This is a genomic window from Enterobacter cloacae complex sp. P6RS (assembly GCF_014982245.1).
GTDB lineage: Bacteria > Pseudomonadota > Gammaproteobacteria > Enterobacterales > Enterobacteriaceae > Enterobacter > Enterobacter bugandensis.
The window spans coordinates 1-57671 of the sequence record NZ_JADCLB010000005.1 but is presented as its reverse complement, the minus strand read 5'-3'; the positions used below and the strand labels follow the sequence as shown (position 1 = coordinate 57671).

Sequence of the window (57671 nt, the reverse complement as noted above, 5' to 3'; positions counted from 1 at the left end):
TCAGCGCGGTATCGCCATCAACCACCTCAATTGCGGTGATCTCTTTATCCGATTCGCGGAAAAACAGCATAAACAGCACGGCAATCACGGCAATCATGACTGCACCAAATGTCCACATTCCGGCCCAGTTGAAGGTCAGCCCATTCACCGGCTCTTTGTAAGCGAACATTTTTTCCATCATCACGCCGCCCAGGCGGTAACCCAGCAGGCTACCAAACCCCTGACAGCACAGCGTAATCAGGCCTTGCGCGGCGGTGCGCATGTGCACCGGCGCTTTTTTATCCACGTAGATGTACGCGGTCACGTAGTAAAAGTCATAGCTCACGCCGTGCAGCAGGATGCCGAGGAACAGCAGGGCGTAGGTGAAGAACTGTTCAGCGCCACCGTAAACAAAGAAGCCGTAGCGGATGGCGGCGGTAATCAGGCCCAACAGCAAGACCTTCTTAATACCAAAGCGTTTGGTAAAAAACGGCAGGGCGAGCATAAAGAAGATTTCAGAGAACTGGCCGAGCGTCATCCAGCCGGTGGCGTTTTTCATCCCCACTTCGGTGAGATAGCCGTTGGCGAAGATGTAGTAGAAGGCCAGCGGCATGGCGAACAGGAACGAGCAGAAGAAGAATACCAGGAAGTTTTTGTCGCGCAGCAGGACCAGCGCATCCAGCCCCAGCATCACTTTGAAATCCAGCTTGCCGGTACTTTTCGGCGGCGTGTTTGGCAGGAACAGGGCAAAGACGCCGAGCAGGGCGGAGCTGGCTGCGGTCATCAGCAGCGGAATATTGGTATCGGAAATATCGCTGTAGCCGAGCATCTGTGGCAGGAACCCGCACGCCAGCCCCGAGGCGATCCAGCCGATAGTGCCCATCACGCGGATGCGCGGGAAATCAGCCTCAACGTCGTCCACGTTCGCGAAGGCAATGCTATTGGTCAGCGCGATGGTCGGCATATAGGTCAGGGAATAGACCAGCAGCAGCGGGAAGAAGGTGCTGAACTGGGTTTGCTGCGCGGCGAAGTACATCAGGATCGCGCCGGCGAACATTAGCACCGACAGCACTTTCTGCGCGGCGAAGAAGCGGTCCGTCAGCGAGCCGACCAGGATAGGAGAGAGGATTGCGGCAATCGCGGTACAGGCGTAAGACCAGCCAATTTCCCCGGCGGTAAACCCGCTTTTGCTCAGCCACAGCCACAATGGCACAAACCACGCGCCCCAGATAAACCATTCAACAAACATCATGAATGACAGTTGGACTTTCGTTTTCATTTTTTAATCCTGCATGTCAGATAAGGTACGCCTTTAACATACCACTCAATAATACCTTTTAAATACCTTTGTGGCGATTGTTTGATCAATGTAACAGTTTTGTTGTACACGAATCGAGCCAGCAGATTGTGCTGAAAAAAAATGCATATGGTGGAAAATCTGTTAAGTCGGTACCAGGCTTAGTCTGCCCATAAAAGATGGGACTGGATAAACACACACCGACACGACGTCGGATTTACGGGAGTATCACATGACTGATATTGCGCAGTTGCTTGGCAAAGACGCCGACAGCCTTTTACAGCATCGTTGTATGACCATTCCAGCCGACCAGCTTTACCTGCCTGGCCACGACTACGTTGACCGCGTGATGGTGGATAACAACCGTCCGCCAGCGGTTCTGCGAAATATGCAGACGCTCTATAACACCGGGCGACTCGGTGGTACGGGGTATCTCTCTATTCTGCCGGTGGACCAGGGCGTTGAGCACTCGGCGGGCGCCTCCTTCGCGGCGAATCCGCTCTATTTCGATCCGAAGAACATTGTTGAGCTGGCGATTGAAGCGGGCTGTAACTGCGTGGCCTCCACCTACGGCGTGCTGGCCTCCGTCTCGCGTCGCTATGCCCACCGCATTCTGTTCCTCGTGAAGCTGAACCACAATGAAACCCTGAGCTACCCCACCGAATATGACCAGACGCTTTACGCCAGCGTCGAGCAGGCCTTCAATATGGGGGCGGTTGCCGTTGGGGCGACGATTTACTTCGGCTCTGAACAGTCTCGTCGTCAGATTGAAGAGATCTCTGCGGCATTTGAGCGCGCGCACGAGCTGGGTATGGTAACCGTGCTGTGGGCGTACCTGCGTAACTCGGCGTTCAAAAAAGACGGGGTGGATTACCACGTCTCCGCCGACCTGACCGGCCAGGCAAACCATCTGGCGGCCACCATTGGCGCGGATATTGTGAAGCAGAAAATGGCTGAAAATAACGGCGGCTATAAAGCGGTTAACTTTGGCTACACCGACGATCGCGTTTACAGCAAGCTGACCAGCGATAACCCGATCGACCTGGTGCGCTACCAGCTGGCGAACTGCTATATGGGTCGTGCAGGGCTGATTAACTCCGGCGGTGCGGCGGGCGGCGATACTGACCTGTCAGACGCGGTGCGTACGGCGGTTATCAACAAACGCGCGGGTGGCATGGGGCTGATCCTTGGCCGTAAGGCGTTCAAGAAATCAATGGCCGACGGCGTGAAGCTGATCAATGCGGTTCAGGACGTCTATCTGGACAGTAAAGTCACAATTGCCTGACGTCTCCATCTCCCTCTCCCTGTGGGAGAGGGTTGGGGTGAGGGCATCATCGCGCACCGTGTGAAACATCAGCGCAAAAGCACACAGTCCGGCGGCAGCCTGCACTCCAGCGCGCCGGGCAACACCTCAATGCGGAACTGCGTCCCGCTCAGCGGCTCTCCGTCGAGGTTAAACGTCATCCCGTGCGGCGCATTCACCTCGAACCACGCCGATTTACCGTCAATGATATTCGGGCTCTCTTCCGGCTGCGTCAGCGTGGTAAACAGCGCGGGCAGCAGACCGTCGCCCGTGAAAATGCGCAGCTGTAGCTGACCATCGTTAATCAGCGCCTCCGGGCAGAGCTGCTGTCCGCCGCCTGCCTGACGTCCGTTGCCAATCCCAATCACCAGCGCGTCACCCTGCCACTGAAAATCCTCACCGCGAATTTCGCATCGGTCCGGCTTAAGGGTGTCCATGCGCATCAAACCGTGGATCAGGTATGACACGCCGCCCAGCGCCGCCTTCAGTTTTTCCGGCGTTTCGCTGGTAATGCGCGTGCCGAATCCACCCGTCGCCATATTGATAAAGCAGGTTTTGTCATTCACCTGGGCGATATCCACGGCGGTGGCTTTGCCGAGGATTGCCAGCTGAAGCGCCTTCTCTAAATCTTCCGGGATCCCGGCGCTGGTGGCAAAATCATTGGCGGTGCCGAGCGGTAATATGCCCATCACCGGGCGATCTGCCGGTGGCTGGTCGATAAGCGCAGAGGCGATCTCATTGATGGTGCCGTCGCCGCCGCCGGAAATGATGGTGCTGATACCTAACGCTAAGCCTTCGTTGATATAGCGTGCCGCGTCGCCTTTTTCCCACGTCACGCGCACGTGGATACGTGCGCCGTCGTCACGCAAACCCATAATCGCCTGACGCAACGGATCGTTGCCTGCACTTTTGCCATTGAGAATCAATAAACTGTCTGGATAGGTTGCCATCCTCGCTGCTCCCTTTTTTAGCGTTAGTAAGAGTGTATAGCAGAGCGGAAAAAAGCGGGTAAGAACAGGATGAAAGACAAAAAATAAGCCCGCGTAAGGGAGATTACGCAGGCTAAGGAGGTGGTTCCTGGTACAGCTAGCATTTATGGGTTATGTTTTTCAGCGCGTGGGATAATACCCGTATTGAACGAAGCGGTATGTGATCCGATTCTAAGAATTATCCCAGCGCGAAAAAATTTCCCTGATTGACTATTTGCCGTGTGGATTACGTGTGCTTTCACCGTTGAAGTTACGCATCAGCAGCGCGAACTTCAGCTCCACCTCTTCCGGAACCGGCAGCCAGACGGTATGCCCGTCGCCCGGCGCGACCTCAATCGCTTCGCCTTTGCCGTTTTCCAGATGCTCCAGCGTGAAGTTCATGTTGCCCTGTGGGGTCATCAGCTCCAGGCTGTCGCCTTTGGTGAACTTGTTTTTCACCGCCACGGCCGCCAGCGCGCCTTTGCGCTCGCCGGTGAAGTCGCCGACAAACTGCTGGCGCTCGGAAACGGAGTAGCCGTGCTCGTAGTTCTGGTAGTCGTCGTGGGTATGGCGGCGCAGGAAGCCTTCGGTATAGCCGCGGTGCGCCAGGCCTTCCAGCGTTTCCAGCAGGCTGGTATCGAACGGTTTACCGGCCGCCGCATCGTCGATGGCTTTGCGGTACACCTGTGCGGTACGCGCGCAGTAGTAATAGGATTTGGTGCGGCCTTCGATCTTCAGGGAGTGCACGCCCATCTGCGTCAGGCGCTCAACGTGGGCGATGGCGCGCAGATCCTTCGAGTTCATGATGTAGGTGCCGTGCTCATCTTCAAAGGCGGTCATGTACTCGCCCGGACGCTTGGCTTCTTCAATCATAAACACGCTGTCGGTTGGCGCGCCGATGCCCAGCGTCGGTTCAACGTTCGTCACCGGAATCGGCTCATGCTTGTGGACGATGTTGCCGATATCGTCCTCTTTTCCTTCCTGGACGTTATATTCCCAGCGGCAGGCGTTGGTGCAGGTGCCCTGGTTCGGGTCGCGCTTGTTGATATAGCCAGAGAGCAGGCAGCGGCCGGAGTAGGCCATGCACAGCGCGCCGTGGACGAAGATTTCGATTTCCATATCCGGCACCTGAGTGCGGATCTCTTCGATCTCTTCCAGCGAAAGCTCGCGGGACAGAATGACGCGGGTCAGCCCCATCTGCTTCCAGAATTTTACCGTCGCCCAGTTGACGGCGTTAGCCTGTACGGAGAGGTGAATATCCATTTCCGGGAAGTTCTCCCGAACCAGCATGATTAAACCCGGGTCCGACATGATCAGCGCGTCCGGCCCCATATCCACCACCGGCTTCAGGTCGCGGATGAACGTTTTCAGCTTGGCGTTGTGCGGCGCGATATTCACCACCACGTAGAATTTTTTACCCAGGGCATGCGCCTCGTTGATGCCGAGCTGCAGGTTCTCGTGGTTGAATTCGTTGTTACGCACGCGCAGCGAGTAGCGCGGCTGGCCCGCGTAAACGGCGTCGGCGCCATAGGCGAAAGCGTAACGCATATTTTGCAGCGTTCCCGCCGGGGAAAGGAGTTCCGGTTTAAACATGTTTGTTCTCGTTCTGATGACAGGTCAGATCCGCATGCACCAGGTGCAGCGGTAAGGGGAGATCCCCCACTTTAAGGGCGGGCATTGTAGCGCTGCGGGGCAGGGAGGTAAAGTTATTGTGCCGGGTGGCGGCTTCGCCTTACCCGGCCTGGATTAACCAGCGGCTAGCTAGGCAATCCTGCACGCATCCGCTTCCCAGCGATACCCCACGCCGTACACCGCGCGAATAAATGACTGCTCGGCGTCCAGCGCCTCCAGCTTGCGGCGCAGGTTTTTGATGTGGCTGTCGATGGTGCGATCGGTCACCACGCGGTAATCGTCGTACAGGTGGTTCAGCAGCTGTTCGCGGGAGAAGACTTTTCCCGGCTCGTGGGAAAGGGTTTTGAGCAGGCGGAACTCCGCAGGGGTGAGGTCCAGCAGCTTGCTGCGCCAGCTCGCCTGGAAGCGGCTCTCATCCACAATCAGCGGGCTTTCGGCGTCCAGCATCTGAAGCTCGCGCTTCGGCCTGCAGCGGCGCAGAATGGTTTTCACGCGGGCCACCACCTCACGCGGGCTGTAGGGCTTGCAGATGTAGTCGTCCGCGCCGATTTCGAGCCCCAGCAGACGGTCAATCTCTTCGATTTTAGCGGTAACCATGACGATCGGCACGTCGGAGAAGCGACGAATCTCCCGGCACAGGGTCAGGCCATCAACGCCAGGCAGCATTAAATCCAGCAGGATAAGATCCGGCGGGGTCTGGCGCACGTACGGCAGCACCTGGTCGCCGTGGCCGATCAGTGACGGGGCATAGCTGGCCGCGCGTAAATAGTCGATCAGCAGCTGTCCCAGCTTGGGTTCGTCTTCGACGATCAAAATGCGCGGCGTGTTTTCGTCAATCGGTAACTCGGTCATACTTCTCTCGATAAATCCCGTTCCAGAGGTAACTCTACTGTAATGCTAACCCCGCCAAAAGGCGAATGGGCGGCGCGAATGGTGCCATTATGCGCCTCGACGATGTTAACGCAAATCGCCAGCCCCAGGCCGGAACCGCCGCTGGCGCGGTTGCGGGAGCCTTCGGTGCGGTAAAAGCGCTCGAACAATTTTTCCAGCTGCGCGTCCTGCACGCCGGGGGCGGAATCGGCGAAGGTGAGGACAAAGCGCCCGTTTTCCTGCCTGCCGGAGATGTGCAGCCCGCCGCCGCTGTCGGTGTAGCGCAGGCTGTTCTCCAGCAGGTTGTTGAACAGCTGCATCAGCCGGTCTTTGTCACCAAATACCACCGCGCTGTCCGGCAGGGAGAGGTCGATTTTCAGGTTGCGGCTGGCAAACCGTTCCCGGAAGGCGCCGCTGGCAACTTCGAGCACGTTAATGACATCGACGGGCGCCTTCTGGTAGGCCAGCGCGCCTTCGTCGGACATGGAGAGCTGGTGGAGATCGTCCACCAGCTTGGTGAGCGTGCCCACCTCCGCCTGCAGGGAGGCCACCGATTCGGGCGTAAACTGGCGCACGCCGTCCTGAATGGCTTCCAGCTCGCCGCGCAGCACCGCCAGTGGGGTGCGCAGCTCGTGGGAAATATCGGCCATAAAGTCGCGGCGCATCTGCTGGTTTTTCTCCAGCGTGCTGGCGAGCTGGTTAAAGTCCTGCGCCAGCTTGCCCAGTTCGTCCTGGCTGCGGGTGTCGACGCGGGTGGTGAAATCCCCGGCGGCCAGCTTGTGCGTGCCTTCCACCAGCCGTTTCACCGGCGCGAGCAGACCGCGCGCCAGCGGGAAGGTGGCGAGCGCGGCGAGCAGGGTGGAGAGAGCGACGATCAGCCAACTGGTCCGGCGCTGCTGGCGGTCAAAGTTGATATCGGTGTTACGCGTCAGGCGCTCCACCGGTGAGGCGATAACCCAGCCGACGGTCGCGTTATTCACCTTAATCGCCCGGCGGGTGCCGTCCGGCGGTATCGGGGCGCGCGGCCCAACCAGCGTGCGCATATCCTGATCGATTACCCAGAACTGGGTGCGCCAGCCGTGCGGCGGCATGCCCGGGCCAGGCCGATCGTCGCCGGCATCGTGCTCCAGCGAGCGCAGGATCTGGAAAATAAAGCGGTCGTTATTGCGCAGAAAACGCCAGTTGCCGTGCTGGGCGTACTGTTCACTCAGCGCATCGCTTAAGCCCTGCAGGCGCTGCTCGTTGCCATGCTTAATGTAATCAATAAAACCGCGCTCAAAGCTGATCCGCACCGCCCAGTGCATGGTGATCAGCAGGACGATACAGGTGGCGAAGATCGCCACGAAGAGCTTGCCGGTAATACCCGGACGCCAGAATTTCATGAGCCACTCCTTTTGCCGCGCCTAATCACGACGTTCTTGCTGGTATCATCCGGCACGCGGGCGAAGATGAAAGCGGGCAGGGCGATGATGACCGCCATGCTGAGATAGGTATACAAAAAGACCTGATGCGCCACCGGCGTGTCGACGCTGAGGTGATGCTGGCCGTACATGCCGAGCAGTAACCCCGCGATAGTCACGCCGACGCTCATGGAGAGCTGCATGATCATCGACAGCAGGCTGTTGCCGCTGCTCGCCAGATCGTCCGGCAGGTCTTTCAGCGTCAGGGTATTCATCGATGAGAAGCGCATGGAGTTGACAATCCCCTGACAGAACAGCACCAGCGGCAGGACGTAGTACCAGCCCATCAGCGCCACGGCCATAAACAGCAGGCTGACCAGCGACAGCCCCAGCGTGGCGGCCACCAGCACGTGACGGTAGCCAAAGCGGTTCACCACCTGCACCACGATGCGCTTCATCCCCATGCTGCCGAGCACCATCGGGATCATCATCAGGCCCGCGTGGAACGGCGAAAACCCCATGCCAATTTGCAGAAACACGGGCGTCATAAACGGCAGCATGCCGCTGCCGATACGTCCGGCGAAGCTGCCGAACAGGCCAAGGCGGTAGGTGGGATTTTTAAATAAGTTCAGGCTGAACAGCGCCTGGTCATTCCCGCGAGCATGCCACAGATACCACAGAATGGCGGTGATGCCGATAACCACCAGCACCCCGAGCGTCAGGGCGGAGATCCCCAGCCCCTTTTGCCCGTCGAGCGCCAGGGTGAGCGTGGCCATGCCCGCCGCCAGCAGAATAAAGCCGAAGAAATCAAAGCGTCGGGTCTGCATTTTGTAGTTCGGCATCAGCGTCAGGGTGGCGATGGCGCCGATGATGCCCACCGGCAGATTGATCAAGAAGATCCAGTGCCAGGAGGCATACTCCACCAGCATCCCGCCCAGCGCCGGGCCCAGCAGCGGCCCCACCTGGCCGGGCAGGGTGACGAAGGTCATCGCCGCCATGTACTGCTCGCGTGGCACAATCTTCATCACCGTTAACCGCCCGACGGGCACCATCATCGCCCCGCCGACGCCCTGCAGCACGCGCGCCGTCACCAGCTGGTCGAGGGTGTTGGCCTGGGCGCAAAACAGCGAGCCAGCGGTAAACAGCACGATGGCGGTAAAGAAGATATTCCGCACGCCCACTTTGTCCGCCAGCCAGCCGCTGGCAGGCAGCATCACGGCCACCGTCAGCACGTAGGAGACAATCACCATGTGCATATGCAGCGGGCTCTCCCCCAGGCTTTTCGCCATGGAGGGGAGGGCGGTGTTGACGATGGTCGTATCCAGCGACTGCATAAAGAAGCCGAAGGCGACTATCCACAATTGCCAGCGAACGTTGCTGGGAAGCTCAGTCATTTACCCGTTTACCGTTTCTCTGTTTTTACGCGAAAAGCGCAGCCGCAGGCGGTCGAAGAACAGATAGACCACCGGCGTGGTGTACAGCGTCAGCAGCTGGCTCATCACCAGGCCGCCGACGATGGTGATCCCCAGCGGCTGGCGCAGCTCTGAGCCATCGCCGCCCGAGATAACCAGCGGCAGCGCGCCAAACAGCGCCGCCAGGGTGGTCATCATGATCGGACGGAAGCGCAGCAGGCAGGCCTGGAAAATCGCCTCCTCCGGCGAGAGATTGCCGTTGCGCTGGGCGTCCAGCGCGAAGTCCACCATCATGATGGCGTTTTTCTTAACAATGCCGATTAACAGCATAATGCCGATAAGCGCGATCAGGCTGAACGGCGCGCCAAACAGCTCCAGCGCCAGCAACGCCCCCACGCCCGCCGACGGCAGCGTCGAGAGGATGGTCAGCGGGTGCACGTAGCTTTCATACAGCACGCCCAGCACAATATAGACCGTGGCAATGGCCGCCAGGATCAAAATCACCTGCGAGTTCATCGTCTCCTGGAACACCTGCGCGGTCCCGGCAAAGCTGCCGCGCACGGTGGATGGTACGCCAAGCTGGGTCATCGCGCGGTTGATCGCGTCGCTGGCCTCCGAAAGCGACGAACCGGCGGGCAGGTTAAAGGAGATGGTCGACGCCGCCGACAGCCCCTGATGGTTCACCGACAGCGGCGCGTTGGCTGGTCGCCAGCTGGCAAAGTAGGAGAGCGGTATCGCCTTGCCGTCGCTGTTGATCACAAACATTTTATCCAGCGCGCTGATGTCCTGGGTGTAGCGCGGATCGACCTCCATCACCACCTTATACTGGTTCATCGGCTGATAGATGGTGGAGATCTCCCGCTGGCCGAAGGCGTTGTTCAGCAGGCTGTTGGCGGCTTCAACGTTAATGCCCAGCCGCGACATGGTTTCGCGGTCGTAGGTGAGCGCCATCTCCGCGCCGTTGTCCTGCTGATCGGAGTTTACGTCCGCCAGCTCCGGCAGGGCGGCCAGCGCCTTACGGATCTTCGGCTCCCACTCGCGCAGGGCGGCTAAATCATCCGAGAGCAACGTGTACTGGTAGCTGGCGTTCGCCTGCCGCCCGCCGACGCGGATATCCTGAACGGCCATCAAAAACAGGTTTGCGCCCGGCTCTTTGGCGAGCTTCACACGCAGGCGGTCAATCACCTGCTGCGCCGTTTCGTTGCGCTCGCCGCGCGGCTTAAGGGTAATGAACATCATCCCGCTGTTAACGCGCGAGCCGCCGGTAAAGCCAGTGACGTTGTCTACAGCCGGATCCTCACGAATGATCTTCATAAAGTCCTGCAGCTTGCCGCGCATCGCCTGGAATGAAATGCTCTGGTCCGCCTGGATGCCGCCCATCAGCACGCCGGTGTCCTGCTCCGGGAAGAAGGTTTTCGGGATGGTGATGTACATCCAGACGTTGAGCCCAATAGTGGCGATCAGCACCAGGCCGACCAGCCGCGTATGGTTCAGCACCCACTTCAGCGATTTGCCGTAGCCTTCCTGCATCGCCATCAGAAAACGACCAAAGCCTTTGCGGCGCGGCTGCGAGTGAGGCTTGCTGCGCTTGAGCATCCAGCCGCACATCATCGGCGTCAGCGTCAGGGAAATCACCAGCGAAATCCCGATGGCGACCGAGAGCGTGACGGCAAACTCCCGCAGCAGCCTGCCCGGCAGCCCGCCCATCAGCAGCAGTGGCAGGAATACCGCCACCAGCGACAGGCTCATGGAAAGTACCGTAAAGCCCACCTCGCGCGTGCCCTGCAGCGCGGCCTGCAGCGGTTTCACGCCCGCTTCAAGGTGGCGGGAAATGTTCTCCAGCACCACGATGGCGTCATCCACTACGAAGCCCGTCGCAATTGTCAGGGCCATCAGCGACAGGTTGTTAAGGCTAAAGCCGCACAGGTACATGGCGGCAAAGGTCCCAATCAGCGACACCGGCACGGCCACCGCCGGGATCAGCGTCGCGCGGCCGGAGCGCAGGAACAGGAACACCACCAGGATCACCAGCGCGACGGAGATAATCAGCGTTTGCTCCACCTCTTCAAGCGAGGCGCGGATGGTCGGGGAGCGATCCTGGGCAATCTGCAGATCGATTGCTGCCGGGATGGTCTCCTGTAGCTCCGGGAGGCGGGCGCGAATGCTGTTCACCGTCTCAATAATGTTCGCCTCCGGCAGCTTGCGGATCATCAGCAGGATGGCCGGTTTAGCGTTGGTCATCCCGGCGTTGCGCACGTCCTGCACCGAGTCAGTGACGCTGGCGACGTCGCTCAGGCGTACCGCCGCGCCGTTGTTGTAGTGAATAATCAGCGGCTGGTATTCCGCAGCGGTTTTTAGCTCGTCGTTGGTGTGGATCTGCCAGCGGTGGCTGCCGTCCTCAATCGCCCCCTGCGGTTTACGCACGTTGGCGCTGCTGATGGCGGAGCGCACGTCGTCCAGCGACACGCCCTGGTTGAACAGCGCCTGCGGGTTCAGGCCCACGCGCACGGCGGGCAGAGAACTGCCGCCAACGCTCACGTCACCCACGCCGTTGATTTGTGAGATCGTCTGCGCCAGCTGGGTCGACGCAAAGTCGTAGAGTTGCCCCTGAGAATAGGTGTCCGAGGTCAGCGTCAGGATCATGATTGGCGCGTCGGACGGATTGGCCTTGCGGTAGGTAGGACGGCTCGGCATCCCGCTCGGCAGAAGGCTTTGCGCGGCGTTGATGGCCGCCTGCACGTCACGGGCGGCACCGTTAATATCCCGGTCGAAGCTGAATTCCAGAATGATGCGCGTGCTGCCCAGCGAGCTGCTGGAGGTCATCTCGTTGACCCCCGCAATCCGCCCAAGAGAACGCTCCAGCGGCGTGGCAACGGACGAGGCCATGGTCTCCGGTGACGCACCCGGCAGCGAGGCGCTGACCATGATCACCGGGAAATCCACCTGCGGCAGGGGGGCAACTGGCAGCAGCCGGAAGCCCAGCACGCCGCACAGGGTAATGGCGACGGAGAGTAAAATCGTCGCCACCGGACGGTAAATGAAGAGGGCGAAAAACTTCACTTACGCCTCCTCTTCACGTTTCGGGAAACGGCTTTTGGTCCACAGCGCCAGGCGGTCAAACAGCAGATAGATCACCGGCGTGGTGAAGAGCGTCAGCACCTGACTCACCAGCAGGCCCCCGACCATACCGATACCCAGCGGGCGGCGCAGCTCCGCGCCGACGCCGGTGCTGAGCATCAGCGGCAGCGCCCCCAATAGGGCGGCCAGCGTGGTCATCAGGATCGGGCGGAAACGCAGCAGGCAGGCCTGGAAGATGGCATCGCGCGGCGACATGCCCTGCTCGCGCTCGGCGGCCAGCGCAAAGTCGATCATCATGATGGCGTTTTTCTTCACGATCCCGATAAGCAGGATGATGCCGATGATGGCAATAACGTCCAGCTCGCTGCCCGCCAGCATCAATGCCAGCAGCGCCCCCACGCCTGCCGTTGGCAGGGTAGAGAGGATGGTGATCGGGTGGATAAAACTTTCGTACAGCACGCCAAGTACGATGTACATCGCCACGACCGCCGCGACGATCAGCCAGACGGTGTTGCCCAGCGCGGCCTGGAACGCCAGCGTGCTGCCCTGGAACTGGGTCTGAATGTCGGACGGGAAGCTAAGCGCTTTTTCAGCAGCCTGGATGGCTTCCACCGCCTCGCCCAGCGAGTAACCGTCCGGCACGTTGAAGGAAATGGTGGTGGACGGGAACTGATCCAGGTGGTTAATCGACAGCGGGGTATAGCGCTCCTCCACCGTGGCGATGGCGCTCAGCGGCACAATGCCGCCGTCTTTGCTGGTCAGGCGCACCGAGTCCAGCGCGGCCAGGCCGGGGGTGTTCTCGGTGTTGTGTTCCAGCACCACGCGGTACTGGTTCGCCTGGGTGTAGATGGTGGAGATCAGGCGCTGCCCGAAGGCGTTGTACAGGGCGTTGTCCACGTCCGACATGGTGATGCCCAGACGGCTGGCGGTGTCGCGGTTAACGTTGACGTAGGCCGCCAGCCCCTTGTCCTGCCAGTCGCTGCTGACGTCGGCGAGCTGCGGCAGGGTGTTAAGTTTTTCAACCAGCTGCGGCACCCAGGTGCTGAGGGCGTCAAGCGACGTAGCCTGGAGCGTGAACTGATACTGCGTGCGGCTGACCTGGGTATCAATGGTCAAATCCTGAATCGGCTGCAGGTAAAGCTCAACGCCCGGCACGCGGGCCACGGCGCTTTGCAGGCGCTCGATGACGGCGTTCACGCGGTCGTCGCGCTCATCCAGCGGCTTGAGGTTGATCTGCAGACGCGCGCTGTTGAGCGACGGATTGGTGCCATCCACCCCCACGTAGGACGTCAGGCTCTCCACCGCTGGGTCTTTCATGATGATCTCAGACACCTGCTGCTGGCGCTGCGCCATGTTCGCGAAGGAGACCGACTGCGGAGCCTGAAGCGTGCCCTGAATAATGCCGTTATCCTGGATGGGGAAGAAACCTTTCGGAATAAAAATCCACAGCATTACGCTGAGCGCCAGCGTGCCAAGCGCCACGCCAAGCGTTGCCCACGGATGGTTCAGCACTTTCGCCAGCACGCGACCGTAGGCGGCAATAATTCGCTCGAACATCCGCTCGGAGGCGCGGGAGACGCGGTTTTGCTTGCGCAGGGACTCGTGGCTTAGCATGCGGGCGCACATCATCGGCGTCAGGGTCAGCGACACCACGGCAGAGATGAGAATGGCGACCGCCAGCGTCACGGCAAACTCGCGGAACAGCCGCCCGACGATGTCACCCATAAACAGTAGCGGGATCAGCACCGCAATCAGCGAGAAGGTCAGAGAGATAATGGTAAAGCCGATTTCCCCTGCGCCCTTCAGCGCGGCGGCCAGCGGCTTTTCACCTTTCTCGATATAGCGCGAGATGTTCTCGATAACGACGATGGCGTCATCCACCACGAACCCGGTGGCGATGGTCAGCGCCATCAGCGTCAGGTTGTTAATCGAAAAGTCGAGGAACACCATCACCGCAAAGGTCCCGACCAGCGAGAGCGGCACGGCGACGGCGGGGATAATGGTTGCCGGAACGTTGCGCAGGAACAGGTAAATGATCATTACCACCAGCGCAATCGCCAGCATCAGCTCGAACTGGGTGTCGGTGACCGACGCACGAATGTTGGTGGTGCGGTCGGAAAGGACTTTTACGCTGACCGATTTCGGCAGGCTTTCAATCAGCTGCGGCAGCATGGTGCGGATGCTGTCGGCGGTTTCGATGATGTTGGCGCCCGGCTGGCGCTGCACGTTCATCACGATCGCCTGCTGCTTGTTCGCCCACGCGCCGAGCCAGCTGTTTTCCGCGCCTTGTTCCACGGTGGCGACGTCCCCCAGGCGGATCGGCGCGCCGTTCTGGTAGGCCACAATCAGCTGACGGTATTCGTCGGCGGACTGCATCTGGTCGTTTGCCGAGAGGGTGACCGCACGGGTCGGGCCGTCCAGCGAGCCTTTTGCCGAGTTGACGTTGGCACTGCTGATGGCGGTGCGGATGGTTTCGCTGGTCAGCCCCAGCGCGGCAATCGCCTGTGCGTTAAGCTTCACGCGCACGGCCGGGCGCTGGCCGCCCGCCAGCGTGACGAGGCCGACGCCGGAGACCTGAGAAATCTTCTGCGCCACGCGGGTTTCGACCATGTCTTCGACCTGGGTCATCGGCATGGCGGAGGAGGTAACGGCCAGCGTCATGATCGGCGGATCCGCCGGGTTCACCTTGCTGTAGACCGGCGGGTTAGGCAGGTCCGACGGCAGCAGGTTGGTGGCGGCGTTGATGGCGGCCTGCACTTCCTGCTCGGCGACGTCCAGCGACAGCGTTAGCTGGAACTGCAGCGTCACGACGGATGCCCCGCCGGAACTCTGTGAGGACATCTGTTTTAATCCGGACATCTGGCCAAACTGGCGCTCCAGCGGGGCGGTAATGGCGGACGTCACCACGTCCGGGCTGGCGCCAGGATAGAGAGTGACAACCTGAATCGTTGGATAATCCACCTCCGGCAGCGCCGACACGGGCAGGAAGCGGTAGCCAATGATCCCGGCCAGCAGGATCGCCACCATCAACAGCGTGGTGGCGACAGGGCGGAGGATAAACAGGCGTGACGGCCCACCTGTAGAGCTCGGGGGCATAACCTGCATCAGGAGGTCGCTCCCTGTTTCGCAGGTTCAACCACCTCAACTTTCGCGCCTTCGGTGAGACGGTCGATGCCGTCGGTGACCACGCGGTCGCCGGCGGAGAGCCCGGCGCTGATGACCACCGTCTGGCTGTCCTGAATCCCGGTTTTCACCAGATGCTTGCTCACTTTATTGTCGCTGTTCAGCACCCAGACAAAGCTTCCTTCGTTACCCATTTGCAGCGCTGCGGTGGGGATCACTACCGCGTTCTCTTCGGTAGCGACCAGCATTCGCGCGTTGACGAACTGGTTCGGGAAGAGGGCATCGTCCTGGTTGTTAAAGCGCGCCTTCAGCTTGATGGTGCCGGTGGTGGTATCGATCTGGTTGTCCAGACTGAGCAGGGAACCCTCGCTCAGCTTCTGCTTGTTGGTGCGGTCCCAGGCTTCCACCACCAGGCCTTTGCCGGTTTTTTGCGCCTGCATGACGGTTGCGATATCGCTTTCCGGCAGGGTAAAGACTAAATCAATCGGGTGGGTCTGGGTGATCACCACGATGCCCGTGGTGTCGCCGCTGGAGATCTGGTTACCGATATCGACCTGCTTCAGGCCCACGCGTCCGTCAATCGGGGCGGTGATGCGGCTCCAGTCGAGCTGCAGCTGCGCGCTGGCGACGGCGGCCTCGTCGGCTTTGATGGTGCCCTGCGTTTCGCTGACCAGCGACTGCTGGGTGTCCAGCTCCTGACGAGAAACGAGGTTGGTTTTCACCAGCTGCTGGTAGCGCGCCAGATCGCGACGGGCGTTGGCGAGGGTGGCTTTGTCTTTCGCGAGCTGCCCCTGCGCCTGAGCGAGGGCGACTTTAAACTGGCTCGGGTCGATTTCCGCCAGCAGATCGCCCGCTTTGACCTGCTGACCTTCCTGGAAGTGGATCGCGATGAGCTGACCGTCAACGCGGCTGCGCACCGTGGCGGTGTTGGCGGCGGTAATGGTTCCGAGCCCCGTCAGATAACGCGGAACGGCTTTGCTCACCGCCGTCGCCGCCTGAACCGGTGCCAGCGCGCCGCCGCGCATGCCGTGACGGCCGCCGCCAGCCGGGCGCTGGGCCTGGCTGCTGGCGCCAGCGGGAGCGGCGGAGTTCGCAGATTGACTGTGCCAGTACCAGGCGGCGGCAAGGACCACCACAATGATGCCAGCGGCGATTGCCCAGCGGGATTTGTTACTGCCTTTCATCGTTATACGTTCTCATCCTGAATACTTCGGGGAATGATACTAGTTTAGTCAGCTAACACAGCGGAAAAATGGAGGAAATATGGAAGACTGTCAGGAATGGTCTGAGTGTGGCGATCGTTTTAGCCGGGTAAGGCGAAGCCGCCACCCGGCACAACCGCATTAGCTAAACATCACCTGCGCCCAGCGCGCCAGCCCTGCGGTAACGGAGCCAAAGTCATCCCCACCGGCAATCGGAATGCCCGGCAGCTGTTCCGCCAGCGCTTTCTTGATCAGCGGCGAACGGGCGCTACCGCCGGTCAAGTAGATCACATCCGGCTTCTCTTTGCCGTTCTCCAGCGCCAGCTGGACCTGCTCCAGAATGCGCTGCAGCGGCTGAGCAAGCGCCATTTCCAGCCCCTCCTGTGAAATCGCCGTGGTCAGATCCTCGCTGATAAACGGCAAGGAGACCGCACGTTCAGGACGGTCGGAAAGGGCGATTTTGCACTCCTCCGCAGTTCGCACCACGCGGTAGCTCAGGCGCTGACGCCACACTTTATACAGCAGGGCGACCTTCTCGGCATCCTGCGCGTCGCGCACCAGATCGTTGAGGAAGCGCCCGTTCGCGGTGCTGTAAAAATCACTCTGCGCCGGAACGTCGTTGATGGCAATCGCGTTCCACCACGGCAGGATCGGCAGGGCGATGCCTTTTTCCGTTTGCCCGCCCATGCCCAGCAGCGGCATCAGGCTCTTAAAGGCCAGGGCGATATCCAGATCGTTACCGCCTACGCGGCAGCCGCTGTGCCCGAGCAGGCTGTTTTCGCGGTCACGACGGTGATGCCACTGCGGTCCCATCAGCAGCAGCGAGCAGTCCGTTGTACCGCCCCCGATGTCGACGACCAGCACGCGCTTCTCTTCCGTCAGCGTGGCTTCAAAATCCAGCCCCGCCGCAACCGGCTCGTACTGAAACACCACGTCGCGGAATCCCGCCCGGTGCGCCGCACGTTCAAGGATCCCCTGCGCCTGCTGGTTGGCTTCGTCACCGCCCAGCCCCTGGAAGTTGATCGGGCGGCCAATCACCGCCTGGGTGATAGTATCCGGCACCTGCGACTGCGCCTGATTGCGGATATGCAGCATCATGGCGCACACCAGATCTTCAAACATCGCCACCTGCTGCGGCTTCAGGCCGCTCGCGCCGAGGAAGGACTTTGGCGATTTAACGAAGTAGACCTCTTCCGGGTCTTCAATGTAATGCCCGAGCGAGGAAAGGCCAAACTGCACGCTGGAAGGGGTAACGTCGATGTCTTCCTCGCGGTTAAAGCTGACCGCCCGACGCAGCAACGCCTGGGTTTCCGCCGCGGTAGCCGGAACCTGATGGTGGCGGAACAGCCACTCGCTCACCGCTTCGCGCGTTGGCGCGCAGAGCATTGACGGCAGCAGCGTGCTCTCTTTTTCCATTTTCAGAAGCTGCGGTTGGCCGTTTTGCATGATCGCAACCGAGCAGTTTGCCGTACCGTAGTCAAATCCAATAAACACGATTAATCCCCATGCCGGTGAGAAGGGGCGAGACTTTAACGAAATGTCTGCATCGCGACAACAGGAATATGAAAGCAAGGCGAAACAAGGTCTTTCCGTTTATGCTGATAAAAATAAAAAAGGAGCAGCGATGTATACCCTGACGTGGCAACCCCCTTACGACTGGCAGTGGATGTTTGGCTTTCTCGGCGCGCGTGCGGTGACGGGCATTGAAACCGTCACGAGCGACTACTACGAGCGCAGCTTTGCCTGCGACGGCCATCAGGGGATATTTCGCGTGACGCCGGATATCGCTACCCACACGCTGATTGTGACGCTCAGCCCGGGGTTGGTTCCGGTTGCGCAGACGTGTCTTGAACGCATCGCGCGCCTGTTCGATCTCGCCTGTAACCCGCAGCACATCGCGGATACGCTGGGGGATCTCGGCGCTGCCCGCCCCGGCTTGCGTCTGCCGGGGGCGATGGATGCGTACGAGCAGGGCGTACGGGCCATTCTCGGGCAGTTGGTCAGCGTGGCGATGGCGGCGAAACTGGCTTCCCGCGTTGTCGCCCTGTGCGGTGAGCCGGTGAAGGATGCACCGGGTTATGTCTGCTTTCCCTCCCCGCAAGCGCTGGCCGCTGCCGATCCGCTGGCGCTAAAGGCGCTCGGGATGCCGGTAAAACGCGCGGAGGCGCTGATTCATCTGGCGCAGTCGGTTGTTGACGGGACGTTTCCGTTGACGCCGCCCGAGGACGTTGAGGCGGGCATGAAGGCGCTACAGCAGCGGCCGGGCATCGGGCGCTGGACGGCAAATTACCTGGCCCTGAGAGGCTGGCAGGCGAAAGATGTGTTCCTGCCGGATGATTATCTGATTAAGCAACGCTTCGCCGGGATGACCCCTGCGCAGATCCGTCGTTACGCCGAGCGCTGGCAGCCGTGGCGCTCCTACGCGCTGCTGCACATCTGGTATACCGACGGCTGGACGCCGTCAGTTGATGGCGAAATAACTGGTGTTGAGCAGTAGATCCAGCGGCTGCGGCTCGGCGATGGTGTCGCCATAGATAAAATCAATGCCGATGCCGGAAAGCGTATCCATCATGATGGGCTGGTTGCAGGGGCCCGCGATGGTTTTCATCCCCAGACGCTGGGCGTGGCCCTGAACAATGGTCACCATCATCTCATCCATCAGATTACCATACACGTTGCTCACCACCTCGGCGTCGAGCATCAGATAATCGGCCATGTTCGGGCTCAGGTGGCTGAAGACGTTCATGTCGCGCCCTATCTGGCTGAAGATCACCCGGCAGCCCGCCTGGCGAAGCTTTTGCAGCCCTCGCTGCAGGTTCTCATCCGGATTACACACCACGTCGCTCGCGATAGCCAGATGCAGCAGACGGCCCGGCATGGGGCTGTTATCGAGCAGGTCGAGGAGTTCATCGACCAGCGTTACGCTGGCTAAACCGGCGGCAGAAAGCGGCAGTGCTACCCCCATCCCTTTACGGGCGACCTGTGCGGCAGAGGTGCGGAAAAACTCACCAAAGATACGTCTGTCGAGGGCGTGCAGCAGTTCGGGCTCCGCCAGACCAGAACGGAAGGCGTGCTCCTCCTGGACTTCACCCTGGCTGGTCCACAGGCGTAGCGAAATCAGCCAGAAGTTACAGCTTTCCGGTATGCGCGGGGAGGCGACGCTGCGGGCTATCATCATCAGATGATTGTCTTTGATCATATGCCACTGTTCGTCCAGCGACATCATGCTGCGCGCGCTCCGATCCCGCTCCTGCTGCGGTTCGTACACCGTCACGATGCCGCGGCCGCTGTTCTTCGAGGCATAACAGGCAATATCCGCCTGCGACATCACTTCTGACGCCTGGTTATTATGCTCATCAATCAGCGTGATCCCTGCGCTGGCGCCAATCCGGTGCAGGCGACCTTCCCACATAAAGTGATAGTCATTGATGGAATGGATCAAACGCCCGGTGATATAGCGCGCGCTCTCAATATTACAGTCCGGCAGCAGCAGCCCAAACTCGTCGCCGCCCAGGCGCGCCAGCACGTCGCTGGAGCGAAGCATGGTTAACATCATGGAAGAGAGTTCCCGCAGCAGGGCATCTCCCGCCGCATGGCCTGCGCTATCATTGACGGCTTTGAAGCGGTCCAGATCGATAAAGACCAGCGCATGACGCTGACGCGTCTCGCGAACGGTTTGCAGAAGCCGTTTGAGATGGTTTTCGAAGCTGACCCGATTTGCCAGGTGGGTGAGGGCATCGTGCGACGCGCTGTAGCTTAGCTGACGCAGCATTTTGCGCGACTCGGTGACGTCCTGAATAACGATCACCGAGCCAATACTGTGCCCATCAAGGGTACTGAGTGGCGTAATGCTGTAGTGGATATCAAACGATCCGCCGGTGCGGCAGTTCAGCACTACATCCTGGTCGATATCGGAGCGTGACATATCGCCGCTGTGAATATTCTCCATCAGCGGGCCCCGTTCCCCAAAGGTGATGTGTAACACCTTCAGGATCGGCTGGCCGATGGCCTCGGTCTGCAGCCAGCCGCTCATCTTCTCGGCGACCGGGTTCATAAAGGTGACGTTCATGTCGATATCGGTACAGAGCACCGCTTCGCCGATGGAGTCGAGCGTGATGTGCAGACGCTCTTTTTCCTGAAACAGCGCTTCGTTAAGCTCCTTCACCTCGGTCATGTCCATATTGATGCCGAGCAAACGTTCGACTTCACCCTCTTTATTCAGCACCCGGTTGGCCAGGGAGCGTATATGGCGCACGCCTTCCTTCACGCGGATACGGAATTCAAGCTTAAACGGCAGACGAGAAACCAGTGAATCCCGCAGCACCTGCTCCGCATGGGCGCGATCTTCCGGCAATATTCTTTCGTGCCAGAGCTGCCAGGTGGGCTTAATGTGCGGCGGAATTTCATACAGCTCAAACATCCGCTTATCCCAGCTGATGATGTCTGGCTCCAGATCCCACTCCCAGATGCCGATGCCGCCCGCTTCGTTGGCCAGCGTAATGCGCTCCATCAGCCGTTTATTGACCCACTCGGTCTGCTTCAGGTCGTTAATGTCTTCAATCTGGGCGATGAAATAGAGCGGTGAGCCATCGGCATGGCGCACGACGGAGACGGCCAGAAGCGCCCAGACGACCTCTCCGTTGCGCGTGTAATAGCGCTTTTCAAGGGTGTAGGTGTTGATCTCGCCGTTGACCAGCTGTTCCAGCTGTTCCAGGTCGGTATGCAAATCTTCCGGCCAGGTGAGCTGCTGGAAGGTGAGCGACTGTAGCTCGGTCTGGCTGTAACCGAGGAAATTGCACAGCGCCTTGTTGGCCTGAAGCCACTGGCCCTCCATGCTGACTAACGCCATACCGATGGCGGAATACTCCATTGCATTACGAAAGCGCTCTTCGCTCTCGGTGATGTGTTTGCGTTCGGCACGGAAGGCATACATCACCATGGTCATCACGTTAGCGGGGAGGAGGAGCATCAGGAACGGCAGCCACGGCGCGTTCATCATCGGCCCGGCATGTTGGGTGGTCAGCGCCGAAGGGTTATGGGCAATCATCAGTGAAACGACCATCACGGTAACCAGAAACACCATGAACGCTTCCATCCGCGGCAAGCGCACGGCGCTCCACATCAGCAGGACAATCACGCAGGTAAAGGGCCACGGCAGCCAGGTGATGGATGCCCAACTGAGGGCCAGCGTTACGGCCATGGTAACCAGGGTTTCCAGCAGCAATCTCGGGTCACGGTGGCGGAGCAGGTAATGGGATTTAAACAGCAGCCCCAGCGGCACCAGCGCCAGCGCGCCAATGGATTCAGATAGCACCCAGACGATGAAATTACGCAGCGGCTCAGGGCCGGGGATCAGAAGCGTCATCAGAATACCGCCCACCAGCGGTGGCACCACCGCGCTGCCTATTGCCAGGCGGATCCAGTCGTTTAAATTTTGCAGCGGGTTGTACCACGGAAGCAGCTTGCGCAGTAATACGGCACCGATGATGGCCTCAATAACGTTTATTGCGGTGTAGGTGGGGTTTATCGACGCCCAGGAGAACACCATCCACGAGGCCAGAATATTGCCAAATGAACAGGCCAGGGCTATCCCGGGCCACATTTTTCCTGCATGGCGGTAAAACGCCACCATCATAATGGCGGTAGGAAACCAGAGTGGCGCCAGCAGGGTACCGAAGCGGGTAAGCTCCAGCGAAAATAAGGTAAAGATAAAGGTGACCAGGCCCAGACAGACAAGTCGTAATAAAGGATGTGGGGTGGTAACCAAAACCCGCTGGTATTGTTTATTCATTACCGCTTTATCCAGAGACGCCATGCCGTCAGGAGAGAAGTGCGCACGAGTGAATTTGATAATTTGGTTTATGCTAGTACAAACAATTTACAATTCATATGGCGACTGCTCATAATTTGACATCATAGACTTATTAAATAGTTACTCGCTAAAAAATTCCTGTTAAACGCTGAAAAAACGGTCATTAAAATTTCTCTCAGGGAGCAATGCGCCACTTTTAAGCCTGTCTCGCAGAACCTGCGCATTCGACTGGTATCACGCCCGCGAAATCCCTATAATTGCCGCGTTTGACGCTCCGGCGTCGTCCTTCCTTAACATCCAGGTTATTCAGGTCGCTAAATTTATGACTGATAAGTCTCATCAGTGCGTCATTATAGGCATCGCCGGCGCATCGGCTTCAGGTAAAAGTCTAATTGCCAGTACGCTTTATCGCGAACTGCGTGAACAGGTAGGTGATGAGCATATCGGCGTCATTCCCGAAGACAGCTACTACAAAGATCAATCCCATCTGTCGATGGAAGAACGTGTAAAAACCAACTACGACCACCCGAATGCGATGGATCACAGTTTACTGTTCCAGCATTTAGAAGCGCTTAAGAGCGGCCAGGCGATCGAACTGCCCGTTTACAGTTACGTAGAACACACCCGTACCCAGGAAACGATCCGCATCGAGCCGAAGAAGGTCATTATCCTTGAAGGCATCCTGCTCCTGACCGATGCTCGCCTGCGTGAATCCATGAACTTCTCCATCTTCGTCGATACCCCGCTGGATATCTGCCTGATGCGCCGCATTAAGCGTGACGTTAACGAGCGCGGCCGTTCGATGGACTCCGTCATGGCGCAATACCAGAAAACGGTCCGTCCGATGTTCCTGCAGTTTATTGAACCATCCAAACAATACGCCGATATCATCGTGCCTCGCGGGGGCAAAAACCGCATTGCTATTGATATCTTAAAAGCGAAAATCAGCCAGTTTTTTGAATAAGCCGCGCGAATTGTGTACCGTTCAGAGATAACTTGGTTTTACCCTGAGCGTTCAACGGCTCAGGGTACGATGCATGAAAGGAGAAAGAACCATGCGTCTTTGCGATCGTGATATTGAAGCCTGGCTGGATGAAGGCCGCTTGTCTATTACCCCACGTCCCCCCGTGGAGCGCATCAATGGGGTGACCGTTGATGTACGGTTGGGGAATAAATTCCGCACCTTTAGCGGTCATACCGCGCCGTTCATCGACCTCAGCGGGCCGAAGGATGAAGTCAGCGCCGCGCTCGATCGCGTCATGAGTGATGAAATCATCATTGACGAAGGTGAAGCTTTTTATCTGCACCCGGGTGAACTGGCGCTGGCGGTGACGTATGAATCCGTGACCCTGCCTGCGGATCTCGTCGGCTGGCTTGATGGCCGTTCTTCTCTGGCCCGCCTGGGGTTGATGGTTCACGTGACCGCGCACCGTATCGACCCAGGCTGGTCCGGCCGTATCGTGCTGGAGTTCTTCAATGCCGGTAAACTGCCGCTGGCGCTGCGCCCCCGAATGATGATCGGTGCGTTAAGCTTTGAACCGCTGACAGGCCCGGCAGACAGGCCTTATAACCGCCGCCAGGACGCAAAATACCGCGACCAGCAGGGTGCGGTTGCCAGCCGTATTGATAAAGACTGATCGTTAGTCCATTGAGGATGCCATGAGAAGAGTTCTGACAACGCTGATGATTTTGCTGGTAGTGCTGGTTGCTGGCCTTTCGGCGTTGGTTCTGCTGGTTAACCCGAATGATTTCCGCGCTTACATGGTGCGGCAGGTCGAGGCACGCAGTGGTTACCAACTGAAGCTTGACGGGCCGCTGCGCTGGCACGTCTGGCCGCAGCTCAGCATTCTCTCTGGCCGCATGTCGTTAACCGCGCCGGGCGCGGCACAGCCGCTGGTCTCTGCGGACAACATGCGTCTCGATGTGGCGCTGATCCCGCTCATCTCCCATCAGCTGCAGGTTAATCAGGTGATGCTGAAGGGCGCGGTCATTCAGCTTACCCCTCAGACCGAAGCCGTGCGCGACGCGAATGCGCCGGTTGCGCCGCGCGAGAATACCTTACCGGATGAACCGTCCGATACGGGCTGGTCCTTTGATATAGGCAAACTGAAAGTGGCCGATAGCGTGCTGGTGTTCCAGCATGAGGATCAGGAGCAGGTCACCGTTCGTAACATCAGCCTGCAGATGGAACAGGATGAACACCATCTTGCGTCGCTGGAATTTAGCGGACGGATAAACCGCGACCAGCGCGATCTGTCCCTCTCGTTGAATGCAAACGTGAATGCGTCGGACTACCCGCATCAGCTGACGGCCGACATCCAGCAGCTTAGCTGGCAGCTGACGGGAGCGGATCTCCCAACCCAGGGGATCGCCGGGCAGGGGACGCTGCAGGCCGTATGGCGCGAAGAGCAAAAACAGCTGGCGCTGGATAACCTTAACCTGCAGGCCAACGACAGCAGCCTGAAAGGGCAGGCGAGCGTCACGCTCGACGATAAGCCGAAGTGGGTGCTGAACCTGCAGTTTGACAAGCTCAACCTGGAGAACATCCTGCCACCGGTGCCGGCAAGCGCAACGGACAGCGATGCCGTGCAGACGGGGCAAAGCCAGTCACCGGTGTCGCGTCCGGTTATCTCATCCAACCTTGAACAGCCTGACTATAACGTGCTGCGCGGCTTCACGGCGGATATTCTGCTGAAAGCCAACAGCGTGCGCTGGCGCGGTATTGATTTTACCGACGTGAGCGGCCAGATGTTCAACCACAACGGGTTGCTGGTAATTTCAGAACTGAGCGGCAAAATGGGGGCGGGTCACCTGTCACTTCCGGGTACGCTGGACGTGCGTAAGGACGTTGCCAGCGCTGAATTCCAGCCGCGTCTCGACAACGTTGAGATTGGCAGCATCCTCAAAGCCTTTAACTATCCGATATCCCTGACGGGTCAGCTGACGCTGGCGGGCGATTTCTCAGGCACCAAAATTGATGCCAACGCCTTCCGCCGTGAGTGGCAGGGCGAGGCGCATGTTGACCTGAAAGATTCGCGAATGGAAGGGCTCAACTTCCAGCAGCTGGTTCAGCAGGCGGTGGAGCGCAGCAGCGATGTTAAAGCCCAGGAAAACTACGACAGCGCAACTCGCCTCGACAGCTTCACCACTGACCTGACGCTGGATAACGGGGTGCTGACGCTGGCCGGGATGCAGGGAACTTCATCTATGCTGTCGTTAACCGGAGAAGGCTCGCTGGATCTGGTCAAAGAGACGGCGGACACGCGCTTTAACGTCCGGGTGCTTTCCGGCTGGCAGGGCGAAAGCAAGCTGATTGACTTCCTCAAAGAGACGCCGGTTCCGCTTAGCGTATACGGCAAATGGCAGGCGCTGAACTACAGCCTTCAGGTAGATCAGATCCTGCGTAAGCATCTGCAGGATGAAGCGAAGCGCCGGCTCAACAGCTGGGCGGATCGTAATAAAGATTCCCAGAACGGCAAGGATGTGAAGAAGCTGCTGGATAAGCTTTGACGGCGGTGTGGCCTGATGGCCTCACCCCGACCCTCTCCCACGGGAGAGAGAGCAAACACTAAAACGGCAACGGGGTTGCCGTTTTGTTTTACCTAAACCTCAAAATCCAGCTCATCCTCATCCCGCAGTGGAATAAGCTGCACTTTCTGCACGCGATGGTTTTCAATCTGCAGGGTTTTAAGCAGATAGTCGCCCACCTGAACCTCTTCTCCCGGCTGCGGGATGCGCTGCAAATACTCCATCAGCAGACCGGCAATGGTGTGGTATTCCCGTTTTTCATCCAGCGGTAGCGGCACGTACTGCACAAGGTCTTCCAGCGGCATGTGGCCGTTGGCCGTCCACGAGCCGTCAGCGTTTTTCTGAATGTCGTGGCGGGCATCAATCTCATCCACCTCGTTTGGCAGATTACCGGCGATGGTTTCCATTACGTCGCTGAGCGTGACCAGCCCTTCCACCGAACCAAATTCATCCACCACAAACGCGAAGTGGGTGCGCGCGTTGCGGAACTGCTCCAGCGCGGAGAGCAGCGGAAGCGCTTCCGGGAAGACCAGCGGCTGGCGTACCAGTGCGCGCAGGTTGAGCGGCTCGGCGTGCAGCTGCTGCTGGAGCAGGTCAATCACGTGTACCACCCCCAGCAGTTCCTCTTCCTCTTCACCGCCGGTGACCACCACGCGGGTGTGCTGGTTTTTATCCAGCAGGGCGCGGATCTGCTCTTCCGGTGCCGTGAGGTCAATATGCTCAATGTCATGCCGGGAGGTCATGATGCTGCTGACCGTGCGCTGATTCAGGTTGAGCACGCGCTCGATCATCAGCCGCTCCTGCGGGTTAAAGATTTGCCCGTCGCTGTGATCGGCCAACAGGGCAGAGGATTCGGCGTCCAGCTCGGCATCCTCTTTCCTGCCGCTCAACAGGCGCATAACGGTGTCGGCCGTGCGCTGGCGCAGGGTCTGATTCGCGGAGAGAAACCGGCGGCGGTTAAATATCGCCAGCTGGTTGAGCGCTTCAATCATGACGGAGAAGCCAATGGCGGCGTACAGGTAGCCTTTCGGAATGTGGAAGCCGAAACCGTCGGCGACCAGGCTGAAGCCAATCATCAGCAAGAAGCTGAGACAGAGGATCACGATTGTCGGGTGGCTGTTCACAAAGCGGGTCAGTGCTTTGCTCGCCATCACCATCAGCGTGATGGCGATGATTACCGCGGCCATCATGACGGCGAGATGGTCCACCATCCCGACGGCGGTAATCACCGAATCCAGGGAGAAGACTGCATCGAGCACCACAATTTGCGCCACCACCGGCCAGAATCTCGCCCCGCGTCGCTGGGTCGGGTTCTCGCTGTCCTTGCCTTCGAGCCGCTCGTTAAGCTCCACCGTGGCTTTGAACAGCAGGAACAGCCCGCCGAAGAGCATGATCAGGTCGCGCGCGCTAAAGCTCAGGCCGCGAACAGAGAACAGAGGCTGAGTGAGCGTGACCATCCAGGAGATAGAGGCCAGCAGCAGTAAACGCATCACCATCGCCAGCAGCAGACCCGTCACGCGCGCGCGGTCGCGCTGGGAAGGGGGCAGTTTTTCAGCGAGGATGGCGATAAACACCAGATTATCAATACCGAGCACTAATTCGATGACGACCAGCGTCACCAGCCCGGCCCAGATTGATGGATCGGCAATCCATTCCATAGTAATAGCAATACCTTCTGTTATATGACGAATGTCACACTTCGATCATGGATAAAGCTGGGGGAAAATGCAATGTCGGGCTGAGATTTCTCTTAATACGATGCGTAAAAAAGAGAGCAGTCTCAGGTGAGTGTAAATAAGCAAAATACGTATATTTTATTATTCAGAGTGCCTTTTAGGATATATCGCAGATAATGGTTTTTACTCTCTTTTTGTCAATATAAAGAAAATCCTAAAAGGTCAAAACTTTGCTCTTAATATTAATCTTAAAAACAGATATTAGGACAGTTGTCTCCTTGCCTGCTATTAGGTTAGCTGCAACAATTCTCCCAGCATCAAATGTTAAATCTTGTTGTTGCTATTATTGTTTTGGTCTTCGGAATGGTCATTCATTATCCGTTGTGTATTTCAAGCGGCTGATATATTTCCAGAAGACCTTACTCAAGAGGGTGTCTATCCATAACACATTGTTTAGTCAGTGGATTGGTAACTGAAAGCCAAGGGCGGTAGCGTGCCTGAAAGCGTGTGAATCAGCCTCGATTATTCTGTCAATAGCCAATGGATGAATAAGCTTTTTTTAGGACTGATGCCAGTTATATTTCTATTTGATTAACTGCATGCTGAAACCCAATACGTCTCAGGCTTATTTAAATTGCACAGGATAATTACTCTGCCAAAGTGATAAATAATCAATGATGAAATCCAAAATGAAATTGATGCCATTATTGGTGTCTGTGACCTTGATGAGTGGTTGCACGGTCTTTCCCGGCAGCAATATGTCAACAATGGGTAAGGATGTGATCAAGCAACAGGATGCCGATTTTGATCTCGACAAAATGGTGAATGTTTATCCACTTACGCCACGTCTGGTCGAACAATTACGTCCACGTCCGAATGTTGCCCAGCCGAATATGTCTCTGGACCAGGAAATTGCCTCCTATCAGTATCGCGTGGGGCCGGGTGACGTGATCAACGTGACCGTCTGGGATCACCCTGAACTGACCACGCCTGCGGGCCAGTACCGTAGCTCAAGCGACACCGGGAACTGGGTACAGTCAGATGGCACCATGTTCTATCCGTACATTGGTAAAGTGCATGTCGCCGGGAAAACGCTTGCCGAGATCCGTAGTGATATTACCGGCCGCTTAGCGCAGTACATCGCCGACCCGCAGGTGGACGTTAATATCGCCGCATTCCGCTCGCAAAAAGCCTATATCTCCGGTCAGGTGAATAAATCCGGCCAGCAGGCCATCACCAACGTTCCGCTCACCGTTCTGGACGCCATTAACGCCGCGGGCGGCTTAACCGACGGCGCCGACTGGCGCAACGTGGTGCTGACCCACAACGGCAAAGAGCAGCGCATTTCGCTGCAGGCGCTGATGCAAAACGGCGACCTGACCCAGAACCGCCTGCTCTATCCGGGCGATATTCTCTACGTACCACGCAACGACGATCTGAAAGTCTTCGTGATGGGTGAAGTGAAGAAACAGAGCACCCTCAAAATGGACTTCAGCGGCATGACCCTGACCGAAGCGCTGGGCAATGCTGAAGGTATCGATCTGACCACCTCTAACGCGACCGGTATCTTCGTCATCCGTCCGCTGAAGGGTGAAGGCAGTGCGAAGGGCAAGATTGCCAACATCTACCAGCTGGATATGTCCGATGCGACGTCTCTGGTGATGGCGACGGAGTTCCGTCTCCAGCCATACGATGTGGTTTACGTCACCACCGCGCCGGTTGCCCGCTGGAACCGTCTGATCAACCAGTTGCTGCCAACCATCAGTGGCGTTCGCTACATGACGGATACGGCGCGCGACATTCATACCTGGTAATCCGCGATGTTTAACAAAATTCTGGTGGTATGCGTGGGGAACATTTGCCGTTCCCCCACGGCTGAACGGCTGTTGAAACAGTACCAGCCCGAGTTAACGGTCGAGTCCGCAGGGCTGGGCGCGCTGGTGGGCAAAGGTGCCGACGAGCGCGCCGCGAGCGTGGCCCGCGATCACAACCTCTCTCTTGACGGGCATATCGCCCGCCAGGTCACCGGCCGCATGTGCCGGGAGTATGACCTGATTCTGGCAATGGAAAAACGCCATATTCATGCGCTATGCGATATCGCTCCGGAGATGCGCGGCAAGGTGATGCTGTTTGGTCACTGGGACAACGAACGCGAAATCCCCGATCCGTATCGCAAGAGCCATGAAGCCTTCGAGGCGGTTTACACCTTACTTGACCAGTCTGCCCAACAGTGGGCGCAGGCACTGAAAGCTCAGCAGGGATAACAATGACAGAAAAAACAAGACCTTCTGCCGCCCCGACTTCGGGCAGTGATGAAATTGATATTGGTCGCCTGGTCGGCACGGTTATCGAGGCAAAGTGGTGGGTGCTTGGCATTACCGCCGTGTTTGCCGCAGCGGCCGTCGTGTATACGCTGTTCGCTACACCTATCTACAGCGCCGACGCGCTGGTGCAGATCGAGCAGAATACCGGCAACTCGCTGGTGCAGGATATCGGCTCCGCGCTGGCGAACAAACCGCCAGCATCCGACGCTGAAATTCAGCTGATCCAGTCGCGTCTGGTGCTGGGTAAAACGGTTCACGACCTCGGACTCGACATCTCCGTCACCAAAAATACGTTCCCGATCTTCGGTGCCGGCTGGGACCGTCTGATGGGGCGCAGCAATGACACCGTAAAGGTCACTGACTTTGTGCTGCCGAAAGGGGCGGGGGATCAAACCTTCACCCTGACGGTGCTGGGCCCGAAACAGTATCAGCTGACCAGCGATGCGGGCTTTAGCGCACGCGGCGAAGTGGGGCAGATGCTGAACAAAGATGGCGTTAGCATGATGGTTAGCGCGATCCACGCCCAGGAGGGCGGTGAATTCACCGTCACCAAATTCTCCACGCTGGGAATGATCAACAATCTGCAGAACAACCTGACCGTCACGGAAAACGGTAAGGACACCGGCGTGCTGAGCATGACCTTTACCGGTGAAGATAAGGATCAAATTCGCGACATCCTGAACAGCATTACCCGCAACTACCTTGAGCAGAACGTCGAGCGCAAGTCGGCGGAAGCGGCGAAAAGCCTGGCGTTCCTCGCTAAACAGCTCCCTGAAGTGCGTGCCCGTCTGGACGATGCCGAGAACAAGCTGAACGCCTACCGTCAGGATAAAGACTCCGTCGACCTGCCGCTGGAGGCGAAATCGGTTCTCGACTCGATGGTGAATATTGATGCGCAGCTCAACGAGCTGACCTTCAAAGAGGCGGAGATTTCCAAGCTTTACACCAAACGCCACCCGGCCTACCGCACGCTGCTGGAGAAGCGCCGCACTCTCGAAGAGGAGAAGGCAAAGCTGAACGACCGCGTGACCGCGATGCCGAAAACGCAGCAGGAGATCGTGCGTCTGACCCGCGACGTGGAATCCGGACAGCAGGTTTACATGCAGCTGCTGAACAAACAGCAGGAGTTGAAAATCACCGAGGCCAGCACCGTGGGTGACGTGCGCATCGTCGACCCGGCCATTACCCAGCCTGGCGTACTGAAGCCGAAGAAAGCGCTGATTATTCTCGGCAGCATCATTCTTGGCCTGATGCTCTCTATCGTTGGCGTGCTGCTGCGCTCGCTGTTCAACCGCGGTATCGAAAGCCCGCAGGTGCTGGAAGAGAGTGGTATCAACGTCTATGCCAGCATTCCGCTGTCTGAGTGGCAAAAATCCCGTGACAGCGTCAAGACCATCAAGGGCGTTAAGCGTTACAAACAGAGCCAGCTGCTGGCCGTGGGTAACCCAACCGACCTGGCGATTGAAGCGATCCGCAGCCTGCGTACCAGTCTGCACTTCGCCATGATGCAGGCTAAAAACAACGTCCTGATGTTAACCGGCGTCAGCCCGTCAATCGGTAAGACCTTTGTCTGTGCCAACCTGGCGGCCGTGGTGAGCCAGACCAACAAGCGCGTGCTGCTGATCGACTGCGATATGCGTAAGGGTTATACCCACGAACTGCTGGGCACCAACAACGTGAACGGTCTGTCGGAAATCCTGCTGGGTCAGGGAGAGATTAGCCAGAGCGCCAAGCCGACCTCGATTCCGAGATTCGACCTGATCCCGCGTGGTCAGGTGCCGCCGAACCCGTCTGAACTGCTGATGAGCGAACGCTTCACCCAGCTGATTGAGTGGGCGAGCAAAAACTATGACCTGGTGCTTATCGATACGCCGCCAATTCTGGCCGTGACCGATGCCGCCGTGGTTGGCCGTCATGCGGGTACCACGCTGATGGTGGCACGCTATGCGGTGAACACCCTGAAGGAAGTGGAAACCAGCCTGAGCCGCTTCGAGCAGAACGGCATTGAGGTGAAAGGGGTCATCCTGAACTCCATCTTCCGTCGTGCGACCGGGTACCAGGATTACGGTTATTACGAGTACGAATACAAGTCTGACAGCAAATAACAAAACACCCCCCCTCACCCTAACCCTCTCTCCTGAGGGGAGAGGGAACTGTCCGGTGCCGCCTTTCACCCTCTCCCCTCAGGGGAGAGGGCCGGGGTGAGGGGTAGGAGGAAAAGATGACCACACAACGCCCTTTAGTTTCTATCTATATGCCGACATGGAACCGTCAGCAGCTGGCGATCCGCGCTATTAAGTCGGTCTTACGTCAGGATTACGATAACTGGGAACTGATCATCGTGGATGACTGTTCTTCCTCGTATGAACAGCTGCAAAAATTTGTCACCGAACTCAACGATCCGCGCGTGATGTATACCCATAACCCGATTAACTCCGGGGCGTGCGCGGTGCGTAATCAGGCGATTATGCAGGCCAAAGGGCAGTATCTGACCGGCATCGACGATGACGACGAATGGACGCCGAACCGCCTGTCCGTCTTCCTTTCGCATAAAGAGCAGCTGGTCACGCACGCTTTTCTGTATGCCAACGACTATGTCTGCCAGGGCGAGGTTTACTCGCAGCCCGCGAGCCTGCCGCTGTACCCGAAATCACCGTACTCTCGTCGCCTGTTCTACAAGCGCAACATTATCGGTAATCAGGTCTTTACCTGGGCCTGGCGCTTTAAGGAGTGCCTGTTCGATACCGAGCTGAAGGCCGCGCAGGATTACGACATCTTCTTGCGGATGGTGGTGGAGTACGGCGAGCCGTGGAAAGTGGAAGAGGCCACGCAGATCCTGCACATCAACCACGGGGAGATGCAGATCACCTCCTCACCGAAGAAGTTTTCAGGCTACTTCCATTTTTACCGCAAGCACAAGGACAAGTTTGACCGTGCCAGCCGCAAGTATCAGCTCTTTACCCTGTATCAGATCCGCAATAAGCGCATGAACTGGCGCACGCTGCTGACGCTGCTGTCGGTGCGTAACGGCAAGCGTCTCGCTGACGGGCTTCGGGGGAAATAATGTTTCTTGAAGATTGCCGCGCAAACAGCTGGAGCCTTCGCCCGTGCTGCATGGTTCTGGCGTACCGCATCGCGCACTTTTGCTCGGTGTGGCGCAAGAAAAACGTACTGAACAATATCTGGGCGGCACCGATTCTGGTGCTGTACCGCATCATCACCGAATGCTTTTTTGGCTATGAAATCCAGGCCGCTGCCACCATTGGCCGCCGCTTTACCATCCACCACGGCTATGCGGTCGTCATTAACAAGTTCGTGGTTGCGGGCGATGATTTCACCATTCGCCACGGTGTGACGATCGGCAACCGCGGGCCGGACAGCCTGGCCTGCCCGGTGATCGGCAATAACGTCGAGCTGGGGGCGAACGTGGTGATGATTGGCGACATTACGATTGGTAACAACGTGACGATCGGGGCGGGCAGCGTGGTGCTGGACAGCATTCCGGATAACGCGCTGGTGGTGGGAGAGAAAGCCCGCGTGAAGGTGATTAAATGAACATTCTGCAATTTAATGTACGCCTCGCAGAAGGCGGAGCGGCAGGCGTGGCGCTGGATCTGCACCAGCGTGCCCTGCAAAAAGGACTTCAATCCCGGTTTATTTACGGCTACGGCAAAGGCGGCAAGAAAAGCGTCAGCCATGATAACTTCCCGCAGGTGCACAAGCACACGCCGCGTCTGACCTCTGTTGCCAACATTGCGCTGTTCCGCCTGTTTAACCGCGATCTGTTTGGCAACCTGAACAGTCTTTATCGCACCGTGACCCGCACTACCGGCCCGGTTGTGCTGCATTTTCACGTGCTGCACAGCTACTGGCTGAATCTGGAAGAGGTGGTGGCGTTTTGTCAGAAGGTGCAGGCCCACAAGCCCGACACCCGCTTCGTCTGGACGCTGCACGATCACTGGAGCGTAACCGGACGCTGCGCGTTTACCGACGGCTGCGAAGGCTGGAAAGATAGCTGCCAGAAATGCCCGACGTTGAGCAACTATCCGCCGGTGAAGGTGGATCGCGCGCATCAGCTGGTAGATGGAAAGCGTCAGTTGTTCCGCGACATGCTTTCGCTCGGCTGCACGTTTATCTCCCCGAGCCAGCACGTGGCCGACGCCTTCAACAGCCTGTATGGGGCAGGGCGTTGTCAGATTATCAACAACGGTATCGACGTGGCGACGGAAGCCATCCTGGCCGAGCTGACGCCGGTGGCGGAAACCGCGGGCAAACCGAAAATTGCCATCGTTGCGCACGATCTGCGCTACGACGGCAAAACCAACCAGCAGCTGGTGCGCGACATGATGGCGCTCGGCGACAAAATTGAACTGCATACCTTTGGCAAATTCTCGCCGTTCGAAGGCGCTAACGTGGTGAATCACGGGTTTGAAACCGACAAGCGCAAGCTGATGAGCGCCCTGAATGGTATGGACGCACTGGTGTTCAGCTCTCGCGTTGATAATTACCCGCTGATCCTCTGCGAGGCGCTCTCCATCGGCGTGCCGGTGATTGCCACCCACAGCGATGCAGCGCGCGAAGTGCTGGAAAAATCGGGCGGAAAAACCTTCGCCGCGCACGAGGTCCTGCCTCTGGTGCAGCTGCCGAAGGCGCAGATCGCCGAGGCCGTTTTTGGCACTGACCTGGAATCGTTCCGCAACCGCAGCCGCAAGGCCTACAGTGGACAACAGATGCTGGAGGAGTATGTCTCGTTCTATCAGAATCTGTAGTTATCTGCTGCTGCCGCTGATCTACCTGCTGGTCAACGTTAAAATTGCCCAGCTCGGCGAAAGCTTCCCGATAACCATCGTGACTTTTTTGCCCGTTCTGCTTCTGCTGTATGTCGATAAAATCAACCTGAAGAAGCTGATGATTGCCCTGGGGCTGGGCACGGGCCTGACGCTGTTTAACTACATCTTTGGCCAGTCGCTGGATGCCAGTAAATACGTCACTTCAACCATGCTGTTTGTTTATATCGTTATTATTATTGGTATGGTCTGGAGTATTCGCTTCAAAACTATTTCACCGCACAATTATCGGAAAATCCTCAGGTTCTTTTATATTGCCGTTGCGTTAATTGTTGTGCTTGCCGCACTGGAAATGGCGCAGATTATTTTGACCGGTGGCAGCAGCCTGATGGAGATAATTTCGAAATATCTCATTTACAGTAACAGCTATGTACTGAACTTCATTAAGTTTGGTGGTAAGCGTACAACGGCGCTCTATTTTGAACCGGCGTTTTTCGCTCTGGCGTTAATCTCAATTTGGCTCAGCATCAAACAGTTTGGTATCAAAACGCCTAAGACCGATGCTATGATTCTTGCAGGAATCGTTCTGTCTGGATCGTTCTCAGGGGTAATGACATTTATCCTGTTTTACCTGCTGGAGTGGGCGTTCCAGTACCTGAACAAAGATGCGATTAAGAAAAAACTGCCGCTGGCGATAATCTCTCTGACGGTATTTTTAGTGGGCGTCATATTCGCGTTTCCGTACATTTCAGAACGTCTGGGTGATTTGGGAACGGAAGGGTCATCGTCCTATTATCGCATCATTGGTCCGCTGGTGATGGTGGGTTATTCCTTAACCCATATCGATGGTGTAGTAAGATTCGGCTCACTTTACGAATATGTTGCATCATTCGGAATCTTTAACGGTGCGGATGTCGGTAAAACCATAGACAATGGTCTGTATCTGTTAATTATTTATTTTTCATGGTTCGCCGTACTGTTGACGCTGTGGTATCTGTTTAAAGTTTTCAAAATGATGATCAACGCGTTTGGTGATAACCAGAACTTTCGCGTGCAGCTTTATCTTTTTACGCCGGTGTCGCTGTTTTTTACCGGGTCAATATTTAGCCCGGAATATGCTTTCTTGATTGTCTGTCCGTTTATTTTGCGTAAGGCGCTTAATATTACGAACGTATGACGAAATGAGGTGATTTATGTTTCTTAGCGTCATTACTGTCGCTTTTCGTAATTACGAAGGGGTGGTAAAAACCTGGCGCTCGCTGCGCAACCTGGCGCGCGATCCAAGCCTCACCTTTGAGTGGATCGTGGTCGACGGCGGCTCGAACGATGGCACGGCGGAGTTTCTGGAAAAACTCAACGGTGAGTTCAACTTACGCTACATCAGCGAGAAAGATAAAGGCATCTACGATGCGATGAACAAGGGCATTACTATGGCCCAGGGCCGTTATGCCATCTTCCTCAACTCCGGCGATATTTTCCACGACGACGTGGCGCTGTTTGCTCGTCAGCTGGCGCGCCAGAAAGAGGATGCCATGTATATTGGCGATGCGCTGCTCGACTTTGGCGACGGGCATAAAGTCTGCCGCAGCGCCAAGCCAGGCTGGTATATCTACCACAGCTTGCCGGCCAGCCATCAGGCCATTTTCTTCCCGGTAAACGGTCTGAAAAAACAGCCTTACGATTTGCAGTACAAGGTGTCATCCGATTATGCGCTGGCCGCCAGCCTGTATAAATCAGGTTACCCGTTCCGTCGAATTAAAGGGCTGGTATCTGAATTTTCGATGGGCGGCGTGTCAACGTCTAATAATCTGGAATTATGCCAGGATGCAAAAAAGGTGCAGCGTCAAATATTACGCGTGCCGGGATTCTGGGCGGAATTGTCTTATTTATTACGCCTGCGTACCACAGGTAAAACGAAAACCTTATATAACAAAGCCTGAATATAAGGAAACGCAATGCAGGATTTAAAAGGTTTCTCCGTGCCGAAAGGTTTTCGGGGCGGGAACGGTATTAAGGTACAGCTGTGGTGGGCGGTTCAGGCAACCTTATTTGCCTGGTCGCCGCAAATACTGTACCGCTGGCGAGCCTTTTTATTGCGCCTGTTTGGCGCAAAAATCGGAAAAAACGTAGTTATTCGACCTTCGGTAAAGATTACCTACCCCTGGAAATTAACCCTCGGGGATTACGCCTGGGTAGGGGATGACGCGGTGTTATATACCCTGGGCGAGATTACGATTGGCGCAAATTCGGTGGTTTCACAGAAGTGTTATTTGTGCACCGGCAGCCACGACTTTATGAGCCCGCATTTTGATATTACCGCTTCGCCTATTGTGATCGGTGAAAAGTGCTGGCTGGCAACGGATGTTTTTGTTGCACCAGGTATTTCTGTTGGCGATGGCACGGTAGTCGGTGCCCGCAGCAGCGTTTTTAAATCGCTACCGGCAAATAAAGTTTGCCGTGGCAACCCCGCAGTGGTGATACGCGAACGCGTTGAAACTGATTAAATTCATAAGTAGAGGAATATAAACATGTCTAAAGTCGCTCTCATCACCGGCGTTACCGGGCAGGATGGTTCTTACCTGGCAGAACTGCTGCTGGAGAAAGGGTATGAAGTGCACGGTATTAAACGTCGTGCCTCTTCATTCAACACCGAACGTGTGGATCACATTTATCAGGATCCTCACGCGGCAAACCCGAAATTCCACCTGCACTACGGCGACCTGACCGATACCTCCAACCTGACCCGTATCCTGCAGGAAGTACAGCCGGATGAAGTGTACAACCTGGGGGCGATGAGCCACGTTGCGGTCTCCTTCGAGTCCCCGGAATACACTGCTGACGTTGACGCCATGGGTACCCTGCGTCTGCTGGAGGCGATTCGCTTCCTCGGTCTTGAGAAGAAAACTCGCTTCTACCAGGCATCTACCTCCGAGCTGTACGGCCTGGTGCAGGAAATTCCACAGAAAGAGACCACGCCGTTCTACCCGCGCTCTCCGTATGCGGTAGCAAAACTGTACGCCTACTGGATCACCGTGAACTACCGTGAATCCTACGGTATGTACGCCTGTAACGGCATTCTGTTCAACCACGAATCCCCGCGCCGCGGCGAAACCTTCGTGACCCGTAAAATCACCCGCGCGATCGCCAACATTGCTCAGGGTCTGGAATCTTGCCTGCACCTCGGCAACATGGACTCCCTGCGTGACTGGGGCCATGCCAAAGACTACGTGAAAATGCAGTGGATGATGCTGCAGCAGGAACAGCCAGAAGACTTCGTTATCGCGACCGGCGTGCAGTACTCCGTGCGTCAGTTCGTTGAGATGGCTGCGGCGCAGTTGGGCATCAAACTGCGCTTCGAAGGCACCGGCGTGGAAGAGAAGGGTATCGTTGTATCCGTGACCGGCCACGACGCGCCGGGCGTGAAGCCAGGCGACGTAATTGTCCAGGTTGACCCGCGCTACTTCCGTCCTGCTGAAGTAGAAACCCTGCTGGGCGACCCAACCAAAGCGCACGAGAAGCTGGGCTGGAAACCAGAAACCACTCTGCAGGAGATGGTCTCTGAGATGGTGGCCAAAGATCTTGAAGCAGCGAAAAAACACTCCCTGCTCAAGTCTCATGGCTACGAGGTTGCCATCGCGCTGGAGTCCTGAGAATGACAAAACAACGTATTTTTGTCGCCGGTCATCGCGGAATGGTGGGTTCCGCGATTGTCCGCCAGCTGGAACAGCGCGGTGACGTAGAGGTGATTGTCCGCACCCGTGACGAGCTGAACCTGCTCGACAGCCGTGCGGTACAGGACTTCTTTGCCAACGAACGCATTGACCAGGTGTATCTGGCGGCGGCGAAGGTGGGCGGCATTGTCGCTAACAACACCTACCCGGCGGATTTCATCTACGAGAACATGATGATCGAGAGCAACATCATTCACGCGGCGCATCTGCACAACGTGAACAAGCTGCTGTTCCTCGGTTCATCCTGTATCTACCCGAAGATGGCGAAGCAGCCGATTGCCGAGAGCGAACTGTTGCAGGGCACGCTTGAAGCGACTAACGAGCCGTATGCGATTGCCAAAATTGCCGGGATCAAGCTGTGCGAGTCCTACAACCGTCAGTACAACCGCGACTATCGCTCGGTGATGCCGACCAACCTGTACGGACCGCACGACAACTTCCACCCGAGCAACTCGCACGTGATCCCGGCGCTGCTGCGTCGCTTCCACGAGGCGACTGCCGAAAACGCCCCGGACGTGGTGGTGTGGGGCAGCGGGACGCCAATGCGCGAGTTCCTGCACGTGGACGACATGGCGGCTGCCAGCATTCACGTGATGGAGCTGGATCGTGAGGTGTGGCAGGAAAACACCGAGCCGATGCTGTCGCACATTAACGTGGGTACCGGCGTGGACTGCACCATCCGCGAGCTGGCGCAGACCATCGCGCAGGTGGTGGGCTACAAGGGCCGCGTAGTGTTTGACGCGACTAAACCGGACGGCACGCCGCGCAAGCTGCTGGACGTGACCCGTCTGCATCAGCTGGGCTGGTATCACGAGGTCTCACTGGAGCAGGGGCTGGCCAGCACCTACCAGTGGTTCCTGGAAAACCAGCACCGCTTCCGGGGGTAACGATGTTTTTAAGTCAGGAAGATTTTGCCACGGTAGTGCGTTCCACTCCGCTCATTTCGATTGATTTGATCGTGGAGAACGAACGCGGCGAGTTCTTGCTGGGGAAACGAACCAATCGTCCTGCACAGGGCTTCTGGTTCGTGCCCGGCGGGCGCGTGCAGAAGGATGAGACGCTGGTTGATGCGTTTGAGCGTCTCACTCTGGCGGAGCTGGGCCTGCAGTTGCCGATGGCAGCGGGCCAGTTTTACGGGGTCTGGCAGCACTTCTATGACGATAACTTTTCGGGCACCGGGTTCTCCACGCACTACATCGTGCTGGGGTTCCGCCTGAAGGTGAGTGAGGCAGACCTGCGTCTGCCTGATTCTCAGCATGACGATTACCGCTGGCTAACGCCAGAGGCGCTGCTGGCAAGCGACAACGTCCATGACAACAGTCGGGCGTACTTCCTCGCGGAACGTCAGGCCGAGGTGCCAGGACTATGAAAATCCTCGTCTACGGAATTAACTACTCGCCGGAATTAACCGGTATCGGGAAATACACCGGCGAGATGGTGGAGTGGATGGCGAGCCAGGGACATGACGTGCGGGTGATTACTGCCCCGCCGTACTACCCGGAGTGGAAGGTAGGCGAACGCTATTCCAGCTGGCGCTATCGCCGCGAAGAGGGTGCCGCGACCGTCTGGCGCTGCCCGCTCTACGTGCCGAAACAGCCCTCGACGCTGAAACGTTTAATTCATCTGGGCAGCTTTGCCCTCAGCAGTTTCTTCCCGCTGATGGCGCAGCGTCGCTGGAAGCCGGATCGCATTATCGGCGTGGTGCCGACACTGTTCTGCACGCCGGGCATGCGCCTGCTGGGAAAACTCTCCGGCGCGCGCACCCTGCTGCACATTCAGGATTATGAAGTGGACGCCATGCTCGGTCTGGGTATGGCCGGGAAAGGCAAGGGCGGCAAGGTGGCGAAGCTCGCCAGCGCCTTTGAGCGCAGTGGCCTGCATAACGTGGATTACGTTTCGACGATCTCTCGCTCGATGATGAATAAGGCGCAGGAGAAGGGCGTCCCGGCGGAGAAAGTGATCTTCTTCCCGAACTGGTCCGAAGTGGCGCGTTTTCGCGACGTGACGGAGCAAGAAGCTCAGGCGCTGCGCGCCCGGCTCGGTTTGCCTGAAGACCAAAAAATCATTCTTTACTCAGGCAACATCGGCGAAAAGCAGGGGCTGGAGAGCGTTATTGAAGCGGCCCAGCTGCTGATCGAACAGCCGTGGACGTTTGTGATTGTCGGACAGGGCGGGGGAAAAGCGCGGCTGGAGAAGATGGCCAGTGAACGCGGCCTGACCAACGTGAAGTTTTTCCCGCTGCAATCGTACGATGCGCTGCCCGCGCTGCTGAAAATGGCGGATTGCCATCTGGTCGTGCAAAAACGCGGCGCGGCGGATGCGGTGCTGCCGTCCAAGCTGACCAACATTCTGGCAGTGGGCGGTAACGCGGTGATTACGGCCGAAGCCGAAACCGAATTAGGCCAGCTGTGTGACAGCTATCCGGGGATTGCCGTGTGCGTGGAGCCGGAATCGGTCCCGGCGCTGGTCACCGGCATTGAACAGGCACTCGCCATGCCAAAAGTGAACACGGTGGCACGTGAATATGCCGAACGCACGCTCGAGAAAGAGAACGTGCTGAGCCAATTTATTGCAGATATACGGGGATAAATCATGAGTCAAACCACTTTGTATCCGGTTGTGATGGCTGGTGGCTCTGGTAGCCGGTTGTGGCCGCTGTCCCGCGTGCTCTATCCAAAACAGTTCCTCTGCCTGAAAGGGGATCTCACCATGCTGCAGACGACGGTAAACCGTCTGCACGGCGTGGAGTGTGAAAGCCCGGTGGTGATTTGTAACGAACAGCACCGCTTTATCGTTGCCGAGCAGCTGCGTCAGCTGAACAAGCTCACGGAAAACATCATCCTGGAGCCTGCCGGACGTAATACCGCGCCCGCGATCGCCCTGGCGGCGCTGGCGGCAAAACGCAGCAGCCCTGACTGTGACCCGCTGATGCTGGTCCTGGCGGCAGATCACGTTATCCAGCAGGAAGACGCATTCCGCGACGCGGTGCGTGCCGCGATCCCTTACGCCGAGAGCGGCAAGCTGGTGACCTTCGGCATCGTGCCGGATCTGCCGGAAACCGGCTACGGTTACATCCGTCGCGGCAGCGTAACGCCGGGCGAAGGCGACAGCGTGGCGTTTGACGTGGCGCAGTTTGTCGAAAAACCGAATCTCGAAACCGCGCAGGCCTATGTCGCCAGCGGTGAATATTACTGGAACAGCGGGATGTTCCTGTTCCGCGCCGGACGCTATCTCGAAGAACTGCGCAAATACCGCCCGGATATTCTGAACGCCTGCGAAAAAGCGATGGCGGTGGTAGACCCGGATCTCGACTTTATCCGCGTGGATGAAGAGGCGTTCCTCGCCTGCCCGGAAGAGTCTATCGACTACGCCGTTATGGAACGCACGGCTGACGCGGTGGTGGTACCGATGGATGCAGGCTGGAGCGACGTTGGCTCCTGGTCCTCCCTGTGGGAGATCAGCGCCCATACCCCGGAGGGTAACGTCCATCACGGCGATGTGATTAGCCACAAAACCGAAAACAGCTACGTTTACGCCGAGTCTGGCCTCGTCACCACCGTCGGGGTGAAGGATCTGGTGGTTGTCCAGACCAAAGACGCGGTGCTGATTGCCGACCGTAACGCCGTGCAGGACGTTAAAAAAGTGGTGGAGAAGATCAAGGCCGATGGCCGCCACGAGCACCACATTCACCGTGAAGTGTACCGTCCGTGGGGCAAATATGACTCCATCGACGCCGGTGACCGTTATCAGGTGAAACGCATCACCGTGAAGCCTGGCGAGGGGCTGTCGGTGCAGATGCACCACCACCGCGCCGAGCACTGGGTGGTGGTCGCGGGTACCGCCAAAGTCACTATCGACGGCGAAGTGAAGCTGCTGGGTGAAAACGAGTCCATTTATATTCCGCTGGGCGCCACGCACTGTCTGGAAAACCCGGGAAAAATTCCTCTCGATTTAATTGAGGTGCGCTCCGGCTCGTATCTGGAAGAGGACGATATTGTGCGCTTCCAGGATCGCTACGGCCGCGTGTAGCACGCAGCATCATGCCCGGCGGCGCTGCGCCTGCCGGGCCTACGAATGACAAAAATAAATTTGGCCATTAAGTGGTCAGGGCCAACTGTTGCCTGAAAAAGGGGTCATCATGGAAAAATTAACCTGTTTTAAAGCCTACGATATTCGCGGCAAGCTGGGCGAAGAGCTGAACGAAGACATCGCGTGGCGCATCGGCCGCGCGTACGGCGAATATTTAAAACCTAAGACCATCGTGTTGGGCGGCGACGTGCGTCTGACCAGTGAATCCCTGAAGCTGGCGCTGGCAAAAGGGCTGCAGGACGCGGGCGTGGACGTGCTGGACATCGGCCTGTCCGGTACCGAAGAGATCTATTTTGCCACCTTCCACCTCGGCGTGGACGGCGGTATCGAAGTGACGGCCAGCCACAACCCGATGGACTACAACGGCATGAAGCTGGTGCGCAAGGGCGCGCGCCCGATTAGCGGCGACACCGGTCTGCGCGACGTGCAGCGCCTCGCGGAAGCCAACGACTTCCCGCCGGTGAACGACGCGAAGCGCGGCAGCTACAAGCAGATTAACCTGCAGAAAGAGTACATCGACCACCTGCTGGGCTACATCAACGTGGCGAACCTCAAGCCGCTGAAGCTGGTCATCAACTCCGGTAACGGCGCGGCCGGCCCGGTTGTCGATGCGCTGGAAGCCCGCTTTAAGGCGCTGAACGTGCCGGTGACCTTCGTCAAGGTACACAACACGCCGGACGGTAACTTCCCGAACGGTATTCCTAACCCGCTGCTGCCGGAGTGCCGCGACGACACCCGTAACGCGGTGATCGAGCACGGTGCCGATATGGGCATCGCCTTCGACGGCGACTTCGATCGCTGCTTCCTGTTCGACGAGAAAGGGCAGTTTATCGAAGGCTACTACATCGTTGGCCTGCTGGCGGAAGCGTTCCTCGAGAAAAACCCGGGCGCGAAGATCATTCACGATCCGCGTCTTTCCTGGAACACCGTGGACGTGGTGAAGGCCGCGGGCGGCGAGCCGGTGATGTCTAAAACCGGCCATGCCTTCATCAAAGAGCGCATGCGCGAAGAAGACGCTATCTACGGCGGCGAGATGAGCGCCCACCACTATTTCCGTGATTTTGCCTACTGCGACAGCGGGATGATCCCGTGGCTGCTGGTGACCGAACTCCTGTGCCTGAAGGGGCAGAGCCTGGGCGAGCTGGTGCGCGACCGCATGGCGGCCTTCCCGGCGAGCGGGGAGATCAACAGCAAGCTGGCGCAGCCGGCCGAGGCGATTGCCCGCGTAGAACAGCACTTTGCCATTCACGCGCTGGAGATTGACCGTACGGACGGCATCAGCATGGCGTTCCCGCAGTGGCGCTTTAACCTGCGTTCGTCCAACACCGAGCCGGTGGTGCGCCTGAACGTGGAATCCCGCGCTGATACGGCGCTGATGGAAGCCCGAACGAAGGACATTCTGGCGCTGTTGAATCAGTAACAATTGCCCCTCCCGGCGGGAGGGGGAACCGAATACAGGAACAACGATGACGAATCTAAAAAAACGCGAACGAGCGAGAACGAATGCATCGTTAATCTCTATGGTGCAGCGTTTTTCTGATATCACCATCATGGTCGGTGGATTGTGGGCGGTGTGTCGGATCAGCGGGCTGCCGTTCTTATATATGCATCTTCTGATGGCCCTGATTGCGCTGGTTGTGTTTCAGATGATCGGCGGAATGACCGATTTCTACCGCTCGTGGCGCGGCGTGAAAATGACCACCGAACTGATGCTGCTGCTGCAGAACTGGACCCTGAGCCTGATCTTCAGCGCCGGTCTGGTGGCGTTCAGCCATGATTTTGACAACCGCTTCGTGACCTATCTCTGCTGGTACCTGTTAACCAGCGTCGGCATGGTAGTGTGCCGTTCCCTGATCCGCTTTGGCGCGGGCTGGCTGCGTAACCGCGGCTATAACCGTCGTTTCGTCGCCGTAGCGGGTGATTTACCGGTCGGGAGAGTGCTGCTCGACAGCTTCCGCAAAGAGCCGTGGTTAGGGTTTGAAGTGGTGGGGATTTACCACGACGCGAAACCGGGCGGCGTGCCTGCGGACTGGGCGGGCAATTACGCGCAGCTTATTGAAGACGCGAAGGCCGGAAAAATTCATAACGTCTATATCGCCATGCAGATGAAAGACGAAACCCGCATCAAGCAGCTGATGCGCGAGCTGGCGGACACCACCTGCTCGGTGATCCTGATCCCGGACGTGTTTACCTTCAACATTCTGCACTCCCGCATTGAAGAGGTGAACGGCGTACCGGTGGTACCGCTGTATGACACGCCGCTGTCGGGTATTAACCGCGTGCTCAAGCGCGTGGAAGATATCATACTCTCTTCCCTGATTTTACTGCTCATTTCCCCGGTGCTGTGCTGCATCGCTCTGGCGGTGAAGCTGAGCTCTCCCGGCCCGGTTATCTTCCGTCAGACCCGCTACGGCATGGACGGTAAACCGATCATGGTGTGGAAATTCCGCTCCATGAAGGTGATGGAGAACGACAAGGTGGTGACCCAGGCGACGCAGAACGATCCGCGCGTCACCCGGGTGGGGAATTTCCTGCGCCGCACTTCGCTTGACGAGCTGCCGCAGTTCATCAACGTCTTTACCGGCGGCATGTCGATTGTTGGCCCGCGTCCGCACGCGGTGGCGCATAACGAGCAGTACCGTTCGCTGATTGAAGGCTACATGCTGCGCCATAAGGTGAAGCCGGGCATCACCGGCTGGGCGCAGATCAACGGCTGGCGCGGCGAGACCGACACGCTGGAAAAAATGGAAAAACGCATCGAGTTCGATCTGGAGTACATCCGCGAGTGGAGCCTCTGGTTCGATATCAAGATTGTTTTTCTGACCATCTTCAAAGGCTTCGTGAACAAAGCGGCGTACTAAGATGAGCTTACGTGAAAAAACCATCAGCGGCGCCAAGTGGTCAGCGATGGCGACCATCGTCATCATTGGCCTCGGCCTGGTGCAGATGACGGTGCTGGCGCGCATTATCGATAATCACCAGTTCGGCCTGCTGACCGTCTCGCTGGTGATTATCGCGCTGGCCGACACGCTGTCTGACTTTGGTATCGCCAACTCGATTATCCAGCGCAAAGAGATTAGCCATCTCGAGCTGACCACGCTCTACTGGCTGAACGTGGGGCTGGGGATTTTCGTGTTTGTGCTGGTGTTCCTGCTGAGCGACGTGATTGCAAGCGTGCTGCACAACCCGGATCTCGCCCCGCTGATGCGCACGCTGTCGTTTGCCTTTGTGGTGATCCCGCACGGGCAGCAGTTCCGTGCGCTGATGCAAAAAGAGCTGGAGTTCAACAAGATCGGCATGATCGAGACCAGCGCGGTGCTGGCGGGCTTTACCTTTACCGTGGTGAGCGCCCATTTCTGGCCGCTGGCGATGACCGCCATCCTCGGTTACCTGGTTAACTCTGCCGTGCGTACGCTGCTGTTCGGCTACTTTGGCCGCAAGATTTATCGTCCGGGGCTGCATTTCTCTCTCGCGTCCGTCTCGTCCAACCTGCGCTTTGGCGCGTGGCTGACGGCGGACAGCATTATTAACTATGTGAATACCAACCTCTCGACGCTGGTGCTGGCGCGCATCCTGGGCGCGAGCGTGGCGGGGGGCTACAACCTGGCCTATAACGTTGCGGTTGTTCCTCCTATGAAGCTGAACCCCATTATCACCCGCGTGCTGTTCCCGGCGTTCGCCAAGATTCAGGACGACACCGAGAAGCTGCGCGTCAACTTCTACAAGCTGCTTTCCGTGGTGGGGATTATCAACTTCCCGGTGCTGCTGGGGCTGATGGTGGTTTCCAGCAACTTCGTGCCGCTGGTGTTTGGCGAGAAGTGGAACGGCATTATCCCGATCCTGCAGCTGCTGTGCGTGGTGGGGCTGCTGCGCTCCGTGGGCAATCCGATTGGTTCTCTGCTGATGGCGAAGGCGCGCGTGGATATCAGCTTTAAGTTCAACGTGTTCAAAACTTTCCTGTTTATTCCGGCGATTATCGTCGGCGGGCATATGGCGGGCGCCATCGGCGTCACGCTGGGCTTCTTGCTGGTGCAGATCGTCAATACCGTTCTGAGCTACTTCATCATGATCAAACCGGTGCTGGGCTCCAGCTACCGTCAGTACATCCTGAGCCTGTGGCTGCCGTTCTATCTCTCATTGCCGACCCTGGCGGTGAGCTACGGTCTGGGCATTATCCTCAGCGGGCATCTGCCGCTGGCCGCGCTGCTGGCGGTGCAGGTTGCCGCGGGCGCGCTGGCGTTTGGCGTGATGATTGTGCTTTCGCGCAACGCGCTGGTGGTAGAGCTGAAGCGCCAGTTTTGCCGTAACGAAAAAATGAAAACGCTGCTTCGCGCAGGCTAGTTCTTTAAGAGGCCATTATGAAATTATTAATTCTTGGCAACCATACCTGCGGCAACCGTGGCGACAGCGCCATCCTGCGCGGTTTACTGGATGCAATTAACACCCTTAAGCCTGAGACTGAAGTGGACGTGATGAGCCGTTATCCGGTCAGCTCATCCTGGTTACTGAACCGCCCGGTGATGGGCGACCCGCTTTACAGCCAGATGAAACAGCACAACAACGCCGCGGGCGTGATGGGGCGCGTGAAGAAAGTGCTGCGCCGTCGCTACCAGCATCAGGTGCTGCTTTCCCGCGTCACCGACACCGGCAGGCTGCGCAACATCGCGATCGCGCAGGGCTTTACGGACTTCGTGCGTCTGCTTTCCGGCTATGACGCCATTATTCAGGTCGGCGGCTCGTTCTTCGTCGATCTCTACGGCGTGCCGCAGTTTGAGCATGCGCTGTGCACCTTCATGGCGAAAAAGCCGCTGTTTATGATCGGCCACAGCGTCGGGCCGTTCCAGGATCCGCAGTTTAACCAACTGGCAAATTATGTGTTTGGCCACTGCGACGCGCTGATCCTGCGTGAATCGGTCAGCCTCGACATGATGAAGCGTAGCGAAATTGACACCTCTAAAGTAGAACACGGCGTGGATACCGCCTGGCTGGTGGATCACCAGTACGATAACTTCCAGCCGAGCTACGCGGTGCAGCACTGGCTCGACGTGACGGCGAAACAGAAGACCGTTGCGATTACCCTGCGTGAACTCGCCCCGTTCGATAAGCGTCTTGGCACCACCCAGGCAGCCTATGAGAAAGCGTTCGCCGACGTGGTGAACCGCGTACTGGACAGCGGTTACCAGGTGCTGGCGCTCTCAACCTGTACCGGCATCGACAGCTACAACAAAGATGACCGCATGGTAGCGCTGAACCTGCGCAACCTGGTGAACGACCCGTCCCGCTACCACGTGGTGATGGACGAGCTGAACGACCTGGAGATGGGCAAACTGCTCGCAGCCTGCGACCTGACCGTGGGCACCCGTCTGCACTCGGCGATTATCTCCATGAACTTTGGCACGCCGGCCATCGCGATTAACTATGAGCACAAGTCCGCCGGGATTATGCAGCAGCTTGGCATGCCGGAGATGGCCGTGGATATTCGTCATCTGCTGGACGGATCGCTCGGTGCAATGGTGGGGGACACCCTGGGTCAACTGCCCGCGATCAATGAACGCCTGGCGGTGGCGGTGAAAGCCGAGCGCGAGAAGGGCATTGGAATGGTGAAATCGGTGCTTGACCGTGTGCGGGAGGGGAAATGAAGGTTGGTTTCTTCTTGCTGAAATTTCCGCTGTCGTCTGAGACCTTTGTACTGAACCAAATTACCGCGTTTATCGATATGGGATATGACGTGGAGATCGTCGCCCTGCAAAAGGGCGACACCAAAAATACCCATGCGGCGTATACCCAGTATGGGCTGGAGGCGAAGACCCGCTGGCTGCAGGACGAACCGGCCGGGAAGCTGAGCAAGCTGCGCTACCGGGCCAGCCAGACGTTACGCGGGATCCACCGCGCGTCGACGTGGCGCGCGCTGAACGTTTCCCGCTATGGATCGGAATCTCGCAATTTAATTCTGTCGGCCATCTGCGGGCAAACGGCGCAGCCGTATCGTGCCGACGTGTTTATCGCCCACTTTGGCCCGGCGGGGGTCACCGCCGCGAAACTGCGTGAGCTTGGCGTAATTGACGGCAAAATTGCGACCATCTTCCACGGTATCGACATTTCCAGCCGCGAGGTGCTGAATCACTACACGCCGGAGTATCAGGCGCTTTTCCGCCGCGGCGACATGATGCTGCCCATCAGCGACCTGTGGGCCGGTCGCCTGAAAAGCATGGGCTGCCCGGGAGAGAAAATTGCCGTGTCGCGTATGGGCGTGGACTTAACGCGCTTTACGCGTCGCCCGGTTAAGGTGCCGGGAAAACCGCTGCAGATCATCTCCGTCGCGCGTCTGACCGAGAAGAAAGGGCTGCATGTGGCGATAGAAGCCTGCCGCCAGCTGAAAGCGCGCGGTGTAGCGTTCCACTATCGCATTCTGGGCATTGGGCCGTGGGAGCGTCGTCTGCGCACGCTTATCGAACAGTATCAGCTGGACGATGTCGTGGAGATGCCGGGCTTCAAGCCGAGCCATGAGGTTAAAGCCATGCTCGATGAGGCTGACGTGTTCCTGCTGCCTTCGGTAACGGGAGCCGATGGCGATATGGAAGGCATTCCGGTGGCGCTGATGGAGGCGATGGCCGTTGGGATCCCGGTGGTATCGACGCTGCACAGCGGGATCCCGGAGCTGATCAAATCTGATCATTCCGGCTGGCTGGTGCCGGAGAATAACGCGATGGCTCTTGCGGATCGATTGGCTGCCTTCAGCGACATCGATCAGCAGGCGCTGGAGCCCGTGCTTCAGAATGCCCGACAAAAAGTTGAAACCGATTTTAACCAGCAGGTAATCAATCGCCAGTTAGCGAGCCTGCTGCAAACGCTGTAACGCCGAGGTTGTATGCTGAAAAAGATTACCCGACGCACCTTTGTCTCTTCTCTGTCTGTTCTGGCGGCCTCGCCGCTGCTGTCGTCCCGCATGGCGCGGGCGGCAAGCGGAAAGACGGTCTCCATTAATCAGTACAATAACAATGACTGGATCGCCGCTTTTAAGCAGGCGTTTAAGGACGGTGACACCGTCGTTGTCCCGGCCGGACTTACCTGCGAAAACATAAATACGGGCATTTTCATTCCCGACGGTAAAACGCTGCTGATCCGCGGAGCGTTGACCGGCAACGGACGTGGGCGTTTTGTGCTGCAGGAAGGCTGCAAAGTGATCGGTGAAGGCAGCGGGCGCACGGAGAACATCACGCTCGACATTCGCGGCTCGGACTGCGCGATCAAAGGGCTGGCAATGAGCGGATTTGGGCCGGTGACGCAGATCTACATTGGTGGCAAGAAACCTCGCGTGATGCGCAATCTGGTGATTGATAACATCAGCGTGAGCCAGGCTAACTACGCCATCCTGCGCCAGGGCTTTCACAATCAGGTTGATGGCGCCCGGATCACCAACAGCAAATTCAGTCATCTGCAGGGCGATGCGATCGAGTGGAACGTGGCCATCAATGACCGCAATATTCTGATCTCCGATCATGTGATCGATAACATCAACTGCACCAACGGCAAGATCAACTGGGGCATCGGCATCGGCCTCGCCGGCAGCACCTACGATAACGACTACCCGGAAAAGCAAACCGTGAAGAACTTCGTGGTGGCAAATATCACCGGCAGCAACTGTCGCCAGCTGGTGCACGTTGAGAACGGGAAACACTTTGTTATCCGCAATATAAAGGCCAAAAATATTACCCCCGATTTCAGTAAAAAGGCGGGTATAGACAACGCAACGGTCGCCATTTATGGCTGTGATAATTTCATTATTGATAATGTCGACATGGTCAATAGTGCCGGAATGTTAATCGGCTATGGCGTTATTAAAGGCGATTATTTGTCCATCCCGCAGAACTTCAAGCTTAACAATATCCATCTGGATAATCGCCAGCTAGCATATAAGCTGCGCGGAATTCAAATTTCATCCGGTAATGCGACCTCCTTTGTAGCGATCACCAACGTGGAGATGAAGCGGGCGACGCTTGAGCTGCACAATAAGCCGCAGCATCTTTTCTTACGTAATATCAATGTGATGCAGAAGGCAGCTATTGGCCCCGCGCTGAAGATCAACTTCGACATGCGTAAAGATGTGCGGGGTAAATTTATGGCCAAAGACGGAACCTTGCTGTCGCTGGCGAACATCAAAGCGGTGAATGAGAAAGGGCAGAGTTCGGTGGATATTGACCGGGTGGATCAGCAGGTAGTGAATGTGGAAAGGCTGAATTTTGCGCTTCCGCACAGATAATCGACAATTTTCTTTTTTGAGACTATTCCTGGCACAGAAGTGTGATCTATTCAGATTGCAACTACAGAAATTTGTGGGGCTAAGGCGTAACATTGCCAGAGGATTACGGCAAATCATGCTGGCGAAAACAGGTTTAAGAGCTATAATTCGTCAACCATTTTAAGGTGGAAGAAATAATGATTAATTTGAAAGCAGTCATTCCGGTAGCAGGCCTGGGCATGCATATGCTGCCAGCCACTAAAGCCATCCCTAAAGAGATGCTGCCGATCGTCGACAAACCGATGATTCAATATATCGTCGACGAGATTGTTGCTGCAGGGATCAAAGAAATCGTCCTGGTTACCCATTCGTCCAAGAATGCGGTTGAGAACCACTTCGACACCTCTTACGAACTCGAAGCGCTGCTTGAGCAGCGCGTCAAACGCCAGCTGCTGGCAGAAGTGCAGTCTATCTGTCCGCCAGGCGTAACCATTATGAACGTGCGTCAGGCACAGCCGCTGGGTCTGGGTCACTCGATTTTGTGTGCCCGTCCGGTAGTGGGTGATAACCCATTCATCGTTGTTCTTCCTGACATCATCATCGATACCGCTTCAGCCGATCCGCTGCGTTACAACCTGGCGGCAATGGTGGCTCGTTTCAATGAAACGGGCCGTAGTCAGGTGCTGGCGAAACGCATGAAGGGCGATCTCTCCGAGTACTCCGTTATCCAGACAAAAGAAGCGCTGGAGACGGAAGGGCAGGTGAGCCGCATCGTTGAATTCATCGAAAAACCCGATCAGCCGCAGACGCTGGATTCGGATCTGATGGCGGTTGGCCGTTATGTCCTGAATGCCGATATCTGGGCGGAGCTGGAAAAAACTGAGCCAGGCGCCTGGGATCGTATCCAGTTGACCGATGCAATTGCAGCACTGGCGAAAAAACAGTCCGTTGACGCAATGCTGATGACAGGTGACAGCTACGACTGTGGTAAGAAGCTGGGATACATGCAGGCGTTTGTGAACTATGGGCTGCGCAACCTGAAGGAAGGGGCGAAGTTCAGAAGCCGGATTGAGAAGCTGTTGGCTAACGACTGATATTCCTTCCGCATCCAGAACAAACGGCAGTTATCATTTTTGGTGTTGAGACATAACCAAAATGATAACTGCCGTTTTTTGTTATTAATTTTAATGATTACATAGGGTTATCTGATTCAAATCTCAGCAGCTTTGTAGCGATTTGTGCTTGTTTCTCTGGTCGTTTAGGACGACAATTAACGCCTGTTTTTTGTCTGTAACCAGACAAGCAAAATCATTAATCAAACATCGCTCAGTGCACTGGTAGCTGTTAAGCCAGGGGCGGTAGCGTGCTCAATTTCTGAAACCGTTATTAAACACTCAGGTTTCAGAACCCCAGTATCCAGACATATACACTAGACGGAACAGATAACGTGAAAATTCTTGTGACGGGCGGGGCTGGTTTTATCGGCTCAGCGGTTGTGCGACATATTATTAAAAATACACAGGACGATGTCGTCAATGTAGATAAGCTCACCTATGCCGGAAATCTGGAGTCGCTAACAGAAGTTAGTGATAGCAACCGATATGCCTTTGAGCATGCCGATATTTGCGACAAAGACGCCATGGATCGGATCTTTGCAAATCATAAGCCTGATGCGGTAATGCATCTGGCTGCTGAAAGCCACGTTGACCGTTCTATTACGGGCCCGGCAGCGTTTATCGAAACCAATATCGTCGGCACTTATGTGCTTCTGGAAGCCGCCCGTGCGTACTGGTCCACGCTTGATGAGCAGGCGAAGAAAGCGTTTCGTTTCCATCACATCTCTACCGACGAAGTGTATGGAGATTTGCCGCATCCTGATGAGCATCCTGCATCAACTGAGCTGCCACTCTTTACTGAAACTACCGCGTATGCGCCCAGCAGTCCGTATTCAGCGTCAAAAGCCTCCAGCGATCATCTCGTTCGTGCCTGGATGCGTACCTACGGTTTCCCGACCATCGTCACCAACTGTTCAAATAACTATGGCCCTTACCATTTCCCGGAAAAACTGATTCCGCTGGTTATCCTGAATGCATTGGACGGCAAAGCGCTGCCTATTTACGGCAAGGGCGATCAAATCCGCGACTGGCTCTATGTTGAAGACCATGCGCGTGCACTCTATACCGTGGTCACCCAAGGGAAACCGGGGGAGACATACAACATTGGTGGACATAACGAAAAGCAAAACCTGGATGTGGTGCATACGATTTGCGATCTGCTGGACGAGATTGTGCCTAAAGAGGGGGCGTATCGCGATCAGATTACCTATGTTGCTGACCGTCCGGGCCATGACCGCCGCTATGCCATTGATGCACATAAAATTGCTACTGAGTTAGGGTGGAAGCCTCAGGAGACCTTTGAAAGTGGCATTCGTAAGACAGTTGAGTGGTACTTAAGCAATCAAGATTGGGTTAACAACGTGAAAAGCGGTGCTTATAAAAGTTGGATCGAACAGAACTACGGAGAACGTTAATAATGAATATTCTTCTGTTCGGTAAAACAGGGCAGGTGGGGTGGGAACTCCAGCGTGCGCTTGCTCCACTAGGTAACTTGATAGCGGTCGATGTGCATTCTAAAGAATATTGCGGAGACTTTAGCAATCCTGAAGGAATCGCGGAAACTGTTCGTATAATTAAACCAGACGTCATTGTCAATGCGGCGGCGCATACAGCAGTAGATAAGGCTGAATCTGAGCCTGATTTTGCCAGACTCCTCAACGCAATTAGCGTTGAAGCTATAGCTAAAGAAGCCGCAAAAATAGACGCATGGGTTATTCACTACTCTACCGATTATGTATTCCCCGGTGACGGTGAAAAGCCATGGCGTGAAACAGATTCGACTGCTCCGTTGAATGTATACGGTGAGACAAAACTTGAAGGTGAAAAGGCATTGCAGGCGCATTGTCCTAAGCATCTTATTTTCCGTACCAGTTGGGTATATGCGGGGAAGGGCAACAATTTCGCTAAAACGATGCTGCGGCTCGCAAAAGAGCGTCAGGAACTCTCCGTAATCAACGATCAAGTTGGTGCCCCGACGGGCGCTGAGTTGTTAGCAGACTGCACAGCGCATGCTATTCGCGTCGCAATGATAAAGCCTGAAGTTGCTGGTCTCTACCATCTGGTCGCGTCGAATACGACAACCTGGTATGACTATGCGGCACTGGTGTTTGAAGAGGCCAGAAAAGCAGGTGTCGAGTTGGCCATTGAAAAACTTAATGCTGTTCCAACATCGGCTTACCCAACTCCTGCACGTCGACCACAGAATTCACGCTTGAACACAGAGAAGTTTCAGTCGAATTTTGGTCTTGTACTCCCTTCCTGGGATATTGGCGTAAAACGGATGCTCGCTGAGCTCTTTACGACTCAATCAATTTAATGAGATAAATGCCCTTATATGGGCATTTGGTATTTATAGAGAAAAAATGATGGCTACGCGTAAAGGTATTATTCTTGCCGGTGGATCTGGCACTCGTTTGTACCCGGTGACCATGGCGGTGAGTAAACAGCTACTGCCAATTTATGACAAACCAATGATTTACTACCCGCTGTCAACACTTATGCTGGCAGGGATAAAAGATATTCTTATTATCAGCACTCCACAAGACACGCCACGTTTTGAACAATTGCTGGGTGATGGCAGCCAGTGGGGACTGAATCTGCAATATAAAGTACAGCCAAGCCCAGATGGCCTTGCGCAGGCATTTATCATCGGTGAAGAGTTTATCGGCGATGACAGCTGTGCTCTGGTGTTGGGTGACAATATTTTCTACGGACATGACCTGCCGAAGCAACTTGAAGCTGCAGTAAATAAAGATGATGGTGCTACAGTATTTGCCTATCATGTTAATGATCCTGAGCGCTATGGTGTGGTGGAGTTTGATAAGAACGGCACCGCAATCAGTCTGGAAGAAAAACCGTTAGAACCGAAGAGTAATTACGCCGTTACAGGTCTGTATTTCTATGATAATGGCGTGGTTGAAATGGCAAAAAATCTGAAGCCGTCTGCGCGTGGTGAGTTAGAAATTACAGATATTAACCGTGTATATCTTGAGCAGGGGCGCCTTTCTGTTGCAATGATGGGGCGTGGGTACGCGTGGTTGGATACGGGGACTCATCAGAGTCTGATAGAAGCAAGCAACTTTATCTCGACCATAGAAGAACGTCAGGGTCTCAAGGTGTCCTGTCCTGAAGAGATTGCTTTCCGTAAAGGCTTTATTGATTCTGATCAGGTTAAAAAACTGGCGGCACCGCTCGCTAAAAATGCTTACGGTCAATATCTGCTAAAAATGATTAAAGGTTACTAAGCAATGAACGTGATTAAAACCGCTATTCCTGACGTACTTATTTTTGAACCGAAGGTATTTGGCGACGATCGTGGATTCTTTTACGAAAGTTTTAACCATCGTGTTTTTGAAGAGACCGTGGGCCGCCAGGTTAAGTTTGTCCAGGATAATCATTCGAAATCCAGTAAAGGGGTTTTACGCGGTTTGCACTATCAGCTGGCTCCGCACGCGCAGGGTAAGCTGGTTCGTTGCATTAGGGGAGAAGTCTTTGATATTGCAGTCGATATTCGTAAATCGTCAACAACCTTTGGTCAGTGGGTTGGAGTAAATCTCTCTGCTGAAAACAAACGCCAGCTCTGGATCCCGGAAGGTTTTGCACACGGCTTTCTGGTGCTGAGCGAGACGGCAGAGTTTGTCTACAAGACCACCGACTACTACCAGCCGCAGCTGGAACGCGCCGTAAGCTACAATGATGCGCAGCTCAAAATTCAATGGCCGTTTAATGTCAATCTGAAGCTCTCGCCCAAGGACGAAGCCGCTCCTCAGCTGAATTCTATTCCGGTGAATGAGCTTTTTATATGAGCATAATTAAAAATAGCATCTGGAACCTAGTAGGATATGTAATTCCATCGCTTGTGGCTATACCAGCTCTGGGCTATATGGCACACAAACTGGGACCAGAACTTTTTGGTATCTACACCATCGCAATCGCGGTTGTAGGATATGCAGGCATTTTCGATATGGGATTGACCCGGGCAATTACCCGGGAAATTGCTATTTATCGAAACAATATCTCTGAACGGAAAAAAATCATTGCCAGCGCTACCATATTCCTGTTGGCGCTAAGTACGCTAGGAGGATGTCTAGTACTGATCTTCTCTGCTTCCATAGTGCATTTTCTCAACATAACAGCAACTGATTTTGTCGATATCAACAACTCCTTTAAGCTACTGGCACTGACAATCCCGCTATTTTTAATGAATCAGCTATGGATTGCCATTCTTGAGGGCGATGAGAAGTTTAAAGTTGTTAATATTCAAAAGTCATTTAGCAGCACTTTCATTGCAGGAATGCCTGCGCTGTTTGTTATCTATGATGGAACGCTCCTCTCAGCGATAGCGGGATTGCTTTTTTCCCGCATCATTTCGTTGCTGATAGCCTTTCTGCTGGTACGTAACGAAATACTCTATTCAGGAATGCGTCTCGACCTCGTCACTTTTAAACGGCTAATCTTCTTTGGCGGCTGGATCACGGTCAGTAACATTATCAGCCCGGCTATGGTCTATTTTGATCGTTTTATCATTTCAAATATGTTGGGCGCTAGGCACGTTGCTTACTATTCGGGACCTTCGGAAGCCATTGCCCGTTTGGGGATTCTGCCAGCCGCAGTAGGCAGGGCAATATTCCCAAAATTAAGTTGCGTGGGGCATAAAGATGAATTAAAAAGGAATATGACAATCTCTTGGCTACTAATGTTTGCCGTCTGCGCGCCGATTGTGATTTTCGGAATAGTGTTTGCAGGAGACATTTTAAATCTGTGGTTAGGTCAAAGCTATGCAGTGCATTCAAAGAATATTTTTATTATCTTGCTGGTAGGTTTCTTGTTTAACGCGCTTGCTCAGGTTCCCTTTACGGCAATCCAGTCTGTGGGTAAAGCTAAAATCACTGCTTTGCTCCACTGCATTGAGATTATACCCTACTTCGTTATGCTCTATTTTTTTGTACAGCATTATGGGCTGATTGGTGTAGCATTCGCTTGGAGTATCAGGGTCATCGTGGACTGGGGAATTTTGACGGTTATTAGCCAACGCTTGTTAAAACGACAGTTGCGCACAATTTAAGTCTAAACGTAAAATCTGGCAATGCTGCCGCTGCAATTATTTACAGATAAAAGATAACTATGAAAGTTAATATTATTGTTGCTCTTTATTATCCCCACTATTATGAAAAAGTGAGAAAAGAGATATTCTCTATCTTTGCTAACGAGCGTTTTTATCTTTTATTTGTAGATAATAGCGGTAAGCTGATTCCTGAAAATGAGCCTGCAACGAATGTACAGTGGCTCAAGGGCAGTAACTTAGCTGGTGAATTCTCAGCATGGGATGAAGGTTATGCTCTCCTTACGGGAGATGGAACAATAGACAATGATGAGATCGTTCTGTTTATGAATGATACTTTCTGTCACCATCGCTTCTTTACGTTCTATGATAGAATGCTCTACCGAAAGGCGGTTGCGCGCTGTACCGGCAATGGTATTTATGGCGAGTTAAACAGTACCGGAGCGGCATTTACCATCAATCAATTGCCACTAACCTCATGGATCTCTTCCTACGTGTTTCTGAGCCGTAGAGAAAATATCGATAAGCTGCTGCCTTTAAATAGTGCATCGACAATAAATGATCAAGTATTTGCACAGATCAACGGCGATCTGAAGCAGCGTAGGATCAATGTGTCTTTTTTCTCGGAAAATCTAAACCAGCATCTTAGCCAATGGCTTTTCCCTTTTAACGGAAATGGCTGGTACAATGCGGGTAAAACCTCTCCGGCAATTCTACAGTTCAAGCTCAGAGCCATTATCAATGAAAAGATGTTGAGCCATAAGGCACTACTAAATGGTCTCGCTGTAAACGATATCTATCAGGGTAAACTAAACAGAATCTATAACTCGCTGCGCAACAGGCTTTACACTTTTTGCAAGCGCCATAAATTAGTATAAGTGGCATTAATTCATGAATACCGATATGAATAGAATTGGAATAAGCGCTTCGGGTAGAAAAAACTACGTATTTTCATCAATGTGCTTAGTGATAATTCTCCTGGCGATGACCCTGAACGATCTGCCGGTGCAGGCTTTTTTAGGTACACTGGGCGCCAGTCCAATG

The 57671-nt window shown here is 56.2% G+C and carries 44 protein-coding genes (1 of these 44 running past the window's edge); 32 read left to right on the top strand and 12 right to left on the bottom strand.

Features of this window, described 5'->3' with window-relative positions; genetic code table 11:
- Positions 1 to 1258: the 5' portion of a nucleoside permease gene (locus tag INF73_RS03825; protein WP_193542259.1), read on the bottom strand. It extends 20 nt beyond the left edge of the window; the window shows 1258 of its 1278 coding nt (coding positions 1-1258); its start codon is at positions 1256 to 1258; its stop codon lies beyond the left edge, outside the window.
- A gap of 250 nt (positions 1259 to 1508) precedes the next feature.
- Between INF73_RS03825 and fbaB the strand changes: the two genes are divergently transcribed.
- Positions 1509 to 2561 carry a class I fructose-bisphosphate aldolase gene (fbaB, locus tag INF73_RS03820; protein ID WP_193542257.1) on the top strand — a complete coding sequence of 351 codons (1053 nt, stop codon included), beginning with the start codon at positions 1509 to 1511 and terminating at the stop codon, positions 2559 to 2561.
- Positions 2562 to 2629: 68 nt separating this feature from the next.
- Here fbaB and yegS read toward each other — a convergent pair whose 3' ends face one another.
- From yegS to yegD, 9 genes are all read right to left on the bottom strand, one after another.
- Positions 2630 to 3529, bottom strand: a complete 900-nt coding sequence (yegS, locus tag INF73_RS03815) for a lipid kinase YegS (protein ID WP_193542254.1) — start codon at positions 3527 to 3529, stop codon at positions 2630 to 2632.
- A gap of 249 nt (positions 3530 to 3778) precedes the next feature.
- On the bottom strand, positions 3779 to 5140 hold the full coding sequence (gene yegQ / locus INF73_RS03810) for a tRNA 5-hydroxyuridine modification protein YegQ (RefSeq protein WP_008500866.1): 1362 nt from the start codon (positions 5138 to 5140) through the stop codon (positions 3779 to 3781).
- Between the two features lie 168 nt (positions 5141 to 5308).
- Entirely contained in the window at positions 5309 to 6031 is a 723-nt protein-coding gene (baeR, locus tag INF73_RS03805; protein WP_193542252.1) for a two-component system response regulator BaeR, read from the bottom strand.
- Positions 6028 to 7431, bottom strand: coding sequence for a two-component system sensor histidine kinase BaeS (gene baeS, locus INF73_RS03800; protein ID WP_059358502.1), 1404 nt, complete (start codon positions 7429 to 7431; stop codon positions 6028 to 6030). The genes baeR and baeS overlap by 4 nt, the downstream gene beginning before the upstream one ends.
- Positions 7428 to 8843: an MFS transporter gene (locus tag INF73_RS03795; RefSeq protein WP_193542250.1), complete on the bottom strand. Its 1416-nt coding sequence runs from the start codon at positions 8841 to 8843 to the stop codon at positions 7428 to 7430. The genes baeS and INF73_RS03795 overlap by 4 nt, the downstream gene beginning before the upstream one ends.
- The gene (gene mdtC / locus INF73_RS03790) at positions 8844 to 11921 is read right to left on the bottom strand and encodes a multidrug efflux RND transporter permease subunit MdtC (RefSeq protein WP_049000321.1); all 3078 of its coding nucleotides are present in this window, start codon (positions 11919 to 11921) and stop codon (positions 8844 to 8846) included. It abuts the gene before it with no gap.
- Complete coding sequence (locus tag INF73_RS03785; RefSeq protein ID WP_193542248.1) at positions 11922 to 15044, bottom strand: MdtB/MuxB family multidrug efflux RND transporter permease subunit; 3123 nt, start codon at positions 15042 to 15044, stop codon at positions 11922 to 11924. It lies immediately after the preceding gene.
- Positions 15044 to 16246 (bottom strand): MdtA/MuxA family multidrug efflux RND transporter periplasmic adaptor subunit, encoded by a 1203-nt coding sequence (locus INF73_RS03780; protein WP_193542246.1) that lies wholly within the window; start codon positions 16244 to 16246, stop codon positions 15044 to 15046. Before INF73_RS03780 ends, INF73_RS03785 begins: the two co-directional genes overlap by 1 nt.
- A gap of 159 nt (positions 16247 to 16405) precedes the next feature.
- A complete protein-coding gene (yegD, locus tag INF73_RS03775; protein WP_193542244.1) occupies positions 16406 to 17758 on the bottom strand; it encodes a molecular chaperone in 1353 nt (450 codons plus the stop codon).
- Positions 17759 to 17888: 130 nt separating this feature from the next.
- On the opposite strand from yegD, the gene alkA reads away from it, so the two are divergent.
- Complete coding sequence (alkA, locus tag INF73_RS03770; RefSeq protein WP_041909100.1) at positions 17889 to 18761, top strand: DNA-3-methyladenine glycosylase 2; 873 nt, start codon at positions 17889 to 17891, stop codon at positions 18759 to 18761.
- Here alkA and INF73_RS03765 read toward each other — a convergent pair.
- Complete coding sequence (locus tag INF73_RS03765) at positions 18726 to 22055, bottom strand: diguanylate cyclase (RefSeq protein ID WP_193542242.1); 3330 nt, start codon at positions 22053 to 22055, stop codon at positions 18726 to 18728. The two genes, alkA and INF73_RS03765, sit on opposite strands and share 36 nt — an antisense overlap.
- Positions 22056 to 22398: 343 nt before the next feature.
- Here INF73_RS03765 and udk point away from each other — a divergent pair, with 343 nt between their 5' ends.
- The 3 genes from udk (at position 22399) to asmA (ending at position 25586) form a co-directional block, all read left to right on the top strand.
- A complete protein-coding gene (gene udk, locus INF73_RS03760; protein WP_008500855.1) occupies positions 22399 to 23040 on the top strand; it encodes a uridine kinase in 642 nt (213 codons plus the stop codon).
- A gap of 91 nt (positions 23041 to 23131) precedes the next feature.
- Positions 23132 to 23713: a dCTP deaminase gene (dcd, locus tag INF73_RS03755; RefSeq protein WP_193542267.1), complete on the top strand. Its 582-nt coding sequence runs from the start codon at positions 23132 to 23134 to the stop codon at positions 23711 to 23713.
- A 22-nt stretch (positions 23714 to 23735) separates the two neighbouring features.
- Complete coding sequence (gene asmA, locus INF73_RS03750) at positions 23736 to 25586, top strand: outer membrane assembly protein AsmA (protein WP_048959508.1); 1851 nt, start codon at positions 23736 to 23738, stop codon at positions 25584 to 25586.
- 92 nt (positions 25587 to 25678) lie between these two features.
- Here asmA and INF73_RS03745 read toward each other — a convergent pair whose 3' ends face one another.
- On the bottom strand, positions 25679 to 27262 hold the full coding sequence (locus INF73_RS03745; RefSeq protein WP_193542240.1) for a TerC family protein: 1584 nt from the start codon (positions 27260 to 27262) through the stop codon (positions 25679 to 25681).
- A gap of 692 nt (positions 27263 to 27954) precedes the next feature.
- Between INF73_RS03745 and INF73_RS03740 the strand changes: the two genes are divergently transcribed.
- The 27 genes from INF73_RS03740 (at position 27955) to INF73_RS03610 (ending at position 57505) form a co-directional block, all read left to right on the top strand.
- On the top strand, positions 27955 to 29094 hold the full coding sequence (locus tag INF73_RS03740) for a polysaccharide export protein (RefSeq protein WP_014170829.1): 1140 nt from the start codon (positions 27955 to 27957) through the stop codon (positions 29092 to 29094).
- A 6-nt stretch (positions 29095 to 29100) separates the two neighbouring features.
- Positions 29101 to 29544, top strand: a complete 444-nt coding sequence (gene wzb / locus INF73_RS03735) for a low molecular weight protein-tyrosine-phosphatase Wzb (RefSeq protein WP_041909108.1) — start codon at positions 29101 to 29103, stop codon at positions 29542 to 29544.
- A gap of 2 nt (positions 29545 to 29546) precedes the next feature.
- Complete coding sequence (wzc, locus tag INF73_RS03730; protein WP_041909110.1) at positions 29547 to 31709, top strand: tyrosine-protein kinase Wzc; 2163 nt, start codon at positions 29547 to 29549, stop codon at positions 31707 to 31709.
- A gap of 116 nt (positions 31710 to 31825) precedes the next feature.
- Positions 31826 to 32668, top strand: a complete 843-nt coding sequence (gene wcaA, locus INF73_RS03725; RefSeq protein ID WP_028013800.1) for a colanic acid biosynthesis glycosyltransferase WcaA — start codon at positions 31826 to 31828, stop codon at positions 32666 to 32668.
- Positions 32668 to 33159, top strand: a complete 492-nt coding sequence (wcaB, locus tag INF73_RS03720; protein ID WP_045260418.1) for a colanic acid biosynthesis acetyltransferase WcaB — start codon at positions 32668 to 32670, stop codon at positions 33157 to 33159. The genes wcaA and wcaB overlap by 1 nt, the downstream gene beginning before the upstream one ends.
- A complete protein-coding gene (gene wcaC, locus INF73_RS03715) occupies positions 33156 to 34373 on the top strand; it encodes a colanic acid biosynthesis glycosyltransferase WcaC (RefSeq protein ID WP_041909114.1) in 1218 nt (405 codons plus the stop codon). Before wcaB ends, wcaC begins: the two co-directional genes overlap by 4 nt.
- Entirely contained in the window at positions 34348 to 35568 is a 1221-nt protein-coding gene (wcaD, locus tag INF73_RS03710) for a colanic acid polymerase WcaD (RefSeq protein WP_028013797.1), read from the top strand. Before wcaC ends, wcaD begins: the two co-directional genes overlap by 26 nt.
- A gap of 16 nt (positions 35569 to 35584) precedes the next feature.
- Positions 35585 to 36331, top strand: a complete 747-nt coding sequence (gene wcaE, locus INF73_RS03705) for a colanic acid biosynthesis glycosyltransferase WcaE (protein WP_028013796.1) — start codon at positions 35585 to 35587, stop codon at positions 36329 to 36331.
- A 15-nt stretch (positions 36332 to 36346) separates the two neighbouring features.
- Entirely contained in the window at positions 36347 to 36895 is a 549-nt protein-coding gene (gene wcaF / locus INF73_RS03700; RefSeq protein ID WP_045260414.1) for a colanic acid biosynthesis acetyltransferase WcaF, read from the top strand.
- Between the two features lie 24 nt (positions 36896 to 36919).
- Positions 36920 to 38041: a GDP-mannose 4,6-dehydratase gene (gene gmd / locus INF73_RS03695; protein ID WP_003863514.1), complete on the top strand. Its 1122-nt coding sequence runs from the start codon at positions 36920 to 36922 to the stop codon at positions 38039 to 38041.
- Positions 38042 to 38043: 2 nt separating this feature from the next.
- On the top strand, positions 38044 to 39009 hold the full coding sequence (locus INF73_RS03690) for a GDP-L-fucose synthase (protein WP_024908102.1): 966 nt from the start codon (positions 38044 to 38046) through the stop codon (positions 39007 to 39009).
- A 2-nt stretch (positions 39010 to 39011) separates the two neighbouring features.
- The gene (locus INF73_RS03685) at positions 39012 to 39491 is read left to right on the top strand and encodes a GDP-mannose mannosyl hydrolase (protein WP_074135958.1); all 480 of its coding nucleotides are present in this window, start codon (positions 39012 to 39014) and stop codon (positions 39489 to 39491) included.
- Entirely contained in the window at positions 39488 to 40711 is a 1224-nt protein-coding gene (gene wcaI / locus INF73_RS03680; protein WP_028013793.1) for a colanic acid biosynthesis fucosyltransferase WcaI, read from the top strand. The genes INF73_RS03685 and wcaI overlap by 4 nt, the downstream gene beginning before the upstream one ends.
- Positions 40712 to 40714: 3 nt before the next feature.
- On the top strand, positions 40715 to 42151 hold the full coding sequence (cpsB, locus tag INF73_RS03675) for a mannose-1-phosphate guanyltransferase (RefSeq protein WP_028013792.1): 1437 nt from the start codon (positions 40715 to 40717) through the stop codon (positions 42149 to 42151).
- A gap of 109 nt (positions 42152 to 42260) precedes the next feature.
- Positions 42261 to 43631, top strand: coding sequence for a colanic acid biosynthesis phosphomannomutase CpsG (gene cpsG / locus INF73_RS03670; RefSeq protein ID WP_041909126.1), 1371 nt, complete (start codon positions 42261 to 42263; stop codon positions 43629 to 43631).
- 46 nt (positions 43632 to 43677) lie between these two features.
- Positions 43678 to 45072, top strand: a complete 1395-nt coding sequence (gene wcaJ / locus INF73_RS03665; RefSeq protein WP_192986621.1) for an undecaprenyl-phosphate glucose phosphotransferase — start codon at positions 43678 to 43680, stop codon at positions 45070 to 45072.
- A gap of 1 nt (position 45073) precedes the next feature.
- Entirely contained in the window at positions 45074 to 46552 is a 1479-nt protein-coding gene (gene wzxC / locus INF73_RS03660; RefSeq protein WP_063437117.1) for a colanic acid undecaprenyl disphosphate flippase WzxC, read from the top strand.
- A gap of 17 nt (positions 46553 to 46569) precedes the next feature.
- Positions 46570 to 47850, top strand: a complete 1281-nt coding sequence (wcaK, locus tag INF73_RS03655) for a colanic acid biosynthesis pyruvyl transferase WcaK (RefSeq protein WP_049119880.1) — start codon at positions 46570 to 46572, stop codon at positions 47848 to 47850.
- Positions 47847 to 49067, top strand: a complete 1221-nt coding sequence (gene wcaL, locus INF73_RS03650; protein ID WP_193066417.1) for a colanic acid biosynthesis glycosyltransferase WcaL — start codon at positions 47847 to 47849, stop codon at positions 49065 to 49067. Before wcaK ends, wcaL begins: the two co-directional genes overlap by 4 nt.
- Positions 49068 to 49079: 12 nt before the next feature.
- Positions 49080 to 50471 (top strand): colanic acid biosynthesis protein WcaM, encoded by a 1392-nt coding sequence (gene wcaM, locus INF73_RS03645; RefSeq protein ID WP_193542238.1) that lies wholly within the window; start codon positions 49080 to 49082, stop codon positions 50469 to 50471.
- A gap of 176 nt (positions 50472 to 50647) precedes the next feature.
- The gene (galF, locus tag INF73_RS03640) at positions 50648 to 51544 is read left to right on the top strand and encodes a GalU regulator GalF (protein ID WP_041909139.1); all 897 of its coding nucleotides are present in this window, start codon (positions 50648 to 50650) and stop codon (positions 51542 to 51544) included.
- A gap of 353 nt (positions 51545 to 51897) precedes the next feature.
- The gene (rfbB, locus tag INF73_RS03635; protein WP_193052353.1) at positions 51898 to 52980 is read left to right on the top strand and encodes a dTDP-glucose 4,6-dehydratase; all 1083 of its coding nucleotides are present in this window, start codon (positions 51898 to 51900) and stop codon (positions 52978 to 52980) included.
- Positions 52981 to 52982: 2 nt separating this feature from the next.
- Positions 52983 to 53882 carry a dTDP-4-dehydrorhamnose reductase gene (rfbD, locus tag INF73_RS03630; protein ID WP_193542236.1) on the top strand — a complete coding sequence of 300 codons (900 nt, stop codon included), beginning with the start codon at positions 52983 to 52985 and terminating at the stop codon, positions 53880 to 53882.
- 49 nt (positions 53883 to 53931) lie between these two features.
- Positions 53932 to 54810 carry a glucose-1-phosphate thymidylyltransferase RfbA gene (gene rfbA, locus INF73_RS03625; protein WP_193542265.1) on the top strand — a complete coding sequence of 293 codons (879 nt, stop codon included), beginning with the start codon at positions 53932 to 53934 and terminating at the stop codon, positions 54808 to 54810.
- 3 nt (positions 54811 to 54813) lie between these two features.
- Positions 54814 to 55371, top strand: coding sequence for a dTDP-4-dehydrorhamnose 3,5-epimerase (gene rfbC / locus INF73_RS03620; protein WP_136485417.1), 558 nt, complete (start codon positions 54814 to 54816; stop codon positions 55369 to 55371).
- The gene (locus tag INF73_RS03615; RefSeq protein WP_136485419.1) at positions 55368 to 56630 is read left to right on the top strand and encodes a flippase; all 1263 of its coding nucleotides are present in this window, start codon (positions 55368 to 55370) and stop codon (positions 56628 to 56630) included. Before rfbC ends, INF73_RS03615 begins: the two co-directional genes overlap by 4 nt.
- Before the next feature lie 59 nt (positions 56631 to 56689).
- The gene (locus INF73_RS03610; RefSeq protein ID WP_193547283.1) at positions 56690 to 57505 is read left to right on the top strand and encodes a hypothetical protein; all 816 of its coding nucleotides are present in this window, start codon (positions 56690 to 56692) and stop codon (positions 57503 to 57505) included.
- Positions 57506 to 57671: the final 166 nt, after the last annotated feature.

Excerpts from the sequence above, each read along its gene's own strand:
- fbaB (WP_193542257.1), top strand. The coding sequence starts at position 1,509 with ATGACTGATATTGCGCAGTTGCTTGGCAAAGACGCCGACAGCCTTTTA.
- yegS (WP_193542254.1), bottom strand. The coding sequence starts at position 3,529 with ATGGCAACCTATCCAGACAGTTTATTGATTCTCAATGGCAAAAGTGCA.
- yegQ (WP_008500866.1), bottom strand. The coding sequence starts at position 5,140 with ATGTTTAAACCGGAACTCCTTTCCCCGGCGGGAACGCTGCAAAATATG.
- baeR (WP_193542252.1), bottom strand. The coding sequence starts at position 6,031 with ATGACCGAGTTACCGATTGACGAAAACACGCCGCGCATTTTGATCGTC.
- baeS (WP_059358502.1), bottom strand. The coding sequence starts at position 7,431 with ATGAAATTCTGGCGTCCGGGTATTACCGGCAAGCTCTTCGTGGCGATC.
- INF73_RS03795 (WP_193542250.1), bottom strand. The coding sequence starts at position 8,843 with ATGACTGAGCTTCCCAGCAACGTTCGCTGGCAATTGTGGATAGTCGCC.
- INF73_RS03785 (WP_193542248.1), bottom strand. The coding sequence starts at position 15,044 with ATGCAGGTTATGCCCCCGAGCTCTACAGGTGGGCCGTCACGCCTGTTT.
- INF73_RS03780 (WP_193542246.1), bottom strand. The coding sequence starts at position 16,246 with ATGAAAGGCAGTAACAAATCCCGCTGGGCAATCGCCGCTGGCATCATT.
- alkA (WP_041909100.1), top strand. The coding sequence starts at position 17,889 with ATGTATACCCTGACGTGGCAACCCCCTTACGACTGGCAGTGGATGTTT.
- INF73_RS03765 (WP_193542242.1), bottom strand. The coding sequence starts at position 22,055 with ATGAATAAACAATACCAGCGGGTTTTGGTTACCACCCCACATCCTTTA.
- udk (WP_008500855.1), top strand. The coding sequence starts at position 22,399 with ATGACTGATAAGTCTCATCAGTGCGTCATTATAGGCATCGCCGGCGCA.
- dcd (WP_193542267.1), top strand. The coding sequence starts at position 23,132 with ATGCGTCTTTGCGATCGTGATATTGAAGCCTGGCTGGATGAAGGCCGC.
- asmA (WP_048959508.1), top strand. The coding sequence starts at position 23,736 with ATGAGAAGAGTTCTGACAACGCTGATGATTTTGCTGGTAGTGCTGGTT.
- INF73_RS03745 (WP_193542240.1), bottom strand. The coding sequence starts at position 27,262 with ATGGAATGGATTGCCGATCCATCAATCTGGGCCGGGCTGGTGACGCTG.
- INF73_RS03740 (WP_014170829.1), top strand. The coding sequence starts at position 27,955 with ATGATGAAATCCAAAATGAAATTGATGCCATTATTGGTGTCTGTGACC.
- wzb (WP_041909108.1), top strand. The coding sequence starts at position 29,101 with ATGTTTAACAAAATTCTGGTGGTATGCGTGGGGAACATTTGCCGTTCC.
- wzc (WP_041909110.1), top strand. The coding sequence starts at position 29,547 with ATGACAGAAAAAACAAGACCTTCTGCCGCCCCGACTTCGGGCAGTGAT.
- wcaA (WP_028013800.1), top strand. The coding sequence starts at position 31,826 with ATGACCACACAACGCCCTTTAGTTTCTATCTATATGCCGACATGGAAC.
- wcaB (WP_045260418.1), top strand. The coding sequence starts at position 32,668 with ATGTTTCTTGAAGATTGCCGCGCAAACAGCTGGAGCCTTCGCCCGTGC.
- wcaC (WP_041909114.1), top strand. The coding sequence starts at position 33,156 with ATGAACATTCTGCAATTTAATGTACGCCTCGCAGAAGGCGGAGCGGCA.
- wcaD (WP_028013797.1), top strand. The coding sequence starts at position 34,348 with ATGTCTCGTTCTATCAGAATCTGTAGTTATCTGCTGCTGCCGCTGATC.
- wcaE (WP_028013796.1), top strand. The coding sequence starts at position 35,585 with ATGTTTCTTAGCGTCATTACTGTCGCTTTTCGTAATTACGAAGGGGTG.
- wcaF (WP_045260414.1), top strand. The coding sequence starts at position 36,347 with ATGCAGGATTTAAAAGGTTTCTCCGTGCCGAAAGGTTTTCGGGGCGGG.
- gmd (WP_003863514.1), top strand. The coding sequence starts at position 36,920 with ATGTCTAAAGTCGCTCTCATCACCGGCGTTACCGGGCAGGATGGTTCT.
- INF73_RS03690 (WP_024908102.1), top strand. The coding sequence starts at position 38,044 with ATGACAAAACAACGTATTTTTGTCGCCGGTCATCGCGGAATGGTGGGT.
- INF73_RS03685 (WP_074135958.1), top strand. The coding sequence starts at position 39,012 with ATGTTTTTAAGTCAGGAAGATTTTGCCACGGTAGTGCGTTCCACTCCG.
- wcaI (WP_028013793.1), top strand. The coding sequence starts at position 39,488 with ATGAAAATCCTCGTCTACGGAATTAACTACTCGCCGGAATTAACCGGT.
- cpsB (WP_028013792.1), top strand. The coding sequence starts at position 40,715 with ATGAGTCAAACCACTTTGTATCCGGTTGTGATGGCTGGTGGCTCTGGT.
- cpsG (WP_041909126.1), top strand. The coding sequence starts at position 42,261 with ATGGAAAAATTAACCTGTTTTAAAGCCTACGATATTCGCGGCAAGCTG.
- wcaJ (WP_192986621.1), top strand. The coding sequence starts at position 43,678 with ATGACGAATCTAAAAAAACGCGAACGAGCGAGAACGAATGCATCGTTA.
- wzxC (WP_063437117.1), top strand. The coding sequence starts at position 45,074 with ATGAGCTTACGTGAAAAAACCATCAGCGGCGCCAAGTGGTCAGCGATG.
- wcaK (WP_049119880.1), top strand. The coding sequence starts at position 46,570 with ATGAAATTATTAATTCTTGGCAACCATACCTGCGGCAACCGTGGCGAC.
- wcaL (WP_193066417.1), top strand. The coding sequence starts at position 47,847 with ATGAAGGTTGGTTTCTTCTTGCTGAAATTTCCGCTGTCGTCTGAGACC.
- wcaM (WP_193542238.1), top strand. The coding sequence starts at position 49,080 with ATGCTGAAAAAGATTACCCGACGCACCTTTGTCTCTTCTCTGTCTGTT.
- galF (WP_041909139.1), top strand. The coding sequence starts at position 50,648 with ATGATTAATTTGAAAGCAGTCATTCCGGTAGCAGGCCTGGGCATGCAT.
- rfbD (WP_193542236.1), top strand. The coding sequence starts at position 52,983 with ATGAATATTCTTCTGTTCGGTAAAACAGGGCAGGTGGGGTGGGAACTC.
- rfbA (WP_193542265.1), top strand. The coding sequence starts at position 53,932 with ATGGCTACGCGTAAAGGTATTATTCTTGCCGGTGGATCTGGCACTCGT.
- rfbC (WP_136485417.1), top strand. The coding sequence starts at position 54,814 with ATGAACGTGATTAAAACCGCTATTCCTGACGTACTTATTTTTGAACCG.
- INF73_RS03615 (WP_136485419.1), top strand. The coding sequence starts at position 55,368 with ATGAGCATAATTAAAAATAGCATCTGGAACCTAGTAGGATATGTAATT.
- INF73_RS03610 (WP_193547283.1), top strand. The coding sequence starts at position 56,690 with ATGAAAGTTAATATTATTGTTGCTCTTTATTATCCCCACTATTATGAA.